Raw genomic sequence first — 57,671 nt, forward strand, 5'->3', positions numbered from 1 at the left:
TTCGGGCGTACCTGGTCGGAAGTTCGTGGCAGGTATGCCCGTTCGTGGCAGGTACGCCGGGGTGGCCGGGTGGTTCCGGGCGTACCGGGTCGTTTCGGGCGTACCTGGTCGGAAGTTCGTGGCAGGTATGCCCGTTCGTGGCAGGTACTCCGGGGCGCCGAAACGCCGAGCTCCGTCAGCGCGTGCGGGGCGCGCTGGTGGAGGCGCGCACGACCAGCTGCGGGACGATGTCGATCGGGCGGAGCAGTTCGCCCTCGCTCGGCAGCAGCAGGTCCACGCAGCGACGCCCGAGCTCGGCGAAGTCGACCTGCACCGTGGTGAGCGGTGGCCAGAAGTGCTTCGCCTCGGGGATGTCGTCGTAGCCGACCACGGACAGGTCGCCCGGGACGTCGAGCCCGTACGAGCGCGCTGCGTGCATGACGCCGAGCGCCATCTGGTCGTTCGAGCAGAAGATCGCGGTGCAGTCCCGCCACCGCAGCAGCTCGCGGCCGGCGTGGTAGCCGAAGTCGGCGGTCCAGTCGCCCAGGATCGGCGGGGCGACGGCCATGTCGCGGTCGGACATCTCGCGCAGGAACCCCTGCATCCGGGCGTCGGCCTCGATCCAGTCCTGCGGTCCGGCGATGTGCCGCACGTACTCGTGACCCAGGTCGAGCAGGTGCGCGGTGGCCAGTCGTGCGCCCTCCATCTGGTCCACCCACAAGGCCGTCGGGTCCTCGCCGACGCTGGCGCGCATGGTGACGTAGGGGGTGCGGATGCCGAGCTCCGCGATCAGGTCGAAGACCCGCTGCTGGGGTGCGATGACGACGATGCCCTCGACGTCGAGGTCGAGCAGGTGCCCGAGTCCCTCGCGCACGGCGGCATCGGTCGCCTCGGCGATGTTCGCCGTCGTGACCGAGTAGCCACGGAGCATCGCTGCGTCCTCGATCGCCTGCAGTGCCACGGCGGGACCGTAGTGGGCGCGGCGGGCCGTCAGGACGCCGATCGTGTGGGTCCGGCTCGTGACCAGGGCGCGTGCGGCCCGGTTCGGCCGGTACTGCAGCTGTTCCATGGCCGCCAGGACCTTGTCGCGCGTCTCGGCCCGGATCGCGTCCGAGTTGTTCAGCACCCGCGAGACGGTCTGGTGCGAGACGCCCGCGATCCGTGCGACGTCACGGATGCTGGGCGAACGCGGTTGCTGTGTCCGCGATGACGCCATTGCTGCTCGTTTCCGCCCGGGTGTCGTGGCACATCGATGTGCACGTTCACATCCGGGCCAGATCATTATGCACGTCCGGCGGATCGACGCCACCTGTGCGCCGATCCGCCGTCCGCTCAGAGCCAGTTGCGCTTGCGGAAGATCGCCCAGAGCACGCCCATCAGCAGGAGCATGCCGAGGATCGCGACCGGGTAGCCGTAGTGCCAGTGCAGCTCGGGCATGTGGTCGAAGTTCATCCCGTAGACACCGGCGATCAGGCCGGGCGCGAACAGGATCGCCGCCCACGACGAGATCTTCTTGACCTCCTCGCCCTGGCGGTGTGCTGCCCGGGCGAGTTGCCGGCTCTCCTCACCCTGGGCCAGGCTCGCGCTGGTCATCCGGCGCATCGCCTCGTTCTGCTCCTGCGACACCAGGGTGGCGTGCAGGGTCAGGGCGTTCTCGAGCAGGGCGCGGAAGGAGTCGACGCGCTCGGTGACACGGAGTGCGTGGTCGTGCACGTTGCGGAGCCGGTGCTGCACGTCGTCGTCCACGCCGTACTTGTCGGCACCGCGGAGCAGCCCCGTGACCATCGCCGGCACCGGTGTGGTGGCCCGCTGGAACGCGAGGACCTCGCTGAGCAGCTGGTAGATGCGCTTCGAGACCCCGGGGTCGACCTGCCCGGCGAACAGCTGGTCCTCGATGGCGTCGATCTGCTCCTGCAGCACCTGCACGACGGGGCCGTAGCCGTCGACGACCTCGTCGAGCACGGCCGCGGTCACGGCCTCGGACCCCTTCGCCAGGAACTCCGGGTCCGCCTCGACCTGTGCGCGCAGCACCGCCAGGTCGGGTCGTGCGGCGTGCCGGACGCTCACCACGAAGTGGTCGCCGACGAACAGGTGCACCTCGCCGAACTCGACGGTGCCCTCGGACGGGTCGAACCAGGCCGGCCGGAGCACCAGGAACAGGGTGTCGCCGTAGCGCTCGAGCTTGGCGCGCTGGTGTCCCTTGCGGGCGTCCTCGACGGCGTTCTCGTGCAGGTCGAACTCGGCGGCGACGGCCTCGAGCTCGTGCGGGTCGGGCCGGAGCAGTCCGATCCACGTCAGGTCGCCACGAGCCGGGCGTGACAGGGTCGACGGAGACTCCACGCGGCGTCCCCGGACGTAGATCGCGTTGTCGATCAGTGCCATGTGCGTGCTCCTTCGGTGGGGAGCAGGCGGGCGCGATGGCGCCCCGGAGTCGATCCGGGGCGGGGCAGGGTCAGCGAGCGGGCGCGACGACCGACAGGGGCGGCCGGCCCGATCGAGGATGGTCACCCGACATCGCGCCTCACCTGCCCTTCTCGTCTCGTCGTGGCGGCGCCCAGAGCGCTGCCGACGGTCGAGCGTACGCCTGCGGCACGGGTCGGACAACCCGTCGCGGCAGGCGCAGGAGCGTCAGCGCGTGACGTGCAGCCCGGCGGTCTCGAGTTCGGCGAGCTGCCACCCGAGCCACGGGCTCCAGGCGAACGGCGCGCCGGCGACGGCCTGCCTGAGAGAGTCCTCGGACACCCATGCCCACTCGGCGACCTCGTCGTCGGCGGGCGCCGGGGTGTCGTCGGTCACGGCACGGAAGACGGGGCAGACCTCGTTCTCCACGATGCCCGAGGCGTCGACCGCGCGGTACCGGAACTCCGGCAGCACGACCTCGACGTCGCGCACGGTGATGCCGAGCTCGCGAGAGGCCCGACGGCCGATGGCGTCCTCGAAGGACTCGTCCGGACCGGGGTGGCCGCAGAAGGTGTTCGTCCACACCCCCGGCCAGGTCTTCTTCGACAGCGCTCGTCGGGTCACCAGGACGTCGCCGTCGGTGTTCCGGACGTGGCACGAGAAGGCCAGGTGCAGGGGCGTGTGGGCAGTGTGGACCGTGAACTTGTCCGCCGTGCCGATCGGGGTACGGTCGTCGGCCAGGAGCACCACGGATTCAGGGAAAGCGTTCATCTGAGTCGATAGGTTAGGCCAATGAGCGAGGAAGCGACCACCGTGCCGCACATCGACCTCGCGCTCGTCGACGACTGCCTCGAGCGCTTCTTCGCCGTGTCGTCGGCACGCGCCGAGCGCTACGGCCGACCGTCCGAAGAACTGTGGCGCGTGCTCCGCAAGGCGAGCATGGGCGGCAAGCGCTTCCGGCCCCGCATGGTCATGACCGCGTACGCCGGCATGGGCGGAACCGACGTGCACGCAGCCGCCAACGTCGCCGCGGCCTACGAACTCCTGCACACCGCACTCGTGGTGCACGACGACGTCATCGACCGCGACTGGTCGCGCCGCGGGCAGCCGAACGTCGCCGGGTCCTTCCGCGACAACGGGACGACGGGCGGCCTGCCGCTGCCGACGGCCGAGCACCGGGGGATGAGTGCCGCCGTGATCGCCGGTGACCTGGCCCTCGCCGGTGCGCCCCGCTTCATCGAGGCCGCTGGCGTCGACGGCACCCGCCGCGAGCGGCTGCTCGAACTGCTCGACGAGGCCGTGTTCGCCAGCGCCGCCGGCGAGATGACCGACGTCGACCTGGCACTCGGCGTGATGCCGACCGTGGACGAGGTCCTGGCGATGGAACGGGCGAAGACGAGCGTCTACTCGTTCGAGGCGCCGCTGCAGTCCGGCGCCGTGCTGGCCGGCGCCGACGAGGAGATCGTCACCGCCCTCGGGGCCTTCGGTCGGGAGATCGGCATCGCGTACCAGATCGTCGACGACCTGCTCGGGGTGTTCGGCGACGAGACCATGACCGGCAAGACCGTGCTGGGCGACCTGCGCGAGGGCAAGCGCACGATGCTCATCGCCTACGCGGCGACCACGGACTGCTGGCCGGACCTCGAGCCGTACCTCGGCGACCCGGACCTGACCGAGGCCCGTGCGGACGAGGTCCGTGCGACCCTGGTCTCCTGCGGTGCGCGCGGCGCCGCGGAAGCACGCGTCGCCGACCACACCGCACTCGCCCGGGCCGAGCTCGCCCGGCTGCCGTACGACCTCGCCGACCGCCTGGAGGCCCTCGTGACCGAACTCGTGGAGCGCGCCCGGTGACCCACAGCACCACCGCGGCGACCGGATCCCGTCCGGCTCGCCTCCAGCTCTACGACGCCACGGCCGAGGCCGCGTCGGGTGTCGTCATCGACCGGTACTCCACCTCGTTCGGCCTGGCGAGCCGCATGCTGGCCCGCGACACGCGCGAGCACATCCGGAACGTCTACGCGCTGGTCCGCGTCGCCGACGAGGTCGTCGACGGCCCCGCGACCGAGGCCGGGCTCGACCGCGAGCTCGCCCGCACGGTGCTCGACGAGCTCGAGGCCGACACCGAACGGGCCATCGCGCTCGGCTTCTCGGTGAACCCGGTCGTCCACGCCTTCGCCCGCACCGCCCGCACCACCGGCTTCGGCGCCGAGCTCACCGCCCCGTTCTTCGCCTCGATGCGCATGGACCTCGACCGCACCGAGCACGACGACGCCTCGTTCGACGCGTACGTGTACGGCTCGGCCGAGGTCGTCGGCCTGATGTGCCTGCGCGCGTTCGTGTACCGCGCCGGTCGGCCGACGTTCGACCAGGCCGAACTCGTCGCCGGTGCACGTGCGCTCGGCGCCGCGTTCCAGAAGGTGAACTTCCTGCGTGACCTGCACGCCGACTTCGAGGTGCTCGGTCGCTCGTACTTCCCGGGCGTCGACATCCGGTCGTTCGACGAGGCCACCAAGGACCGCCTGGTCGCCGACGTGCAGGCCGACCTCGACCACGCAGCACGCACGATCCGGCTGCTGCCGGCCGACGCCCGCAACGCCGTCGGACTCGCGCACGCGCTGTTCCAGGAACTCAACGACCGACTCGCGCGCACACCGGCGAGCCGCCTCGTCACGACGCGCGTGCGCGTCCCCAACCCGGTGAAGGTGCGCCTCGCGGCGCAGGTCCTCGCCGGACGCGCACCGCTCCGGTCGCGCGTCACCACCCACCGGCCGGGAGGCTCCTCATGACCCCGCCCCGCGCCTCCCGACCGACGACGGTCGCCACCACCACCCGGCGCAAGGTGCCCGCTCGCCGCGCCGTCGTCATCGGCGGCGGCATCAGCGGCCTGGCGGCCGCAGCGCTGCTCGCACGCGACGGCTTCTCGGTGACGGTGCTCGAGCAGCGCACGCAGCTCGGCGGCCGTGCCGGCTCGTGGGAGCAGGACGGGTTCCGGTTCGACACCGGGCCGTCGTGGTACCTCATGCCCGAGGTCTTCGACCACTTCTTCCAGCTGCTCGGGACGTCGGCCGAGGCCGAACTCGACCTGGTGAAGCTCGACCCCGGCTACCGCGTCTACAGCGAGGGCCACGACGAGCCGATCGACCTGCGCGCCGACGCCGAGGCCAACATCGCGCTGTTCGAGTCCATCGAGCCCGGTGCCGGCGAGCGGATGCGGAAGTACCTCGCGTCGGCCGAGGACACCTACACGATGGCCGTGCGCCGGTTCCTCTACACGAGCTTCCAGGACCTCACGAAGCTCGCCGCACCCGACGTCCTGCGTCGTCTGCCCAAGCTCGCGCGCCTGCTGCTCGAGCCGCTCTCCACCTTCGCCGAGACCGCCGTTCGGGACCGTCGCCTGTGGCAGATCCTCGGCTACCCGGCGGTGTTCCTCGGCACGAGCCCGTACGCGGCACCGAGCATGTACCACCTGATGAGCCACCTCGACCTGGCCGACGGCGTGCTCTACCCGAAGGGCGGCATCACCGAGGTGATCTCCGCCGTCGAGCGGGTCGCCCGTGCCGAGGGCGCGAAGATCATCGCCGGTGCGAAGGTCGAGCGGATCGTCGTCGAGGACGGCGTCGCCACCGGGGTCGTCCACCGCGACCGCGACGGCGTGCAGCACACGGCCCCCGCCGACCTCGTGGTCAGCGCTGCCGACATGCAGCACACCGAGATGCAGCTGCTCGAGCGTGAGCACCGCACCCACGGCGCGGACCACTGGAAGAAGCGCGACCCGGGCCCGAGCGCGGTGCTCGTGTACCTCGGCATCGACGGTCCGACGCCGGGTCTGCTGCACCACACCCTGATGTTCACCGCGGACTGGAAGGCGAACTTCGGCGCGATCTTCGGGGACGACCGACACGTGCCGGACCCCGCCTCGATCTACGTCTGCGCCCCGTCCGAGACCGACCCGAGCGTCTCGCCGCCCGGCACCAGCAACCTGTTCATCCTGGTGCCCCTGCCCGCCGACCTGTCGATCGGCAAGGGCGGCATCGACGGTGCCGGCGACTACCAGGTCGAGCAGATCGCCGACCGTGCCATCGACGTGCTCGCCGAGCGCGCCGGGGTGCCGGACCTGCGCGACCGCATCCGGGTCCGCCGGACGATCGGGCCGCGCGACTTCGCCGACGACCTGAACGCCTGGAACGGCTCGATGCTCGGCCCGGCGCACACCCTGAAGCAGAGCGCGTTCTTCCGCGAGAAGAACGCGTCGAAGAAGGTCGAGGGGCTGTACTACGTCGGTGCCTCGACGATCCCGGGCATCGGTCTGCCGATGTGCCTGATCAGCGCCGAGGTCCTGCTCAAGCGCATCCACGGCGACCGGAGCACCGAGCCGCTGCCGACGCCCCTCGGGGCCCCGCGGGACCGGACCGAGACCGCCTGATGCCCGGGGTCTACCTCGCCGGCCTGGTGGTGTCCCTGGTCGGCATGACCGTGCTGGACGCCCGCTTCCGGCTGTTCTTCTGGCGGGCACCGTGGCGAGCGGCGGCCGTGATGGTCGTCGGTGTCGCGTTCTTCATGGTGTGGGACGTCGCCGGTGTCGCTGCCGGCATCTTCTTCATCGGGCCGCAGAACCTGCTCACCGGGGTGCTCCTGGCGCCCGAGGTCCCGCTCGAGGAACTCTTCTTCCTGCTGCTGCTCTGCTACTCGACGATGGACCTGGTCGGCTTCGTCCGGCCCCTGGTGCAGCGGGCGACCGATCGGCGACGCGCGTGAACGGCACCGGGGCGTACGCGCTCCTGGCCCTGCCGTTCTTCGGCGTCACGGCCGTCGTGGCCGTGGTCGCCGGCGTCGTCGCCGCTCGCCGGGCCCGTGCGGCGGGTCGACGGCCCGCGGTCGGGCGCCGGGTCGCGGTGCTCACGTCCGTGATCGCGGGCGTCGCGCTGCTGGTGATGACGATGGTGTTCGACAACGTCATCGTCACGCTGCGGATCGTCGCCTACGACCCCTCGCTCATCAGTGGTGCGAAGATCGGTGCGATCCCGGTCGAGGACCTCGCCTACGCGATGTCCGCCATCGTGCTGCTGCCCAGCCTGTGGGTCCTGTTCGACCGGACGGGCGGACACGACCGGACCGGCGCACGCGACCGGACCGGCGCGCGCCCCGCGCCCGACCCGACCCCAGCACCAGCGGAGGACTTGAAGTGAACGCCAGCACCGCCTCCAGGCCGTCGACCCTGCGCGCCCTGTTCGTGTCGTCGCGCCCGATCAGCTGGGTGAACACCGCCTACCCGTTCGGCGCCGCGTACCTGCTCGGCAGCGGGGTCGGCGTCGAGGGCGGCGGCGGGTTCTCGCTCGTCGCGTTCCTGGTCGGTGTCGTGTACTTCCTGGTGCCCTACAACCTGGCGATGTACGGCATCAACGACGTCTTCGACTACGAGTCCGACCTGCGCAACCCGCGCAAGGGCGGTGTCGAAGGGGCCCTGCTCGACAAGAGCGTCCACCGCACCACGCTGTGGGCCGTCGTCGTCACGAACGTCCCCTTCCTCGTCGCGCTCGTGGTGCTCGGCGCGGTCAGCGGCAACGGGCCGTGGTCGTGGCTCGTCCTGGCGATCAGCGTCTTCGCGGTCATCGCGTACTCGGCACCGGGGCTGCGGTTCAAGGAGAAGCCGTTCCTCGACTCGCTCACGTCGAGCACCCACTTCGTCTCGCCGGCGATCTACGGCCTCGCCCTGGCGGGCCCGCACTGGACCGGTGAACTCGTCGCCGTGTGCATCGCGTTCTTCCTGTGGGGCGTGGCCTCGCACGCGTTCGGTGCCGTGCAGGACGTCCTGGCCGACCGTGCCGGTGGCATCGGCTCCGTCGCGACCGTGATCGGCGCCCGGGCCACCGTCCGCCTGGCCTTCGTCGCCTACCTGGTCGCCGGCGTCGCGCTGCTGTTCTCGGCGTTCCCCGGGCCGATCGCCGCGATCGTCGTCATCCCGTACGCGCTCAACGTGCTGCCGTGGTGGAACATCACCGACGAGGGCGCCGAGGCTGCGAACGCCGGGTGGAAGCGCTTCCTCTGGATCAACTACCTGGCGGGCTTCATCGTCACGATGGCACTCATCGCGTACGCCTTCACGCACTGACAGACTGGACGCACGCACCGCGGCGACCGTGGTGCGTCACCAGTCACGACGGCAGTCACGAAGGAGTGCGCGCATGAGCGTCCGGATCATCCACGTCGGTCTCGGAGGGTGGGGCGGCAACTGGGCCCGCACCGCCATCCCAGAGGTGTCGGAAGTGCAGGTGGTCGGGATCGTCGACCCGTCGGCGCCGACGCTCGAGGCCGTGCGGACCGACCTCGGGCTCCCGGCCTCCGCGGCGTTCGGGTCCCTGACCGAGGCGCTCGCCGCGGTCGAGGCCGACGCCGTCGTCATCACCGCCCCGGCCGTGACGCACGTGCCGCTCGCGCTCGAGGCCCTCGACGCCGGCAAGCACGTCCTGGTCGAGAAGCCGTTCGCCAACACCACCGACGAGGCCGTCACCGCGGTCCGCCGCGCCGAGGAGCTCGGCCTGGTGCTGCAGGTCAGCCAGAACTACCGCTGGTACCCGGCGCCGCGGGTCGTGCAGGAGATGCTCGAGGCGGACGTCGTCGGCGAGGTCTCCGCGATCAACGTCGACTTCCGGCAGTGGGACAACGACCAGCCCGCCGAGACGTACCCGCACTACCGGTTCCCGCACGCGATGATCAACGACATGGCGATCCACCACTTCGACCTGCTCCGGATGATCACCGGGCAAGAGGCCGTCCGGGTCTTCGCCAAGGCCAGCTACCCCGCGTACAGCAAGTACCAGGACGAAGCGGTCGCCTCGATGATCATCGAGCTCGACGGCGGCACGGTGGTCAACTACCGCGGCAGCTGGCTGAGCCGCGGCCCGCGCACCGCCTGGGCCGGGGAGTGGAGCATCGAGGGCGAGGACGGCGAGCTCTGGTTCACGAGCCGCGACGGTGAGCCGAACGCGGTCGACGGCGACCGGGTCACCGTCCGCCGCACGCAGGACGACGTCGCCGAGCCGGTCGAGCTCCCCGTGCTCGCGCACACCGACCGCCAGGGCGGGCTGCAGGCGTTCGCCCGCTCGGTGCAGGGCGGCCCCGCCCCGGAGACGAGCGGGCGCGACAACCTGCGGAGCCTCGCACTGATGGAGGCCGCCGGCCGCTCCGCGGCGTCCGGCCTGCCCGAGGACGTCGTCGTCCCGTCCTGACCGCACCCACCCACGGCCTGGAGGCGCGGGGCGGGCCCGCACCGCGCCTCCATTCCGGCTCTGGTCGCGCCCACCGCGTCGGTGACGTTTCGCGCGCACCGACAGTCCACGCGTCGCGCCGCGCGTGAGGTGTCGCTGAGCCCGTGGACTCGCGAGCTGGTCGCCGCGTCAGGCGGCGCCAGCCGCCCGCCGCGCCTGCACGACGGCCCGCCGCACACCGAGCGACCAGCCCGGCCCGTGGCCGGGCAGCACGTGCTTCGCCTCGGTGTCCGCGAGCCGGTCGAGCGACGCGACCGCCGTGTCGACGTCGGAGGTCGCCGCGGGTGCGACGATCCGCGGTCCGATCCCTCCCGTGTACGGGTCGAAGGTGACGAGCGCGTCCCCGGCGATGACGGCGTCGCGGTCGGCGAAGTGCAGTGCCACGTGGCCGTCGGTGTGTCCCGGGGTCTCGATGATCCACGGGTTGCCCGGCACGTCGGCGCGGTTCTCCATCGGTTCGGTGTCCGCGATGCCGTCGACCGTGACCGCACCGGCCAGCAGCATCCGACCCAGCGGGCGCAGACCACCCGGGTGGAGCGCGACGAACCCGAAACGGTTCGTCTGCGGCCGGTACGAGTACGGGTGCGCGGCGAGGTGCCGATCGCCCGGGTGGACGAACACGGGCGTGCCCCAGTCGCGGTGCATCCGTGCGGCGGTGCCGACGTGGTCGAAGTGCCCGTGCGTGAGCAGGAGCCCCTCGACCTGGTCGGGCGTGTAGCCCAGGTCGTGCACAGCGAGCTGCAGGTGCGGCCACGCGGCGGGCAACCCCGCGTCGACGACGAGCAACTGATCGCCGGTCTCGACGAGGTACGTGTTGGTGTGTGCGATCTCGAGGCGGTGGATCCCCTCGGCGGCGTCCCGGAAGAGCATGTGCGGCACGGTAGACGCGGCCTGCTGGGCACGATCCCGGGTGGGACGTGTACGAAATGGGGAATGGCCAAGGACAGTCTGCCCGAGCTCGAACTCGCCAACGTGCGCACCCGCGAGGGCATCACGGACACCGTGACGGAGCTGAAGCGACGCGCGGACCTGCCCGCCCGGACGCGGCTCGCGGTCGCCAAGACGAAGCAGCGGTGGCACCGCGACCCCACGCCGCTGGTGGCGATGGGCATCACCGGGCTGACCGGTGTCGCGGCGATCGTCCTCGGCATCGCGCTGCGGAACAGCCCCGCCGGGCACCTGGCCCAACCGCCGGCGAACTCGGCCTTCACCGCGCTGCTGCCGTTCGGTGCGCGTGGCGACGCCCCTTCGGCGAAGGAGCAGGCGCAGGCAGGTCGCAAGGGCCGGAAGGCGCGGGCCAAGGCGGCGGAGGAAGCCCTCGAGCGTGACCCGGCACACCGCGGCCGTGTGAAGCAGCAGGTCGGCATCGCAGCGGTGCAGCGACGGGCGAACAAGAACCGCAAGCAGGCGGTCAAGCGGTCGAAGGCGGCCGTGAAGGCGAGAGGCTAGTCCCATGGCGCACGAAGAGCAGAAGCCGGACCCGGACGACTCCCGGAAGCCCGACAACCCCACCGACCTCAAGAAGCCGACGCTCGTCTACACGCTGAAGAAGACGCTGCGCGAGTTCACGAGCGACCAGTGCACCGACCTGGCCGCGAGCCTGACGTACTACTCGGTGCTCGCGCTGTTCCCCGGGCTGCTGGCGGTCGTGTCGATCCTGGGCCTGGTGTCGGACCCGGCGAAGACCATCGACACCCTGCTCCAGGTCATCCGCAACATCGGCGGCGGTGACGTCGCGAACCTGCTCAAGGACCCGGTGAACGGCCTCGTCCGCTCGCCCGCCGCCCCCGTGACTTTCATCGTCGGTCTGCTCGGCGCGCTCTGGTCGGCCTCCGGCTACGTCGGCGCCTTCGGTCGCTCGATGAACCGGATCTACAACGTCCGCGAGGGCCGCCCGATCTGGAAGCTCCGCCCGACGATGCTCGGCGTGACGGTGACCACCGTCGTCCTGCTCGTGGTCGGCCTGTTGGTGCTGGTGAGCGGACCGCTCGCCCGCAGCTTCGGCGACGTCATCGGGCTCGGTGACGTGGCCGCGACCGTGCTGCTCATCGTGCAGTGGCCGATCCTGCTCGTCATCGCGATCATCGTCGTCGCGGTGCTCTACTACTGGTCGCCGAACGTCAAGCAGCCGAAGTTCCGGTGGGTCAGCGGTGGATCGATCCTGGCGATCCTCATCTGGGTCATCGCGAGCGTCGGCTTCGGGTTCTACGTCGGGAACTTCTCGAACTACAACGCCACGTACGGCTCCCTGGGTGGGGTCATCGTGTTCCTGCTGTGGATCTGGATCACGAACAACGCCCTGCTCTTCGGCGCCGAGTTCGACGCCGAGATCGAGCGGGGCCGCGAGCTGCAGGCCGGCATCCGGGCGGAGGAGGACATCCAGCTCCCCGAGCGCGACACCCGCCAGATCGAGAAGCAGGACGAGCAGCGCGCGCAGGACGTGCTCGAGGGCATCCGCATCCGCCAGGGCGTCGACAACGACTGAGCGTCGCGTGGCTGGCCGGCGCTGAGGACTGACGGGCGCTCTCCGGGTCGGGACGCTACGGTGCGAGCGTGCCGTCCTTCCTCGAGGGGCTCCCGTTCCGGTGGCTCGTCCTCGCGCTCTTCGTGATCGTGTTCTGCCGTGCGCAGGCCACGTACTGGGTCGCGCGGCTCGCGGTGACGGGTGCGTCCCGATCGCGGTGGGGCGGCTGGCTGCGCTCGCCGGCGGTCCGTCGCGGTTCGGCGCTGCTCGACCGCTGGGGGCTGCCCGTCGTGACGGTGAGCTTCGTCGTGGTCGGCCTGCAGACGGTGATGAACGCCGCAGCGGGGCTGGCACGGGTCGCCTGGTGGCGGTACACGGTCGCGATGGTGCCGGGGTGCGTGGCATGGGCGTTCCTGTACGCGACCGTCGGGCTCGCCGTGTTCTGGGCGGTCGTCGCGGCGCTCGCCGGCTCGCCGTGGGGCATCGCGGCGCTCGTGGGCCTGGTGGTCGTCGCCGGCGTCGCGCTGACGGTCCTGCGTCGTCGTCGCGATCGCACAGGAGGCCCGGCCCGGCTTCCGTAGGCTGGCCTCCGTGACGACAGACCAGCTCCAGAACCGTCCGGTCGCCCTGGTGACCGGAGCCACCCGCGGCATCGGCCGCGCGATCGCCGCCGACCTCGGCCGCACCCACCACGTGCTCGTGGGCGGCCGGTCCACCGACGCCGTGGACGCCCTCGTCCAGGAGCTGCCGAGCGCGGCGCCGTTCGTCGGTGACCTGGGCGCGGGCGAAGTCCCGGCGCTGCCGGATCGGCTCGACGTGCTCGTGCACTCGGCCGGTGTCGAGCAGGGCACCACCGTCGCCGACACCCCGCGCGCGGTGTGGGAGCAGGTCTTCGCGACGAACGTGTTCGCGGTCGCCGAGCTCACCCGGCTGGCGCTGCCGGCACTGCGGGCGGCCCGGGGCATCGTCGTGCCGATCAACAGCGGCTCCGGGTTCCACTCGGGCCCCGGCGGTGGCGTGTACGCGGCGTCGAAGTTCGCGCTGCGGGCTTTCGCCGACGCCCTGCGCGAAGAGGAGCGGGCGAACGGCGTGCGGGTGTCGAGCGTGCACCCGGGCCGGACCGACTCGGACATGCAGCGGCAGCTCGTGGCGAAGCTCGGGGAGTCCTACGACACGGACTACTACCTGGCGCCGGAGGACGTGGCCGCCGCGGTCCGCACCGTCGTCGACCTGCCCGAGCGCGGCACCGTCGAGTCGCTCGCGATCCGGCCGACCCGACGACGCTGACGCGCTGACGCGCTGACGGCTCCGACGGCGACGGCGCCGACCACCGACTACTGCAGCTCGATCCGTTCGTCGAGCTCGAGCCGTTCCAGGAACGTCTCGTCGTGGCTCACCACGACGAGGGCTCCCCGGTAGGCCCGCAGCGCGTCGACGAGCTGGTCGACGCTCGTCAGGTCGAGGTCGTTCGTCGGCTCGTCGAGCACGAGCAGCTGGGGTGGTGGGTCGGCCAGCACCAGGGCCGCCAGCGCCACGCGGAACCGCTCCCCGCCGGACAGGTCCCCGGCCGTGCGGTCGACGGTGTCGCCGCGCACCAGGAACTTCGCGAGCCGGTTGCGGACCTCGGCGACGGGCACGTGCGGGGCGTCCCGGCGCACGTTGTCGAGCACCGCGACGGTGTCGTCCAGGCTGTCCTTCCGCTGCGGCAGGTACGCGATCCGGTCGACATGGGCGACGGCCGCGGTCTCGGGCAGCGGGTGCTCCCGGGCCGCGGGGTCGCCGACGAGCTGTTCGAGCAGGGTGGACTTGCCGACGCCGTTGTCCCCGGTGACGGCGATCCGTTCCAGCCCCTGCACGATGACGTCCCGTCCGCGGACGGTCACGGTGGCGATCCGACGGGATGCCGGCACGTCCGGGTCGGGCAGGGTCACGTGGATGGACTCGTCGTCGCGCAGCCGGAGTTCGGCTTCGCGCTTGGTGGCGAGTGCGGCGGCCTCGTCGTCCGCGTACCCGACGCGCAGTCGACCGGCGGTCTCCTGCGCCTTCTTCCGCTGCTCGTTCGCCAGGATCTTCGGCATCGAGCGTCCCGCTTTCTCGCCGGCCTTCGCCCGTCGGGCGATCTTCGTCTCCGCCTCGATGCGCTGTCGCTTCTCGGTGCGGTGCCGCTGTTCGGCGACGCGGACCTCGCGCTCGACGGCTGCCTGCTGCACGGCGAAGTGCTCCTCGAACGCGCTGAACGTCCCGCCGAACACCGTCATCGCCCCGGCGCGGAGCTCCACGGTCTCGTCGACGTGCTCCAGGAGTTCCCGGTCGTGGCTGACGAGCACCAGGGTGCCGCGCCAGTCGTCGACCAGGTCGAGGAGCAGCCCGCGGGCCCGGCGGTCCAGGTTGTTCGTCGGCTCGTCCAGGAACACGATCGGCCGAGCGCGCAACCGAACCCCGGCGACGGCGGCGAGCACCGACTGCCCGCCGGACAGCGTCGACACCGGCCGGTCGAGGTCGGTGCCGTCGAGCCCGACCCGGTCGAGCACCGCGGCGGCCCGTTCCTCCAGGTCCCAGTCGTCGCCGACTGCTTCGAGCTGTGCGGCCGTGGCGTCGCCGGCCAGGACGGCCCGGAGCGCGGTGAGCGTCGACCGGATGCCGAGCAGGTCGGCGACGGTGTCGTCGATCCCCGCTGCAAGGCGTTGCGGCAGGTGGTCGACGGGACCCGACGTCGCGATGCTGCCCGACGTGGGGTGGAGTCGGCCGGTCGCGAGCCGGACCAGCGTGGACTTGCCGGCCCCGTTCCTCCCGACCAGGCCGGTCCGGCCACGTCCGAAAGCGGCGGTGAGGTGGTCGAGCGCGACGGTGCCGTCGGGCCAGGCGAAGGTGACGTCGTGCAGGACGACGGACGGAGTGGTGGGCATGGGGGTGTCTCCCGGTGTCGATGCTGGGCGCACGACACCGAGGCCACCGCGGTGCGGTGGAGCGCCCGACGGGGCGCGCGATCACGGTGTCAGCGCGTGGGCTGAGCGGTACCGGTGATCGACAGCAATCCGTCTGCTTCCGTCGGGGGACCCCCGTGTCCGCCATCCGTTCCGCCGGTCGGTCTCCCGCCCCGGCGGCCCCGCGATGACGACGAGGTGAGCTCCACGGTAATCCCGTGACACGGGCAGCCGCAAGGGATGACAGGCTGGGGGCATGCCGGAGAACCTGTTGCCGACCCCGTCGTCGAAGCCCGAGACCCTGCTGCCCGCCGAGCCGGAGGTGACCGCCGCGATCGAGGCGGACGCCCCCGTCGCCAGCGTGGTGGTGTCCCACCCGTCGTCGAGCCTGGCGTGGGCGCTGCTCGCCGACGAGGCGTGGGCGCGCGGTGCGACCCTCGAGTCCTACGCGTACGCCCGTGTCGGGTACCACCGTGGGCTCGATGCCCTGCGCAAGGCCGGCTGGCGCGGTGTCGGCCCGGTGCCGTGGTCCCACGAGCCGAACCGTGGCGTGCTGCGGGCGCTGTTCGCCCTGCGCCGTGCCGCCGAGGCGATCGAGGAGCCCGGCGAGGCCGAGCGCCTGACCGACTTCCTGAACGCGAGCGACCCCGAGGCGCTGCGCGCCCTGTCCGCCGGCGCGTAGCTCCCGCACGCAACGACGAAACCAGGTTCCGGACACGGAACCACGCCGATGCGCGGTGCTGTGTCCGGAACCTGGTTCCGGGTGAGCCGACCCCGCCTAGCCCAGCAGCACGCTCCAACTGAACGCCTGCGGCCAGAGCTGGTGCTCCGGCAGCACGTCGAGCCCGCACGCCCGGCTGCCGAGCCCGTGCTGCGCGGCGTCGAGGTACAGGTACAGGTGGTCCGACATAGGCAGCTCGTACGGGTGCTCGGCACGGTCGATCTGCTGCGCGGTCCACGGCGACAGGGTGAACCCCGCACGGTGCGACCCGACCGTCGACACCGTGAACGGCCCGACGGACAGCTCCCGCAGGTCGGGCCGGTGCCCGGTCTCCTGTGGCCGCGAGTACTCCACCCCGAGCGAGCGCACCGGCGCGGTGAACCGGCCGACACGGGCAGCGTGCGAGGAATCGGCGTACGACTCCAGCGGTCCGGTCCCGAACCAGGTCGCGTCCCCGTCCGCCAGCGATGCCGGCAGGTCGAACCGCACCCCGATCCGCGGCCACGTGACGTCCCACGCGCCGAACGGCACGGCGTCGGTCTGCAGCACGAGCCCGTCGGACGTCAGGGTCCAGCGGTGGGTGACCTCGAGGCCCCACCCGCTGTTCGCCGCCGCGACGCGCACCCGCTGCTCCAGACCGGAGTCGGTGCGCGACACCGACACCAGCCGGTGCGTCAGCCGGTCCAGCCCTCGGTCGCGCCAGCGCGTCGCCGACGGGGGAGCGGTCGGGTCGCCGACCCCGTGCGTGAGCACCGGGTCCGCGGTCTCGTAGCCGCCCTGTGACGCCAGGCTGTCGTTGTCCGTCGGTGCACGCCAGAGCTCCAGGCGGGGCCCGGCGACCTCGTGGCCCTTCCAGGACACCAGGTCGCCGCGGGCACTGAAGGTGCCGTCACCCAGGTGGTCGCCGTCCCACCCCTGCCGGGAGGCCCGTGGTGCGTCCGCCGCGCGCGCCGCGACGAGCCGCTGGGTGCGTGCGACGACGTGGCCGGTGTCCGCCCACGCGGTCGGCCCCGCCAGTTCCACGGTCAGGTCGAACCAGAGCTCGTCGCCGGGTGCGAGTTCGGACGTGGCCGCGTCGAGCACCTCCGCGGGCACCGGGACCGTCGCCGACTCCCGAGCGGCGACGATGCCCGTGGACAGGCGCCCCGAGGCCTCGACGACGCCGTTCCGCGACAGGGTCCAGCACAGCCGGAGCCCGGCGGTCGAGGCCGAGTGGTACCGGTTCTCGACCAGCACCGTGGTGTCCGAGACCGCCAGGCGGATCGGGGCCACGACGGCGGCGAACTCGGCGAGCCCCGGCGTCGGGGTGTCGTCGGGCAGCACCAGGCCGTCCATCACGAAGTTGCCGTCGTGCACGACCTCGCCGAAGTCCCCGCCGTACGCGTAGTAGTCCTGGCCCGTGGGCGTCTTCGCGAGCAGGCCGTGGTCCCGCCACTCCCACACGAACCCGCCGTGCAGCCGCGGGTACCGGTCGACCAGGGCCTCGTACTCAGCGATCTGCCCGGGGCCGTTGCCCATCGCGTGCACGTACTCGCAGTGGATGAAGGGCTTCGAGCGCTGTCGTGCCGCCTCGGCCGGGCCGCAGCCGAGCAGGGGCGTCGGGGTGCCGCCGCCGATCGACTCGGTCTCCTGCAGCGTCGGGTACATCCGCGAGTAGACGTCGGTGTACTCGCCCGTGTAGTCGCCCTCGTAGTGCACGGGGCGCTCGGCGTCGCGATCGTGCACCCACTGCGACATCGCCGCGAGGTTCCGGCCGGTGCCGGACTCGTTGCCGAGCGACCACATCACGATCGACGCGTGGTTCTTGTCGCGCTCGACGGTGCGGGCGATGCGGTCGAGGTAGGCGTCGGCCCACGCCGGGTCGTCCGAGGGGTTGCCGACCCAGTCGGTGAACAGGAACCCGTGGGTCTCCAGGTCGCACTCCAGGATCACCCAGAACCCGAGCTCGTCGGCCAGGTCGAGCACGCGGGGGTGCGGCGGGTAGTGCGAGGTGCGGATGGCGTTGACGTTGTTCCGCTTCATCAGCGCCATGTCGGCGCGGGCGTGCTCCTCGTCGAACACCCGGCCGCGCACGGGGTGGGTCTCGTGCCGGTTCACGCCGTGGAACACCACGCGCTCGCCGTTCACCAGGAACCGGTCGCCGACGATCGACACGGTACGGAACCCCAGCCGGAGCGAGACGACCTCGCCACCGGCGACACCGCCCGAGCCGCCCGCCGCGGAACCGGTCGACAGCGTCGCGTCGTACAGCTTCGGCAGCTCGGCACTCCACGGTTCGACGCCCTCGACCTCGATCGGCGCGACGTCGTCCGCCGTGGCCCAGGTCACGTCGACGCCCAGGTCGGGCACCGCGAACCGCACCGGGAACACCGCGTCGAGCGTCGGGAACGTGATCGTGCCGGTCCCCGTCTCCGGCCGTCCCGACGCCGCGGTGCCCGCCGAGGCAGCCGTGCCGAGCGTCGCTCGCCAACCGGCCTGGACGAACACGTCGTCGATCGGCGCCGTGGGCCGGGCGAGCAGGGTGACGTCGCGGAAGATGCCGGGCAGCCACCACTGGTCCTGGTCCTCCAGGTAGGACGCCGCTGACCACTGGTGCACCCGGACCGCGAGCTCGTTCGCCCCCGGGCGCACCAGTTCGGTGACGTCGAACTCGGTCGCCAGGCGCGAGCCCGTCGACCACCCCACGAGCGTCCCGTTCAGCCACACCCGGAAGTGCGACTCGACCCCGTCGAACCGCAGCAGCACCCGGCCGGCACCGTCGAACGACGACGGCAGCTCGAACGTGCGACGGTGGTCACCGGTCGGGTTCTCCTCCGGCGGGTGCGGCGGGTCGATCGGGAACGGGTACTGCAGGTTCGTGTAGCTCGGAGCGCCGTGCCCGTGCAGCACCCAGTGCGACGGCACCGGGAGCTCACCCCAGGCCGGGTCGTCGTCCTCCCCACCCTCGGTCGCGAAGTCCTCGGAGACCGAGGCGACGGGCGACCACCGGAACCGCCAGTCCCCGTTCAGCGACAGGGACGGGGCGTCGGTGTGCAGCCAGGCACGGGGTGCCAGCCGCGAGTCGGAGCCGGGTGCGGTGGACGAGAGTGCGGAGTGGGTCAACCCTTGACCGATCCTTCCGTGAGGCCTCCACGCCAGAAGCGCTGGAGGACGATGATGGCGATGACGAGCGGGATGACCGAGACGAGCACCCCGCCGGTGGTGAGCTGGTAGAACTCCGGCAGGCGGTCGACCTGCGAGCGCCAGTTGTTCAGACCCAGTGTTATCGGGTACAGCTTCTGGTCTGCCAGCATGATGAGCGGCAGGAAGAAGTTGTTCCAGATCCCGACCACTTGGAACAGGAACACGGTGACGAGCGCCGGGGTCATCTGCCGGAGCACCACGGTGTGGAAGATCCGCAGTTCGCCGGCCCCGTCGATGCGTGCCTGTTCGAGCAGGGTGGTGTCCACCGACGCGGCGGCGTACACCCGGCACAGGAACAGCCCGAACGGTGACACCAGGCTCGGGATGAGCACGCTCCAGTACGTGTCCGTCAGTCCCATCGACGAGAACAGCAGGAACAGCGGCAGTGCCGTCGCGGTCCCCGGCACGAGCACGCCGCCGAGGATCGTGCCGAACACGAACTGTCGTCCCCGGAAGTCGTACTTCGCCAGCGCGTACCCGCCGGCCGCGGCGAAGTAGGTCGCCAGGACCGCACCGACGCCGGAGTACAGGATGCTGTTCGCGATCCACCGGACGAAGATGCCACCGTCGTAGGTGAACACCTGCTGCAGGTTGCTCCAGAGCGCGAACTCGCCGCCGAACCAGAACCCGTTGGTCGAGAACAGCGCGCCCGTGGTCTTCGTCGCGGCGATGACGACCCAGTACAGCGGGACGATGAAGTACAGCGCGACGACGACGAGGATGCCCGTCACCACGATCTGCGAGCGCGGCGACCGGTCGAGCTTGCGGCGCTGGTGCGCCGAGATCGACGTGGTGTCCACGGGGACGGCGGTCTTCGCCGTGGCCGGCGCTTCGATGGCTTCACTGGTCATCGGTCAGTCCCTTCGGTGGTCGCGACGCGACCGGCCTGGAGGCCCGGGTCGGCTTGGGTGGTGACCGTGCTGCCCGCCGCAGCGCGCGTCTGGAGCGCGGTGCGGGCCTCCCGGCCGTCGCGCCGTGCGCGCTTGCGTCGGTCGCGTTCGTCCTTGGGCGGTCGGTTCGTCAGCGCGAGGAACGTGAACGACAGGATGAACGCGGCCAGCGCGATGATGACCGCCTGCGCACTCGCGACGCCGTACTCGTTGAACGCGAACGCGTTCGTGTAGGCGGCGTAGTTCGGCGTGTACTCGGTGTCGATCGCCGGGGCCACGGTCGACAGGATCTGCGGCTCCGCGAAGAGCTGCAGGGTGCCGATGATCGAGAACACCGTCGTGAGCACCAGGGCCGGTGCGATGAGCGGGATCTGGATCCGCCACGCGACCTGGAACGCGTTCGCACCGTCGACCTTGGCGGCCTCGTAGACCTCGCCGGGGATGGACTTCAGCTGCGCCACGATGATGAGCATGTTGTAGCCGGTGTACGTCCACGTGACGATGTTCGCGATCGACCACAGCACGCTGTTGGCGCCGAGGAAGTCCGGCTGCAGCCCCATCGACTGCAGCAGCGACACGATCGGCGACAGGCCGGGCACGTACAGGAACGACCACAGGATCGTGGCGATGACGCCGGGGACGCCGTAGGGCATGAAGTAGATCGCCCGGAAGAAGCCCGGCCAGCGGGCGCTCGCCGACTCGAGCAACAGCGCGAGGATCGTGCAGGCGATGATCATCACCGGGACCTGGACGATGCCGAACAGCAGCATGCGGCCGATCGAGGCGACGAACCCGCTGTCCTGCAGGGCGATCGCGTAGTTGTCGAACCCGGCGAACCGGCCGACCACGCCGTCCTCACCGAACAGGCCCTCGCGGTCGACGGTGGTGAACGACTGGAACAGGGCGCTGATGATCGGGATGACGAACGTCAGCAGGAACAGGGCCAGGAACGGGGCGAGCAGGATCCACGGGGCACGCTTCTGCGCGCTCGTGGCCTTCGTGCTGGTGCGGAACGCGGGGGTGCCGCCGGCCGGTCGGCCGGTGGACTGCCTGGTGGTGGTCTGCTGGGTCATCGTGCCGTCCTGACGCTGAGGCCCTTGTCCTTGAAGGACTGGACGATCTCCCGCTGTGCGAGCTCCACCGCGTCACTGAGCTTCAGGCCCGAGGTGAGCTTGCGGCGGAACTGGTTCTGCAGGCTGGTGAAGGCCGACTGGGTCACCGGGGACCACGACCAGTCGATGTTCTGTTCCTTCGAAGCCGGCACGAAGACGTCCTCGTTGTAGTTCTGGCCGGAGAACCACTTCGACGGCTTCTCGCGCTGCGCCCCGATGTAGTCGACGGCGGGCGACCAGCCGATGCCGCAGTACTTGATCATGGCGTCGATGCCCTCCTTCGAGGTGGTCATCCACGTGATGAACTCGAGCGCCTCCTTCGGGTGCTTCGCGTTCGCCAGCACCGCGGCCGTCGAACCGCCGATGGCGCTCGAGCCGAAGCCGTCGGCGCCCCACTTCTGCATCGGGGCGACCTTCCACTTGCCCTCGCCGCCCTGCACCGACTCGATCAGGGCGTCCCCCCAGCTCGCGCTCGTGACCGCGGCGATCTTGCCGCTCGCGGCCGCGGCGTACCACCCGGGGGAGTAGGCACCGGCGCTCGTGTCGACGAGCTTGTCGTCGATCACGCCGTCGAAGAAGTCCGCGACCATCAGGGTCTTGTCGTCGGTCATGTCGACGACCCACTCGTCGCCGTCGACCTTGAACCAGCGCGCGCCGGCCTGCTGTGCGTACGCGGCGAACGGCGACGCGTCGGCGACCGGGAACACCTCGAGGTAGTTCTGCTTCCCGGTGCTCCGGACCTTGTCGGCCAGGTCACGCCACTCGTCCCACGTCGTCGGGGGTTCACCGCCGGCCTGCTCGAGGATCGCGGTCTGGTAGTAGAACCCCATCGGGCCGGTGTCCTGCGGGATGCCGTAGATGCCGTCGACGAACGACACCTGCGCCCACGCGGCCTCGTCGTACTTCGACTCGAAGTCCTTCGCGCCGTACCGGGCCAGGTCGACCAGGCCGTTCGCGAGCATGAACTCGGGGATCTGCCGGAGCTCGACCTGCCCGATGTCCGGGCCGCCGCCGGCCGCGAGCGCGGAGTACATCTTCTGGTACCCGCCGCTGTTGCCGCCGGGGATCCAGTTCGCCGACACCTGGATGTCCGGATGCGTCCTGTTCCAGACGTCGCAGACCTTCTGCAGGTCCTTGAGCCAGGCCCAGTAGGTGAGCTGGACGGTCTCACCCGAGGCCGCGGCGGGCACGAGGGCCGCCTTGTTGACGTTGGTCGAGCCCGGGACCGCACAGCCGGCGAGGAGTCCCGCCGCCGCGGTGCCGAGGCCGAAGCCCAACAGGTGTCGTCTCGTGATGGGTCGTGGTCGTGGCGCCATTGCCGCACTCCGTTCGTCGTTGATCGGGGTTGCCCACACCCAACCACAGAACCGAACGCCGGTGTGGTTTCGTGGCCGACTCGTTGCCGTGGATGCGGGGTCGAGGCCGGCTCAGGGCCGCCTGGGTGTTCCCTCACGACTGCGGACGGGATCAGGTCGTCGGGTGGAGTGTGGTCGCACGTGAGAGCGCCGGGGCTCGTCGGCTCCGGCATCCGTCCGAGAGGAGCTGCCATGACGTCGACCAACGCGACGAGCGAACTGCACCGGATCCTGGGAGAGCGGCTGGAGGGCGGAGGCACCTGGGCCTGGGCGTACGCCGACGTCTCCGGCAACGTCGAGGACCCCCGACGCCAGGCCGCGTTGAAGCTCCGGGCGGTCGAGGAAGCGCTCCGGGCGCAGGGCGCCGGTGACGTCGTCGTCGACCTGGTCGCGGCCGAGTTCGAGCAGGAGTCGGGCGTCCCGTCTCCCGTCACCCGGTACGTCCTCGTGCACGACGACATGGTCGTGCTGAGCGAGGTGCTGCCCGGCACACTGCACGGTCCCGAGTCGGTCGGGGTCGGCGCGGTGCCGGACCTCGTGCCGCTCGTCGCGCACCGGCCTGTCGACCTGCCGTTCCTGGTGGTCCACGCCGGGAAGGAGGGCGGGGCGTTCCGCGCCTACCGCCTCGGGCACGCGCCGGTCGCAGAGGACACGACCGAGCAGCAGGTCCGGGGGCGGAACGACACCCTGCACTACGCGAAGGCCGGCACCGGGTGGAAGCAGCCGCACTGGCAGCAGCACACCGAGGAGATCTGGAAGCAGAACTCGTCCGAGACCGCGGCCGCCGTCGACGAGGCCGTGCGGACGATCCGCCCCGGGCTGGTCGTCGTCGCGGGGGACGTCACCGCCCGGGAGCTGCTGGTGAAGGCGCTGTCGACGGAGACCCGGACGCTCGTGTCGGTGTTCCCGGGCGACCCTCGTGCCGACACCGGGTCGAAGCAGGCCTTCGTCGAACACGTCGAGACCGCACTCGCCCGTGTCGTCGCCACCCGTCGCCACGACCTCGAGGACGCCCTGCGGACCCACGTCGGCCGCGGCGACAACCAGGTCGTGACCGGACTCGGGCCGGTCGTCGAGGCGCTCCAGCAGGCGCAGGGCGCCACGGTCGCGCTCGACGCCGTCGCCGTCGGGGACCGGACGCTGCTCGCCCTTGCGGGTGCACCCTGGGTGGCCACTGCGCCGGAGCAGGCTGCGGGTGTGCCGGTCATCGCAGCGGTCCCCGCCGTGTGCGCGCTCGTCCGTGCGTCGGTCCTGACGGACGCCGAGCTCGTGCTCGTCAACGCGGCGTCCCTGCCCGGAGGCGCCCCCGCGGCTGCGCTGCTCCGCTGGCCGGTCGGGCCCGTGGTCCCCGCGTGAGCCTGGGCACGAGCTGACCAGGTCGAAACGGGCGTACCCGGTCGGAACGGGCGTACCCGGTCAGATCTTTCGACCAGGTACGCCCGTTCCTGCAGTGCATCGCACGTGACCTGGGAAGGAACGAACGGGGCGAACGGTCAGTCGTGCGAACGGTCGCGTCGGGGCACCAGCGGGACCGCGAGCAGCGGGAGCACCGCCACGATGCCGAACGACGCCGCGAACCCGAGCGCACCGACCAGCGCCCCGATGCCCGGACCGACGGCGCTCGCCGCGATGAACTGCCCGGTGTTCTGCGCCCCGAGCGCCCGGCCGGACCAGAACGGCCCCGCCGCCTCGGCGACCGACGTGTACGCCAGCCCGTTGTCGGCGACCGTCACGCTCGTCGCGAGCACCAGGAACACCGCAGCCCCGGCCAGGTGCGTCGCGTCGACGACCGCGAGCACCGCCATCACCACCGCGGCGCTCACCGCGACGATGCGCAGGGGGCCGACGCGCGATCCGGCCCGGTCGCTCCAGCCACCGACCAGGATCCGGCCGATCGCCCCGACGAACTGCGCGGCGCCGACGAGCAGCCCGGCCGCCGGCGTCGACCAGCCGAGGCCCACGAGCCAGACGAGCCCGTACGTCGACAGGGTGAACTGCGGCACCACGAGCAGGACCGAGACCGCGTGCACCCGCCACAGGAACCCGCTGGACCGGTAGGGGTTCGCGGTCGCCGTCGTCGCCACCGTGGCCCGGGCAGGGCGTGGCGGGTCGGTGATCCCGATCGCGCAGCAGACGGCGAGCACCGCGCACAGCACGATCGGCAGGACCAGGGCCGCGCGGATCCCGGAGCCCTCGGCGAGCTGCGGCACCGTGACCGCCGCGAGCGTCACCCCGAGCGGCTGCGACATCTGCCGGATGCCCATCGCGAGTCCCCGGCGCTCCTTCGGGAACCACCCCACCACGACCCGACCACTCGCGGCGTTCGTCGAGGCGCTCGTCATGCCGCCGGCCAGGAACGCCAACCCGAGCAGCACCGGGTCGCCCGCAGCGAGCCAGGCGCCCACCACGGCCAGCGTGGTGAGCACGAGTCCGCCGGCGATGACGACGCGCTCGCCGAACCGGTCGGTGATCGCGCCCCAGGCGATGAGCGTCAGCACCATGCCGAAGGTCGGGGCGGCGGCGAGCAGCCCGGCGGCCGGCAGGGACGTGCCGCGGCTGAGCAGGTGGGGGATGAGGAGCGCCGGCGCGGACACGACGAGCGTCCCCGCCGCCTGGGCCGCGACCCCGAGGGCGAGCATCGTCCAGGCGCGGGCGGAGACCGGCGGCGTCGTGGTGGATCGCTGCGGGGCGTCGGTCGTGGGCATGGGTCGTCTCGGCCGTTCGTCGTCGTTCCATCGCGGAACGGATTGGTATACCAGAACGGTATACCATTCCCGCCGTCGCGCCGCTAGGCTTGTCCGCCGTGACCGACACGACCGACGCCGCGCCCGTGTCGCAGACGGCCCAGCTCTACGACAACCTGCGCGCAGCCATCCTGACCCTCGACATCGCACCGGGGGAGCGCATCTCGGAGCGCGGGCTCGAGGCACGGTTCCACGCCTCACGCACGCCGGTCCGCGCCGCACTGTCGCGGCTCGAGCGCGAGGGGCTCATCCTGCACGAGGGTCGTTCGTGGACGGTCACCCCGATCGACCTCGACGAGATCGCCTCGCTCGCCGAGCTCCGCGGCATCCTCGAGCCCGCTGCCGTCCGGTTGGCCGTCCAGCGTGCCACGCCGGAGCAGTTGGCCGAGGTCCGCGGGCACCTCGACGCGCTCCAGCCGACCCCCGACCAGCAGGCCGGCATCCGCATGGGGTCGACGTTCCACCTCGACCTCGCCGCGCTCGGTGGCAACCGGTTCGTCACCGACGCCATCGCCGATGCCCTGACGCGGCTCGAGCGCACGCGCTGGATCGAGGTCCGCACGCCCGAGGCACGCGACGCCGCCTGGGACGAGCACAGCGCCATCATCGACGCCGTGCGCGACGGGGACGCGGACCGCGCAGCGGAACTCGTCGCCGCGCACGTCGCCGGCACGAACGACCGGCTCCTCAGCTGGATCGCGCAGGAGCGCCGACGCCTGCGCGGGGCAGGCATGACGATCGTGGGCGCGACCGAGCGCTGAGTGCGCGCGGACGTGAGCGGTCTGCGGGCGCTGCCCGGGCCTCCTGGCCGTGTCCGGGGGGGGGGGGGGGAGGCCGGGCGCGAGCCGCTAGCGCAGGTCCGTCGTCTCCTGCGGTGCGTCGAGGTCGTCGAACGTGCGGATCGAATCCGTGCGTTCGAGCAGCGCGTCGCGCACCTCGGCCTCGTCGTGGCTCGCGCGGAGTGCGAGCTTGCTCCCGGAACGTGTCGACTGTGACATGTCGTGTCCTTCCCCTGTGTGTGGGCAACCTGATCGGTGCGGGCACGCGGCCCGCTGGTGCGCTTCCTCACGGGACGTACTGAGGTCGGAACAGTGTCGCGCGACCCCCGCTGTCCCGCAAGCGTTTCCGGCACCGTGTGGAGAACTCCCGGCACACGGCATGCCTAGGATGGTCCGGCCGCACAGCGCGAGGCGCGGCACCAGCGGACGTCGAAGGGGAGGCACGGGTTGGCCGACCAGCGCACCGCACCTCCCACGGTCTACGACGTTGCGTCTGCAGCCGGCGTCTCCATCGCCACCGTCTCGCGCGTGCTCCGCACGCCCGACGCCGTCCGCGAGGGCACCCGGGACCGCGTGCAGGCGGCGATCCGGAGCCTCGGCTACGTCCCGTCCGGCAACGCCCGGGCCCTCGCCGGCAAGCGCACCGGCGTCGTCGGACTGCTGCTGCCCGGGTTCGACGTGGTGCCCGACGAGCGGCCGGACCTGGTCACCGACGGTGGCGTCCGCGTGGTCGACGACCGGCGTCACGTGACGCAGCCGTTCTCGTCCAACCTGTACTTCGACGAGGTCCTGCGCGGCGCCGAGACCGAGGCCTGGCAGCGGGGGCTCGCGCTCATGGTCGCCGCCGGGCGGGGCTCGTCGCGCGACGTCATCGTGAACGACGTCGCCGGCCGGGTCGACGGGCTCGCCGTGCTGGCGCAGACCGTGCCCGACGACCTGCTCGAGCACGTCGCCCGACGAATCCCCGTCGTGGTGCTCGCCGACGACCGGCGCTCGCACGGGTTCGACTCGGTGAGCGTGGACAACGCCGCGGGCATGCGGACCCTCGCGTCGCACGTCATCGGGCGCCTGGGGATCCGGTCACTCGCCTACGTCGCGGGTCCCATCGACTCGCCCGACGACATGGAGCGCTCGGCGGGGTTCCGCGCGGCGCTGGCCGACCACGGGGTGCCGGCCTCGGCGGTGCGCACCGTGCACGGCGACTTCGGCCGGGCCCGGGCGCGGGAACTCGCGGTGTCACTGCTGGCCGACGACGTCCCGCGCGCCGTCGTCTGCTCGAACGACCAGTCCGCCCTCGGGGTGCTCGACGCCGCCGCTGCCCGGGGGCTCCGCGTGCCCGAGGACCTCGTCGTGACCGGGTTCGACGGCATCGACGCCGGTCGGTTCTCGTCGCCGCGCCTGACGACGGTGCACCAGCCGATGGGGGCGCTCGGGCGTGCTGCGGTCCTGGCGATCGTCGACCGGCTCGAACGTCGCGAGGGGCCGCCGCGCGCCGTGCGCCTGCCCGTCGAGGTGCTGCTGCGCGAGAGCTGCCCACCCGCGCTGTAGCGTGCGTGCCGTCGCGAGGCCGCACCGTGCGAGGGGCGTGTGGTGCGAGGTTCCGTGTTCGGTGCGAGCCTCGCGACCTCGCACCACGGACGGAACCTCGCACCACGCGCGACGCCCCTCGCACCGTGCGACCTCCCGCGCCGACGACACCTCGCACCGTGCCGCCCCGCGAAACAACACCCGCAGTTGCACGGTGCGATGTAAGCGCATACATTGAGCACGTACCGAATCGACATGGAGGTCGACCGAGCAATGACGCTTCCCCCACAGCGCACGCGCGGCACGCGTGACCCAGGCCCCCGCCGCCGAGGCCGCCTCGTCGCGGCCATCGCCGGCCTCGCCGCAGTGGCCCTCGTGGCCACCGGCTGCAGCATCCAGGTCCGCTCCGAACCCGATCCCACCATCGGCAAGGACACGATGCTCATCAACGCGGACCGCGGCAACCCGCTGTTCGACCGCAACTTCAACCCGTACATCGCGAACGCGCGCACGGCCTCCAAGTGGATGTACGAGCCCCTCATCGAGGTGAACCCCCTCGACGGCAAGCGCAACCCGTGGCTCGCCAGCGCGTGGAGCCAGCCCGACGCGAAGACGATCGACATGACGATCCGCTCGGGTGTCGAGTGGTCCGACGGGTCGCCGTTCAGCGCGAAGGACGTCGTCTTCACCTTCGACCTGCTCAAGAAGTTCCCCGCCATGGACGTCAAGGGCGCGTGGCAGCACATCAAGAGCATCGAGCAGGACGGCGACCACGTCGTCTTCCACCTCAAGAGCGAGGACGTCCCGAGCCTGACGATCATCGGGCAGACGTACATCCTGGGCGAGGACCACTGGGGCGGCGTGAAGGACCCGACGACCTGGCGCGACCCGAACCCGGTCGGCACCGGTCCGTTCGTCCTCGGCAACTACACCGACCAGCAGTACTCGATGAACAAGAACCCGAAGTACTGGCAGGCCGACAAGATCGCCATCAAGCACCTCATCCTGCCGGCGACGAACACGCAGCTCGACACCGTCACGCGCGGCTACGACTGGGCGTACTCGTTCATCTCCGACGTCAAGGGCACCTGGGGTGCTGCGTCGAAGACGAACGAGTGGTGGTTCCCGGCCGGCGGTGTGATCGGCCTCATCCCGAACCTCACGAAGGCGCCGTACAACGACGTCAACGTCCGCCGGGGCATCTCGCTCGCGCTGGACCGTGACGCCATCGCCGAGACCGCGTCCGAGGGCAACCTGTCGGCGGCGGGCCAGACCGGCCTGATCCTGCCGAACCAGGAGCGCTACCTCAACCCGGACATCCCCGACAAGGGCATGATCACGCAGGACACGAAGGCGGCGCTCGCCAGCCTCGAGAAGTCCGGCTACACCGTGCAGGGCGGCAAGGTCGTCAAGGACGGCAAGCAGCTCGCGATCACGATCATGACCGCGAACGGCTACTCCGACTGGCTCCGCGCCGCGCAGGAGGTCCGCCGCGAACTGACGGCCATCGGCATCAAGGTGACGATCCAGGCGCCGCAGCCCGCCGGGTACCAGCAGAACATCAACAACGGCACGTTCGACATGGCGATGGGCGGCATGGGCAACGGTGACGTCTACCAGGCGTTCAACTCCCTGCTCAGCAGCGAGTTCTACCAGCCCGTCGGCAAGTCGACGGTCAACAACTACGAGCGGTACAAGAACGCCGACACCCAGAAGCTCCTCGACGAGTACAAGGCGACGACGGACACCGCGAAGCAGCAGGAGATCCTCGACCAGCTGCAGCAGACCGTGTACGACGAGCTCCCCGTCATCGGCATGTACTACGGCGGGCTCTGGGGCCTGTTCAACACCGGCAAGTTCGTCGGCTGGCCGAGCGCGAAGGACCCCTACATGGCACCGCAGAACTACGACTCGGCTCCGCTGCTCATCTTCACCAAGCTCCGGCTCCGCGACAGCGCCGCCGGCAAGCAGATCCTGCAGGAGCAGAACGCCGCGCAGCAGGAGGACCAGAAGTGAAGTACATCCTCCAGAAACTCGTCCTCTTCGTCCTGACCCTCTGGGCAGCGGTCACGCTGAACTTCGTGCTCCCGCGCCTGATGCCCGGCAGCCCGGCCGACGCCGCACTCGCGAAGCTCAGCCAGAACGGCCCGGTCACCGACGCCACAAAGAAGGCCATCGAGGCCCAGCTCGGGGTGCCGACCGGCAACCTCTGGGACCAGTACGTCAGCTACCTGCACCAGGTCATCACCCTCGACTTCGGCACGAGCTACACGTTCTACCCGCAGCCCGTCGGTGACCTCGTGTCGAAGGCCCTGCCCTACACGCTGATCCTCGTCGGGGTCGTCACGATCCTGGCGTTCGTCCTCGGCACCCTGATCGGTGTCGCGGCGGCGTGGAAGCGCGGCACCTGGCTCGACTCGCTGCCCACCCTGTCGGGCAGCTTCATGTCGACGTTCCCGTACTTCTGGACCGCCCTGCTGCTGCTGTTCTTCCTCGGCTACGTGCTGCACTGGTTCCCGACCACGGGCGCCTACTCGGCCACGACGACGCCGGGCCTGAACGGTGCGTTCTTCGGCGATGCACTGCAGCACGCGGTGCTGCCGGCGGTCACGATCCTGGTGACGAGCCTCGGCGGCTGGATCATCGGCATGCGCAACGCGATGATCAACACGCTCGGTGACGACTACGTGACCTTCGCCGAGGCCAACGGCCTCCGCGGGCGCACCGTCGCCATCCGCTACGCGGCCCGCAACGCGATCCTGCCGAACCTGACCGGCTTCGGTCTGGCGCTCGGTGGCGTGGTCGGCGGTTCCGTCCTGGTCGAGCAGGTCTTCGGCTACCCGGGCATCGGCTACCTGCTGTTCAACGCCGTGATCGGGCAGGACTACCCGCTCATGCAGGCCCTCTTCCTGATGATCACCGTGTCGGTGCTCATCGCCAACTTCATCGTGGACGTCATGTACGGCGTTCTGGACCCGAGGACGCGTCGATGACCAACACCACCACCCCGGACGCCACAGTCGCAGTCCGCACGCAAGAAGAAGCAGCCCAGGCGCCGAGCAAGCTCCGCGCCGCCGCCCGCCAGTTCGGCGTCGTCTGGTCGAACAAGAAGGCCCGGATCGGCATCATCATCCTCGGCGTCTTCGTGTTCGTGGCGATCTTCGCCCCGCTCCTGGCCCCGTACGGTGCCAGCCAGAACGGCTTCGCCCGGTCCGCCGACGCGACGCCCGACCACTGGATGGGCACCACCGCCGCCGGCGAGGACGTCCTGTCCCAGATCATCTACGGCGCCCGCATCTCGGTCATGGTCGGCGCGGTCGCGGGCATCCTGTCCACGCTCGTCGCCGTCGCGATCGGCCTCAGCTGGGGCTACGTCCGCGGCTGGATCGCCGAGGTCATCGGGTTCATCGTGAACCTGTTCCTCGTCATCCCGGGTCTGCCCCTGATGATCGTCATCGCCGCCTACCTGCAGAACGGCGGCATCGCGGTGATCATCGCGGTCATCGTCGTGACCGGTTGGGCATGGGGTGCTCGTGTGCTCCGCTCGCAGACGCAGTCGCTGCGCGGCCGGGACTTCGTCACCGCCGCCCAGTTCTCCGGCGAGGGCGCGACCCGCATCGTGTTCCGCGAGATCCTGCCGAACATGACGAGCCTCATCGTCGGCAGCTTCTTCGGGGCCGCCACCAGCGCCATCCTCGCCGAGGCGGGCCTCGAGTTCCTCGGACTCGGCGACTCGTCGATCGTCAGCTGGGGCACGATCCTGTACTGGGCGCAGAACTCGAACGCGCTGCTCACCGGGCAGTGGATCCTGCTCTTCGCGCCGGGTCTCTGCATCGCACTCCTCGCGATGAGCCTCACCCTGATCAACTTCGGCGTCGACGCCGTGTCCAACCCGCGGCTGCGCGACGGCGCACGGCCCCGTAAGGAGAAGCGCGCATGAGCGGCTTGCCAGAAACGCACCCGGCAGACGGCCTGGAGGCGCCCACCGGCGCCGCCACGGGCCTCCAGTCCGACAGTGGCGACGTCCAGGGCGACGCCTCCGTCCTGCTCGACGTCCGCGACCTGTCGGTCGTCTACGAATCGGCCGGCCAGACGGCCGTCCAAGCCGTCGACCACGTGTCGTTCCAGCTCAAGAAGGGCGAGTTCGTCGGCCTGGTCGGCGAGTCCGGTTCCGGCAAGTCGACGCTCGGCTACGCGCTGACCCGGCTGCAGAAGCCGCCGGCGCGCACGAACGGCGGCAGCATCGTCTTCGCGGGCAAGGACGTCCGCGACCTCGACGACGAAGCCCTGCGCCAGCAGCGGCAGGGCGGCTTCGCCATGGTGCTGCAGTCCGGCATGAACGCGCTCAACCCGGTGCGCACCATCCGGAACCACTTCATCGACGTCTTCAAGGCGCACGGCCACGTGTCGCGCGACCGCTGGGACGCCCGGATGAAGGAGCTCATCGAGAAGGTGAAGCTGCCGACGTCGATGCTCGCCCGGTTCCCCGGGGAGCTCTCCGGCGGCATGCGGCAGCGCGTCTCCATCGCCCTGGCGCTCTCGCTCGAGCCCCAGCTCATGGTGTTCGACGAGCCGACGACGGCGCTCGACGTGCTCGTGCAGCACGCCGTGATGGACACCATCATCGAGCTCCAGCGCACCGAGGGCTTCACGGCGATCCTGATCAGCCACGACCTCGGCATCGTCCTCGAGGCCACCGAGCGCGTCCTCGTCATGCACGAGGGCCGGATCGTCGAGGACGGCGGCTCCCGCGAGATCCTCCGCGACCCGCAGGACGAGTACACGCAGATGCTCCTGTCGCACTACGCCGACCCCCGCGCCGAGGTGGTGTCGCTGCCGGGCTTCCCGGACCGCTCGCTCCGCGCCGAGGCCGGCGAGAAGCGGCAGGAGACGACCTCGTCGTTCAGCACCGTCGGATCCCGCGAGCGCAGTGCCGCCCGCAACCCGATCGTCGTCGACCACATCGTGAAGACCTACCCGGCTCCCCGACGCGGTGAGCAGCCGGTGCAGGCCGTGCGCGACGTGTCGTTCACCCTCGAGCCCGGGCAGTCGCTCGCCCTGGTCGGCCAGTCCGGTTCGGGCAAGTCGACCATCGCGAAGCTGCTCACCGGCGTCGAGAAGCCGACCACCGGCACGGTCCGGTTCGGGGACCTCGACGTCGCCCGCCTCGGCAAGCGCGGCCTGCGGGACCTCCGCTCCGAGGTGCAGATGGTGTTCCAGGACCCGTACTCGGCGCTCAACCCACTGCACACGGTCGAGTACACGCTGTCCCGGCCGATCGCGAACTACACCGGGCTGCGCGGCCGTGATGCCCGCCGCCGGGTGCTCGAGATGCTCGAGACCGTCGGCCTCACCCCGGTCGAGCAGTTCGCCCAGAAGCTCCCGCACCAGCTCTCCGGCGGGCAGCGGCAGCGCGTGGTGATCGCCCGGGCGCTCGCGAGCGACCCGCAGGTGATCATCGCCGACGAGCCGGTCTCGATGCTCGACGTGACGTTGCGCGCCGGTGTGCTCGCACTGCTCGAGGACCTCCGCGAGCAGTGGGGCGTCTCGCTCCTCTACATCACGCACGACCTGCTGAGTGCGCGGCTCATCACGGACGACATCATGGTGCTCCACGAGGGCGCCGTGGTCGAGCGGGGGCACACGGCCCAGGTGCTGCAGGACCCGCAGGACCCGTACACGATCGCCCTCCTCGACGCTGTTCCCAACCCGCGGAGGACCCTGCGCGCATGACGAACCTGCACGACTTCCCGACGGTCCCGCCGTTCGGGCACCTGCCCACCCCGGACGGCGTCGACGTCGTCGGGATCGACGTCCCGGTCGGGCGGCTCACGGCCTACCGGATCGTGCCCGAAGGGGTGTCGAAGGGCACCGTGCTCATCGTCCCCGGCTACACCGGCTCGAAGGAGGACTGGCGGACCTTCCTGCCCGTCCTCCGCGACGCGGGCTGGACCGCGGTCGCGATCAGCCGGCGTGGTCAGGCCGACTCGGCCGCCCCGACCGAACCGCGGGACTACTCCCTCGACGAAGAAGCCGCCGACGTCGTCCGGGTCGCGCGCCTGCTCGACGACGGCGCCCCCGTGCACCTGGTCGGGCACTCGCTCGGCGGTGTGATCGTCCGGGCAGCCGCGCTCCAGGACCCGACGGCGTTCCGCGACGTCGTGCAGTTCTGCTCCGGTCCGCACGGGTGGCCGTACCGCAAGGTCGCCGAGCTGACGATCCTGCACGACACCGGGGGGAACCTCCGGCAGCTGTTCGACTCGACGAACCCGCTCTGGGCGTACCGGCCCGACGAGGCGCTGCCCGACGACGTCCGGATGGTCCGAGACCGCTTCGACGCGACGAGCCCGCTCAGCGTCGTCGCCGGTGGCCACATCCTCGAGGACCACACCGACGCCTCCGACGCCCTGCGCGCCACGGGCCTGCCGGTCCTCGTCGCCCACGGCGAGTGGGACAACGCCTGGCCGATCCCGTGGCAGCGGGCGATGGCCGAGCAGACCGGCGCCGAGTACGTCGTCATCCCCGCGAGCTACCACGGCCCCCAGGTCGAGAACCCGCTCGGGACGGTCGCCGTCTTCGACGCATTCTTGTCACAGCACTGAAAGGCACCATCATCTCCACGCTGCAGTTCCCCGACGGCTTCCTCTGGGGTGCCGCCACCGCCGCCCACCAGATCGAGGGCAACAACGTCAACAGCAACTGGTGGGTGCACGAGCACGAGCCGGACACCACCATCGTCGAGCCCTCGGGTGACGCGGCGGACAGCTACCACCGGTACCGCGAGGACATCCGCATCGCGGCCGACCTCGGGCTGAACTCCTACCGGTTCAGCATCGAGTGGGCACGCATCGAGCCCGAGCGCGGGTTCGTCAGCCGTGCCGAGGTCGACCACTACCGCCGCATGGTCGACGCCTGCCACGAGTTCGGCATCGAGCCGATCGTCACCCTCATGCACTTCACCGTGCCGCGCTGGTTCGAACGCGACGGCTTCTGGCGGGCACCCGACGCCGCCGACCTGTTCGCCCGCTACACCGAGGCCGCGCTCCCCGTGGTGCAGGACGGCGTCCGCTACGTCTGCACGATCAACGAGCCGAACATCGCGGCGATGCTCGCCGGCGGCGAGGACGCGGCCAACCTGGTGGCCTTCGGCCTGCCGAACCCGGACCTGGGCGTCGCCGACGCCCTGCTGGCCAGCCACAAGCGGTCGCGCGAGGTCCTGTCACAGGTGTCGGGCCTCCAGTCGGGGTGGACCATCGCGACCCAGGCGTTCAAGTCCAACGGTGAGCCCGGGGCGGACGCCATGCTCCGCGAGTACGGGTACCCGCGCGACGACTGGTACCTCGAGAACGCCGCCGGCGACGACTTCCTGGGCGTGCAGGCCTACACCCGCACGTTCATCGGTCCGGACGGGCCCCTGCCCGTGTCCGACGACGTCGAGACCACCCTGACGGGCTGGGAGTTCTACCCCGAGGCCTCGGCCGACGGGCTCCGCAGCGCGTGGGAGCTCTCCGGCGGCGTCCCGCTGATGATCACCGAGAACGGCATCGCCACCGCCGACGACTCCCGCCGGCAGGCGTACACGCAGGGCGCTCTCGAGGGCATCCACCGCTGCATCGAGGACGGCATCGAGGTCCTCGGATACCAGCACTGGTCGCTCCTGGACAACTACGAGTGGGCCTCCGGCTTCCGCCCGACGTTCGGGTTGGTCGCGTGGGACCGCGAGACCTTCGAGCGCACGCCGAAGGACTCCGCCCGCTGGTACGGGCGGGTCGCGCAGGCGAACGCCCTCGAGTCGGTCACCGTCTAGGACGGTCGACCCCGCAGGCGCGCGGCGGACGGGAGGCCCTGCTCCCGTCCGCCGCGCTTCCGTGCGCCCGGCACGTGGCCGGGGCACGGGCCGTGGTGCGGGCCGCGCTCAGGCCGCGGCGAGCAGGTCGGCGACGGCCGTCTCGCGGAGCAGCTCCGCCCGGTCCGCCGCGGTCGAGCCCTCGTCGTCGACGGCGTCCCGGTCGACGTCGAGCGACAGCACGACCCGGACGGTGTCGAGGTCGCCGGAGTCGACGGCCGCGATCAGCAGCGTCGCGCCCCGTGACCCGCGCGCCCTGGTGTCCGCACCCGCGGTGGCGAGGGCACGCACGATCGCGGCGTGCCCACCCCACGCGGCGCGGACGATCGGGGTGTTGCCGTCGCCGTCACGGGCCTCCAGGTCGGCACCCGCTCCGACCAGCACGTCGACCGCCCGTCGCGCGTCGCGGTCGATCGCCAGCGTCAGCGGCGTCCGCCCCTCGGTGTCCTCCAGCTGCAGGGTCGCGCCGCGGCGCAGGAGCTCCTCGAGCATCTCGGGGTGGTCGAACCACGCGGCGGCGTGCAGCGGGGCGAAGCCCCAGCGGGGGTCGACGTCGTCGACGTCGCTCGCGTCGTCGGCCAGGTGCAGTCCGCCGAGGTCGCCGTAGGCCGCTGCCCGCACCACCTCGGTCGTCCACTCGACCCAGCCGTCCGGCACCGGGCCGTGCCAGCCGCGTGCCGGGCGCGCCTCGAGGTCGGCGTACACGCTCTCGGCGACGCTCCGGATCGCCACCCGGACGCCACGGAACCGGATCGCGACCTCGCCGACGGGGGAGATCAGCAGACGGAGTTCCCAGGCGTCGTGCTCGTTCAGGTACTCGAGCTCGCCTCGGGCGACGTGGGCGTCACCGGCGAGCAGTGCCGCGGCATCGACGCCCGGCGGGTCGATGACGGCGTCCCGGAGCCGGAGCGACACCCTGGCGTGGTTCCAGCGACGCCACAGGCCGCTCGGGGTGTCGAGGACCTCGTCGTTGCGCACCACGATGTCGGCGTGCACGACGACCGGGTCGGGCACACCGTGCCCCGGCAGGTCGACGGGGGTCGTCACGTCGTCCTCGTCGGCGTCCGGGTCGACGACGGCGTCGGCGGACTCCACGACCCAGCGTTCGATCCGCGAGTCGGTCCACTTGACGGTCAGGAGCGCGGCGACCGTGGGCGGGGCGTCCTCGAGCAACCGGGTCACGTGTTCTCGCTGGCCGTCGAAGTCCTCGAGGGAGACGTAGCCAACGGAGGGCCAGTTCACTCGACTCCATCGCACGGGACGACACTACCCGGCGACCGGCGGCAGGGCTGCGGTGTGAACTCATCGCACTCGCGATCATCACACTTGATATGTCGTACCGGTATATCGTATGGTGGTCCGGCAGCGGAGGTCCCGCCGCGCCTGATCCGGAAGCGCACCCATGACCCCCAGTCCCACTCTCCCGACGGCGTTCATCGCCCCGGCAGCAGTCGTGTCGCCCTCGGCGGCCGTCGCTCCCGGGGTCCGCATCTGGGACGACTCCCACGTCGAGGCGCACGCGTCCGTCGGCAGCGAGACCCTCGTCGGCCGCGGCGTCACGATCGGCGCCGGCGTTCGCATCGGTGCCCGCTGCAAGATCCAGAACAGCGCCCTCGTCTACGGACCGGCGGTCGTCGGCGACGGAGTCTTCATCGGCCCCGGTGCCGTCCTCACCAACGACAACACGCCGCGGGCGATCAACCCGGACGGTTCCGTGCAGGACGCCGACGACTGGCGGCCCACGGCCGTCGTCGTCGAGCACGGCGCGTCGATCGGCGCCGGGGCGCTCTGCGTCGCCCCCATCCGCATCGGCCGGTGGGCGATGGTCGCAGCCGGCGCCGTCGTCGTCCACGACGTCCCGGACCATGCGCTCGTCGCCGGGGTTCCCGCCCGCCGCATCGGCTGGGTGAGCCGGACCGGACGACGGCTGGCGCAGATCGACGACCGCACGCTGGTCTGCACCGAGACCGGTGACCGCTTCCTCCACTCCGAGACCACCGACACGATCGAGGCGATCCGTTGACCACCACACTCGAACTCATCCCCGCGGCGAAGCCCCTCATCGGCCTCGAGGAACGCCGCGCCGTCGATGCCGTCCTCGAAGGGGGTGGTCTCGCGCAGGGCCCCGAGGTCGCGGCCTTCGAACGCGAGTTCGGCGACGTCCTCGTCGCCGGAGCCTCGGTCACCGCGGTCAACAGCGGCACCGCTGCACTGCACCTGGCGCTCGTCGCGCTCGGCATCGGTCCGGGTGACGAGGTCATCGTGCCCTCGTTCACCTTCGCCGCCACGGCCAATGCCGTCCGACTCGTCGGCGCCGAGCCGGTGTTCGTCGACATCGATCCCCTGACCTACTGCGTGGACCCTTCGGCCGTCCGCGCCGCGGTCACCCCGGCCACGCGGGCGATCATGCCGGTGCACCTCTACGGGCACCCGGCCGACATGACCGCGATCGCCCGGATCGCCGAGGAGCACGAGCTGCTCGTCGTCGAGGACGCGGCGCAGGCGCACGGAGCCCGCTGGGCAGGCGCGCGCGTCGGCAGTTCGTCCGACGCCGCGGCGTTCAGCCTCTACCCCACCAAGAACATGACCGCGGGCGAAGGGGGCATGGTCTCGACCCGCGACGCCGCGGTCGACCGGATGCTCCGGCTGCTCCGGAACCAGGGCATGGAGCAGCGCTACGCGAACGAGGTCATCGGCTTCAACGCGCGGATGACCGACATCCACGCCGCGATCGGGCGGGTGCAGCTCCGCAAGGTGCTCGGGTGGACCGCACAGCGTCAGGCGAACGCGGCCTACTTCAGCCGTGAACTCGACGGGGTGGTGACACCGACGACCGACCCCCGAGCCGAGCACGTCTTCCACCAGTACGTCGTGCGGGTGCCGTCCGACCGCGACGGCTTCGCGGCCGCGCTGCGCTCCGAGTTCGGCATCGGGACCGGGGTCTACTACCCGACGCCCGTGCACCGCCTCCCGTCGTTCGCACACGACCTCGACCTGCCCGAGACCGAGCGTGCCGCGTCCGAGGTCCTCGCGCTCCCCGTCTACCCGACCCTGACGCTCTCGCAGCTCGACCGCGTCGTCGAGGCCGTCAACACCCTCGCCGGGGCCGGACGATGAGCGGCGTACTGCGGGCCGGGGTGATCGGCCTCGGGATGATGGGGCGGCACCACGCCCGGGTCCTGCGCTCGCTCGAGGGGGTCGAGCTCGTCGGCGTCGCCGATGCCCTCGGTGATCAGCACGACGTCGCCCAGGGCGTGCCGGTCGTCCGGTCCGTCGGTGAGCTCGTCGCGCTCGGCCTCGACACCGCGGTCGTCGCGGTCCCCACGGCGCACCACGAAGCCGTCGGTCTGGAACTCGCCGCGGCGGGGGTGCACGCCCTGATCGAGAAGCCCGTCGCGGTCGACGGTCCGGCTGCCGCGCGCCTCGTCGCCGCCTTCGACCGCGCCGGACTCGTCGGCGCCGTGGGCCACATCGAGCGCTACAACCCGGCGCTCCAGGCGCTGCGACAGCGGCTCGACGCCGGTGAGCTGGGCGACGTCTACCAGATCGTCACGCGTCGCCAGGGGCCCTTCCCCGCACGGATCGCGGACGTCGGCGTCGTGAAGGACCTCGCCACGCACGACATCGACTCGACGTCGTGGATCGCCCGGTCACCGTTCGTCCACGTCGGAGCGCTCGCGGGCACCAAGAGCGGGCGTCCCCACGAGGACCTCGTCACCGTGACCGGACGCCTGGCCGACGGCACCCTGACCTCGCACCTCGTGAACTGGCTCACCCCGTACAAGGAGCGCCTGTTGATCGTCACCGGTGACCGCGGCACGTTCGTCGCCGACACCCTCACCGCCGACCTGACCTTCCACGCGAACGGCACCGTCCAGACCGAGTGGGACCAGGTCGCCGCGTTCCGGGGTGTGTCCGAGGGGGCCAGTACCCGGTTCGCCATCACCAAGCGCGAGCCGCTCCTGGTCGAGCACGAGGCGTTCCGTGACGCCGTGCTCGGGCGGCCGTCGGACGTCGTCACCCTCCGCGACGGCCTCCGGACGGTGCTCGTCGCCGAGGCCGTCCTCGAGTCCTCGCGGATCCAGCAGACCGTGCAGCTCGGCACGGACGCCGAAGGAGCAGCAGCATGAACGTCGTCGTCGTCGGTCTCGGCAAGATCGGGCTCCCGCTCGCTGTCCAGTACGCACGGTCCGGTGCACACGTCACGGGCCTCGACGTCGCGAGCGGGGTGGTCGACGCCGTGAACGCTGCGACCGAGCCCTTCCCCGGCGAGCACGGGCTCGCCGACGGCCTGCTTGAGGTGGTCCCCACAGGGATGCTCCGCGCGACCACGGACGCCGCGGCAGCGATCCCCGGCGCCGACGTCGTCGTGGTCGTCGTGCCGCTCTTCGTCGATGCCGACGGCATCCCCGACTTCGGCTGGATGGACGCCGCCACCGACACGATCGGCGACCACCTGCGACCCGGCACCCTGGTCGCGTACGAGACGACGCTGCCGGTCGGGACGACCCGTGGCCGCTGGGCACCCCGGCTCGAAGCCCGCTCCGGACTCGTCGAGGGGCAGGACTTCCACGTGGTGTTCTCGCCGGAGCGGGTCCTGACCGGCCGGGTGTTCGCCGACCTCCGGCGCTACCCGAAGCTCGTCGGTGGTCTCTCCGACCAGGGCTCGGCGCGCGGCCGGGCCTTCTACGAAGCGGTGCTGCAGTTCGACGAGCGCGACGACCTCGGTCGGCCGAACGGCGTCTGGGACCTCCGCACCGCCGAGGCCGCCGAGCTCGCGAAGCTCGCCGAGACCACCTACCGCGACGTCAACATCGCGCTGGCGAACGAGTTCGCCCGGTTCGCCGAACGGCAGTCCATCGACATCGCCGCGGTCATCGATGCCTGCAACTCCCAGCCGTACAGCCACATCCACCGCCCCGGCATCGCGGTCGGCGGTCACTGCATCCCGGTGTACCCGCGGCTGTACCTCTGGAACGACCCGGAGGCGACGGTGGTCCGTGCCGCCCGTGCGCGGAACGCCGCGATGCCGTCGCACGCGGTCGACCTCCTCGAGCGCCTGCACGGTGACCTGCGTGACCAGCGCGTCGTCGTCCTCGGCGCGGCGTACCGCGGCGGGGTGAAGGAGACCGCCTTCTCCGGAGTGTTCGGCACGGTCGACGCACTCCGGGCGCACGGCGCGCTCGTGACGGTCTCCGACCCGCTCTACTCCGACGACGAACTCCGCCGTCTCGGCTTCGAGCCACACACCGACGGCGAACCGGTCGACGCCGCGGTCGTGCAGGCCGACCACGCCGAGTACGCGACGTGGGACGAGTCCCGGCTCCCCGGCGTCCGCACGGTCGTCGACGGCCGACGGGTCCTCGACGTCGAACGGTGGGCGTCCACCACGGTGACCGCGATCGGTGCTCCGCCCGTGGTCCCCGTGGCCTGACACCGTGCGGTCCTCGCCCCGTCGGCGCCTCCCGGCGATCGCGACGATCCTCGTGGGCACGGTCCTCGGACAGGGCCTGGTCGTGGCGATCTCACCGCTGCTGACCCGGCTCTACACCCCGGCGGACTTCGGCACGCTCGCGGTCGTCACGGCGGTCGCGAGCATCCTCGGAGCCGGAGCGACGCTCGGTACCGACCGCGCGCTGGTCGTCGCACACGACCGGGTGACGACCGACGCGCTGGTCACACTCGGTCTGCTCTCGACGCTGGTCGTCGGTGCAGGCACCGCCTGGGCTGCCTGGGTCCTCCGCGGTGACGCGGCACGGTGGTTCACCGCACCGGCCCTCGAGGACCTGTGGTGGACCGTGCCCGTGACGGTCGTCGCGGTGGGGGCGCAACGGATCGCCTCGGCCGTGCTCGCGCGACGGCAGCAGCACCGGTCCATCGCCGTGCGCAACGCCTGCCAGGGCATCGGCCAGTCCGTCTGGAACCTGGCGATGGCCGCGGCCGGTCCGGTCGGGCTGGTGGGTGGCCTGGCGGTCGGCCGGATCGCGGCCGTGCTCGGGATGGCCCGGTTCCGGCGGAGCGACGGCGAGCGGATCACCCCTCGGGCGCTCTCGTCCGCCGCCCGTCACCACCGGCGGTTCCTCGTCATCACGCCGTGGTCCTCGATGCTGAACGTCGTCGGCCAGCAGGCGCCGGGCCTGCTCATCGCGGCCCTGCACGGCAGCGTCGCCGCGGGCTTCGTCGCCCTCACGATGCGGGTGCTCGGTGCGCCCGTCGGCATGGTCGCCGACGCGACCGCGCAGTACGCCGCCGGGGCGTTCGGACTCCGCATCCGCTCGGCCGATCCGGTCCGCGGGCTGCTGGTCCGCCTCGTCGTGCGGTTGGCGCTCGCCGGGGCGGTGGCCGCGGTGGTGGTCGTGCTCCTCGGCCCGGCGGTGTTCTCGACCTTGTTCGGCCCGGAGTGGGCCGTCTCGGGGACGTACGCACAGGTGCTCGTCCCGGCCTTCGCGATCCAGGTCGCGGTGTCGCCGGTCACGCAGGTGCTGTCGATGCTGCAGCGGCAGGGAGCACAACTGGCCTGGGACGGAGCACGGCTCGCGCTGTCCGCTTCGGCAGTGCTCGTGCCGTCGCTGCTCGGTGCGCCGATGCTCGTCGTGCTCCTGTCGCTCGCCTCGGCGATGGCGATCTCGTACGCGGCGGTGCTCCTTATGGTCCTCCGGGCCGCCCGGATCCACGACCGTGGCGCAAGCGGTCGACGGGCTACCAGACGACGACGAGAATATGACATGTAGATAACTCGCGTCGTGGGTGAACGGGCCCATAGTTTCGGTGCATGGCTTCTCGACCGCGTCCGTTCGACATCGTCCACGTCTCGAGTGCGCACCCATGGACCGACAACCGAGTGCACCTCCGTGCTGCGGCGAGCGCAGCGCGTGCCGGGTACCGCACGGCGTTGGTCGCCGTCGCTGCCGCAGGCGTCGGTGCCGATCCGGACTGGCACCTGCCCGATCCCGAGACGGGGGTGTACGTCCGACGCATCCCGGCTCGGCGTCGCGGGCGACGGGTGCTGGTGTCCTCGGTCCAGGTCATCGGGGCGGCACTGTCGTCCCGGGCGCCGATCGTGCACCTGCACGACCCCGAACTGTTGTGGGCGCTCCCGCTCCTGCGCGTGCTGCGTCGGACGGTGGTGTACGACGCCCACGAGGACCTGCCGGAGCAGGTGCGGGGCAAGGAGTACCTCGGCCCCGTCGCCCGCCGTGGCAGCACGGTGGCGGCGCACGCGGCAGTGGCCCTCGCACGCCGGTCACGCACCGTGGTGGCCGCGACGCCGACCATCGCGCGCCGCTTCCGCGCTGAGCGGACCGTCCTGGTCCGGAACGTCCCACGGCTCCGCGCCCAGGACACCGACGCCCCGCCGGCCGCTGCTCGTGGTCAGGTGGCCGTCTACCTCGGGTCGATGAGCCGCGACCGGGGGATCGACGTCCTGACCGGGGTCGCGGCGTCACCCGGGCTCCCGGACGGCTGGCGCGTGGTCACCGCCGGTCCGATCGACTCGGCGGTCGACCGCGGTGCGTTCGACGCGCTGGTCGACACCGGGCGCATCGACCACCGGGGCGTCCTGGCACCGCACGCGGCCCGCGACCTGTTGGTGACGGCTCGCGTCGGGCTCCTCCCACTCCTGCCGACGCCGGCCTACGCGGCGTCGATCCCCACGAAGCTCTTCGAGTACCTGGCGGCCGGACTGGCGGTCGTCGCCACCGACGTCCCGCTCTGGCGGGAGCTGCTCGACGGCGCCGACTGCGCGACGTGGGTGCCACCGGGCGACCCCGAAGCCGTCGTGGCCGCACTCCGCCGGTACGACGGCGATCCTGAGCTGCTGCGACGGCACGCCGAAGCCGGCCGCGCCCTGGTGCTCGAACGCTTCCGGTGGGACCACGAAGAGCACGTCCTGCTCGACCTGTACCGCTCGCTGTCCGGCGCCTCGCCGGTGCCGGAAGCCGTCGGGCGGTGACGCCGCTCCGGACACCCCGGTCGGTCGTCAGCCGACGGGGTGCGCTGTTCGGCGCGGCCGGAGCGATCCCCGCAGCGCTGCTCGCCACCGGGACCCGGCCGGCTGCCGCGTCCGGGCGCTCGACTCCCACGCCGGCGGACACGGCTCGCACGGTGACCGACGCCGGGGTCGCCCGGTTGCAGGACGCCGTCACGGCCGCCGACGCGGGTGCCGTGCTCGTCGTGACCCGGCACTGGGCCCTGTCCGAGCCGCTGCGGATCGACCGCGCGGTGACGATCCGGTTCGTCGGCGGAGCGCTCTCCACCACGCGCGACATCGACCTGGTCGTCGTCGCCGCGTCGGACGTCACCATCATCGACGCGGTCCTCCGAGGTTCCGGGTCGGACCACTCCGGGCTCGGTCGGGGTGTCCACGTCGTCGGCACCGTCACCCGGCCGTTCCGCGACGTCCGGATCCTCGGCGCTGACATCCGCGACTTCTCCCACGACGGTGTCCTGCTCGACCACTGCGCGGCGTTCACCGTCGCGGACTGCGTCATCGCCGACGTCGGCTACGCCGGGGTGCTCATGTTCTCGTGCACCGACGGCACGGTGCGCGGCAACCGCATCGCCCGGGTTACCCAGCCTGCGCCGTACCTGAACTCGTACGGCATCGAGGCCGTCCGCGCGACCACCACCGGACTCCTCGGCGCACCACGTTCGGCCCGGATCGTCATCGCGGACAACCACGTCTCCGACGTCCCCGCGTGGGAAGGCATCGACACCCACGGCGGGCAGTCCATCGCGATCCTCCGCAACCTCGTCGAGAACTGCCGGGTGGGGATCGCTGTCGTCCCCTCGAAGGACGAGTCGGACGCCGGCGCCACGAAGTACGCGCCCCTCGACTGCTCGGTCATCGACAACGTCGTCCGCCGCACGACGGCCGGCCCCGGGTCCGGCATCGTCATCCGCGGCGCGGGTGAGACCGTCGGGGACCCCGCCGAACGGGCGAACGGCATCGTCCTCCGCAACACCGTGACGGGGTACGGGGACGGCGACCGCGACGGGGCCGTCCTCGTCTACCTGACGCGGCACCTGATCGTCGCGCACAACCACTGCCCGGGCGGAGTCCGTCGCGGGCTCTCCCTGTACCACTCGAACGACGGCATCACGCTCGTCGGCAACCGGATCGCGGGGCTGCGGCGACAGGGTACGGCGACGTCGGTCGCGATCGACGTCCGCGCCACCGAGAACCGCGGGCACCTGGTGGGCAACCGGTACGAGGGCAGCGTCGAGAGCGGTGCCGTCTACGGGGTGCTGTGCCGCCAGACGGCCAACGACCTGGTGCTCGTGGATAACGACTGGGCCGCGGCGACGACCGCGGTCGTGGCCGGTGCCGGCGCGGTGCTCCGGGTCCGCGAGGGCTGAGCTGCTCGACGGCCGGGCACCTTCCGCCGGTCGGTCCGTCCAGCGGTCCGCGCACGTGCTGCAGCATCGCGGCGCCCAGCACCATGCGCCGGCGCCGCGCGGAGCAGCAACCGTGCCGGTGCCGACGCCTGTGTCAGCGCGGGCGCGGGTGCTCCGCCCACGAGTGCCGAACGGCGGCCGCTCCGGGACCGTGCTCGCAGCCGATCGTCGCCCGGAACGGTGGGCCGCCGCCTGGGCGAGGCCCGCTCCCAGCCACTGCGCGGGGCGATCAGCAGGATCAGCGTCCCCATCAGCAGCCCGTGCGAGAGCATCGCCGTGAAGATGGACGTGTTGGACAGCATGATGCTCGGCATCACCACCGCCATCGCCGCGACCCGCATCGGGAGCCCCCGGCTCGCGCCGTCGAGGAACCGCAGCCAGACGAACAGCGCAGCTGCCGCGACGAAGATCCCGATCCACCCCAGGTTCGCGAACCCGTCGGCGAACAGGTTGGCGTTCGCGTAGCCCACCGATCCGGGCACCAGGTAGTCGGAGATTCGTTTCGGCGGCGGCAGATCGTACGGGTACTCGATCCAGGGGCTGAGGAACGAGTACCCGTACCGGGCGACGGGGTTGTCGGAGAAGTAGTCGACGTACACCGAGGACAGCAGCCCCGGCGTCAGCATGAAGCGGCGGGTGAACACCGACGTCCAGGTGATGCCGCCTTGCACCTCGTCGGCGACCGCGGAGACGATCATGATCGCGAGTGGCGCACCGAGGAAGGCGAGCGACCGCGCCGGCTTCGTGCCCCGGAACAGCACCGCCATCCCGAGGACGGCGATGAACGAGAACAGGACCGCCTTGAACCCGGTGCTCGAGTACAGCAGGAACTGCCCGGCCAAGGCTAGGACCACCAGGGACGGGCGGCGACGGAAGATGCCGCGCGCGAGGACCAGCGGGTTGATCACGTACGCCTGACCGGTCAACAGGTACCCGAGGGCCCCGCCGGTCCCGACGTCGGCCGAGTAGTCGGCACGCACCTCGTAGATGTCGTCGAGCGCCAGGAACCGGATGTGGATGCCGACCGTGGCCGCCATCAGGCCGTACGTGACGAGGGAGTAGAGGCCGCACACCAGCCAGGTGAGCGTGCCACGGTCGATCCGCCGCGCGCCGATGACCAGCACGTCGTCCGCCGCCTCGACCCGGGCTGCCGGAGCAGTCGCGCCGCTCGGCGTGGCCAGGCTGACCAGTGCGAACGCCGTCCCGACCGCGGCACTCAGCGCGATCGCCGTGGCGGTGGACACGTACCCGGTCGAGATGCTCATGATCATCGTCGGGCTGACGCACACGACGAAGATCGTCCAGAGCACGACGTGCGACGGCCGGACGAGCACCCGGGGGAGCGTCAGCGCCACCCCGGTCGTCAGCACGATGACGACGAGCAGCGCCTGCCAGGGCGCGGGGACGTAGCCGTACCCCAGGTACGAGAAGATCGGTGCGACGAGGTTCGCCGAGATCCAGTTCATCGTGAGGCCGAGGAGCCCGACCGCGACGAACACGCCCGTCACCCGTCCCACCGGACGCGCGAGCTCGGCGCGGTCGATCGTCGCCCGCGTCACCGGGTGGCCGTCGGCGTCGATCGTGCTGCGCGGACGCCGGGCAGGAGTTCGTCGTACATCTCGACCAGCCGCTCGGCCTCCGGCGCCCAGGTGAATCGCGCGGCAGCCCGTCGGGCCTCGGCACCGTGTCGCTCGAGCAGCGCGGGGTCGTCCGCGTACCGGCGGATCGCCTCCGCGATGGCTGCGGGGTCGTCGGCCGGGACGAAGGTCACGCACTCGACCCCGCGCAGCAGGTGCCGCCACAGGGGGATGTCGGTGGCGATGACGGCGAGCCCGGCCGCGAGGTACTCGAACAGCTTCGTCGGGAAGATCTGGTCGGTGACGGGCGTCCGACGGAAGGGGACCACGCCGATCCGGGAGCGGAGGAGCAGGTCGCGCGCCTCCATGGGACCGACGACGCCGCCGTGCACAGCCCGGCCGGTGGCCTCGGCGGCACGCAACCGCTCCGTCGACGTCGCCCGGTCGATCGAGCCGACCATCTCGACCCGCCATCCCGCCGGGAACGACGGCTCCTCGACGACGGACGCGAGCACGTCGATGCCACGGTCGTGACTCAGGACCCCGACGTGCGCGACCAGGGCGGGCCGTGCCTCCAGGCCGACCTGGGCGTCGTCTTCCGCACGCGCGAAGGGGAAGTTGTGGATCGCGATCCGGCGCGGTGCCGGGAACCGGCGTCCGGTCCACTCGGTCGCGGTGACCACCCGGTTCGCGGTCCCGGCCACGCGGAGCAGCCCGTGCGAGAGCCACGCGAACACGGCACGCTGGCGGTGGGTCAGGTAGTCCTTGCCCCAGACCTGGTCGGGCAGGTCCTCGTGCGCGTCGTAGACGACGGTGCGGCCGGCCAACCGGAGCACCGGGATGGTCCAGATGAGCTCGGGATCGTGCAGGTGCACCACCCGGGCGCGCGACCGCAGCGCGAGGGTGAGCGCCTGCGTCGTCGACACGACCATGCGCCGGACACGCGCACGCCGTGGGATCCGCACCACCTCGACGGCCGTGGGTGGGGCGCCGAGGTCGGACTCGACCGCGATGAGGCGGACGCGGTAACCGGCGTCGGCGGCTGCCGCGGCCTCCCGCAGGTGGACGCGGTTGTCGACCCAGGGGTGGGCGCTGGAGACGTGGACGATGTCGGGGAGCATGCTCGGGTTTCCTCGGACGGGACGGGGCGGGACGGGGGACAGGGGATGGTCAGGCGGCGACGGTGTCGTCGAGGACGCCGGCCAGGACGCCGGCCAGCCGGCGGTAGTCGTGCTCGCGGACGACGTGGTCGCGACCGCGGGCACCCATGGCCTCGCGTTCGGCGGCGGGCATCGCCGCGAGCGTGAGGATGCCCTCGGCGATCGCCTCGGGGTCGTCCGGCCGGACGTGCAGGCCACTGGCCGAAGCGGCCACCGGCTCGAGGGTGACGGGTGCTCCGACGAGCAACGGGCGGCCGAGCAGCATGTACTCGTACTGCTTGTTCATCGAGACACCGTGTCGGTAGAGGGGCAGGTCGTGCATGTTGACGACCAGGCAGTCCGCTCGGCGTCCGATGCGGCGGGCGTCGTCCTGCGGCACCCGTCCGTCCCAGATCACATCCACGCCGGCCTGGAGGCGCGACGCACGTTCGCGGAGCGCGCTGACGTCCGATCCGTCCCCGACCATGCGGAGCTCCAGGCGCGGGCCGCCGCTCGCGGCGGCCCGGCGAGCGGCGAGGTCGAAGCCGTCGAGGACGGCTTCGAGCGCGTTCGCCGGCCCCATCGAGCCGATGTAGGTGACGGTGAAGCGGTCGTCAGCGGGCTCGGGCTCGGGCGCGAGTGTGAGCGCGGTGTCGGGCTCGTCCGCAGGCTCTTCGGGTGCGTCGGGTGCGTCGGGTGCATCGGGTTCGTCGGGTTCGTCGGCTCGCTCGTCGAGCGCGACACCGTTCGGGACCCAGGTGAAGGGCGTGGGCTGACCGCGGTCGGCGTAGTACCGGCCGACGCCCTCGAGCGGGGAGACGATGTGCGCTGCCCGACGGACGATGGTCCGTTCCAGCCGTCGGAGGAGCCTGACCGCCGGGTGCCGTTCGGTCATGCCCGCCAGCCCGAGGGCTGACTCCGGCCAGAGGTCGCGCGGCTCGAAGACGAACGGCACGTCCATCCGTCGAGCGAGCACCGAGGCGCCCCATGCGGCCAGGGGATGGAAGGACCCACCGATCACGACGTCCGGTCGGGGGAGCCCTCGGAGCGAACCCGGCCGGAGCAGCAGCGCGGTGAACAGGCCGATGTCGGCGATGCGACGGATCGCTCGGCGGGCGCCGGCACCACGGTGGTCGACTCCGCGGAGCCAGCAGAACTCGTACCCGTCGCCCGTCCAGCGCTCGCGCAGCGTCGTCCCGTGCAGGTGGGAGCGGCCGGAGGGGTGGTCCGTGCCGGCGGCGATGACCACCGTGCGCCACCCGTGCTCGGTCAGCCCCGCGGCGAGGTGCTGGTGCCGGGTCGCGCGGCCGTCTCGCTCGCGGTGGTGTGCGTAGTGGTTGACGATCCAGACGGTCCTCACCGTGATCCACCCGTCATCGCCGCGGTCCCCTCGAAGACGTCGGAACTGACGTGGCCCGGCGCGGCGATGCCCTCGCGGCGGAGCACCACGACGACCGTGCGGAGCAGGATGCGGAGGTCGAGGCCGAGGGTCACGGTGTCGACGTACTCGACGTCCGACCGGAGCCGCTCTGGCCACGGGAGCGCGTTGCGGCCACGGACCTGGGCGAGACCGGTCAGACCGGGCAGGACGTCGTGTCGGCGGGCCTCCTCGGCGGTGTAGAGGTCGAGGTACCGGCAGAGGGTCGGGCGGGGGCCGACGAAGCTCATGTCACCCCGCAGGATGTTCCACAGGCTGGGGAGCTCGTCCAGGCTCGTCGACCGCAGGAACGAACCGAACGGCGTGAGGCGGTCGTTGTCGCTGACGAGGCCGGCCGCGAGGTCCGGCTCGAGCATCGTGCGGAACTTCACGATGGTGAATGTCTTGCCGTGGAGCCCGGGGCGGGGCTGCCGGAACAGCACGGGACGACCGAGCCGAGCCGCGACCAGGACGGCGACGACGGCGAGCACCGGAGCGAGTGCGACGAGCGCGAGGGAAGCGCCGACGATGTCGGAGAGGCGCTTGGCGCGGAGCGTGCGCGTGCGGCGGGGGGACTGCATGGGTCGTGTCCTTGTCATCGGTCAGAAGGGCGAGCGCTCTTGTACTCGGAGCGGTAGTAGGCACTCCGGGACGCCTTGTGCTTGGTCTTGGTGAGGACGATGCCGGCGACCTGCTGGCCGACGCGCGCCAGTGCCTCGATCGCCAGTCGGACGTCGGAACGCTTCGTCTGGTTGGCGGCCGTGACCAGCAGGGTCGTCGACACGAGCGTGCTGACGAGCGCCGAGTCGGTGACCGCGAGGACCGGCGGTGTGTCGACCAGGACGACGTCGTAGTTGGCGGCCAGCTCGGCGAGGACCCGTGCCATCGCCTCGGACCCGATCAGCTCGCTGGGGTTCGGGGGGATCGTGCCGGCAGGTAGGACCGAGAGGCCGTCGAGACCCCAGTCCTGCCGGACGTCGTCGAGCTCGACGCGGCCGACGAGCAGGTCGGTGAGGCCGACGGCGCCTTCGAGGCTCATCACGGCGGCGACGTTCGGGCGACGGAGGTCGGCATCGATGATGACGGTCCGCATGCCGCTCTTGCTCAGGGCGATTCCGAGGTTGGCGGTGGTGGTCGTCTTCCCCTCGGACGGCCTGGCGCTTGTCACGGCGATGGTCGGCGCGCCGCTGGTCCGGAGGAACTGGATGTTCGTGCGGAGGCTGCGGAAGGCCTCGGACCGCGCCGAGTTCACCTCGTCCCGGATGATCAGCGGGTGCCGACCAGCGTCGGCGTCGAACGCGATGTCGCCGACCACGGGGACGTCGCCGTCCAGGTCCTCGCTGGAGCGGACGCGCGTGTCGACCGCAGCGCGGAGCAGCGCGAGTGCCGCGCCCGCTGCGAGACCGCCGAGCAGACCGAGCGCGAGGTCGGCGGTCTTCCGTGGGGCGATGGGACTCAGCGGTCGGGACGCGGGCGTGACTTCCTCGAGCCTGACGGACGGTGCCTGGTCGGCTCCGGCGGGCTCGATCTCCTGTACCACCGTGGCGAGGCTCTTGCCGATCTGTTCGGCGATCGTGGCTGCCGCCTTGGCGGACCCGTCCTGCACGGCGATCTTGATGATCACGGTGCCGGCGTCGACCGAGGTGGTGACCTGGGAGGCGAGTGCCGCGGGGGTGACGTCGAGGTCGAGCTCGTCGACCACGCCCTGCAGCACGCGGGGGGAGGTCGCGAGTTGCATGTACGACTTGATCTTCTGCTGCGCGGCGGTCGAACCCTGTGCGATCTCGCCAGCAGTCGCCGAGGTGTCGCCGGCGACCGAGACGTAGTACGAGGTCGAAGCCTCGTAGGTGGGAGGGGTGACGCTCGTGACGACGAGGGATGCACCGGCTCCGAGGAGCGTTGCACCGGCGATGATCCACCAGCCCGAGAGGAGGGCGCGGATGACGGCGAGGTAGTTCAAGAAGGGCCTCCGGTCGGGTTGCAGGACCAGTGTAAAACATCACATCTGAAAGAACAATACGGCGCGCAGAAGGGAACGGAAGAACTGCTCCCGTCCCCTCCTGGTGCGGTTGTCCGGGTCGGCCTCAGCCGGCTGCCGTGATGGTGTTCCCCTTGCCCTGGTCGTCGACCTTGGGCGCCTCGCCCTTGTAGGTGAGCGTGTTGTTCGACCCGCTGAAGAAGACCTTCTTCGTCGAGGAGACCGAGATCGTGGCGTTGCTCGCCTCGACCGTGATGGTGCCGATCGTGCCGAGGTCGTAGGTGCGGTCCGAGCTGATGAGGTTCGCCGCTGCGCAGTCGTCGGTCGTGATCGTCTTGTCCGAGTCCTCGTCCTCGTCCCAGAGCTGCACAGCCCCGTCGATGCACTCGTTGTAGGTGGTCTGCGCAGCCTTCGTGGTGCTCGAGGCGGTCGGGGTCGGGTCCTTCGTGTCGGACGAGCTGCACGCCGTGACGCCGAGCGCGGCGACGAGGGCGATGGATGCTGCGGCGAGACCGCGGCGGATCATGGTGTTCATCGGGTTTCCTCTCCGAGGAGTTCGTTCGGCGGTGACGCCGTGCGGAAGAAGGGGAGGCCCCTCCCGTCGCGCGGACGGGAGGGGCCAGGGTGCTACTTGGTGTCGGCCGGCAGGGTGAAGAGCTCGCTGAGCTCCGTCTTGCCGTTCTTGGTCTGCTCGAGAGCGAAGCGGAACTCGGTCGCGCCGCGGGAGACCGCGCGGTCGAAGGTCCAGTTGCCCTGGGCATCGACCTCGAACGTGCCGGGGACGATCTGCGTGCCGGTGATGTTGAGCACGCGGTAGCTCGCGCCGGGCTCACCGGTGCCGGTGAAGGTGTTCACGGCACCCGGGGTCACCGACCGGTTGGCCACGGTCACCTGGGCGAAGTCCGCGGCGTTGATCGTGAACAGCTCGGACTTCTCGGTCTGGCCGTTCTTGCTCTGCTCGATCACGAAGCGGAAGTTCGACGCACCGTTCGAGACGACACGGTCGAAGGTCCAGTTGCCCTGGGCGTCGACCTCGTGGGTACCGGGGACGATCTGCGTGCCCGAGATGTTCAGGACGCGGAACGTCGCACCGGGCTCACCGGTCCCGGTGAAGGTGTTCGAGCGGCCCGGCGTGACGCGCTCCGGCGTGGTGACGGTCACCGGGGCGAGTGCCGCGGCGTTGATCGTGAACAGCTCGGACTTCTCGGTCTGGCCGTTCTTGGTCTGCTCGATCACGAAGCGGAAGTTCGACGCACCAGCCGACACGACACGGTTGAACGACCAGTTGCCCTGGGCGTCGACCTCGAAGGTCCCGGGGACGATCTGGGTGCCGGAGACGTTGAGCACGCGGAACGTGGCGCCGGGCTCGGCCGTGCCGGTGAAGGTGTTCGTCAGGCCCGGACGGACGGCGGCCGGCGTGGTGACGGTCACCGGTGCGAGAGCGGACGCGTTCACCGTGAACAGCTCGGACTTGGCGACCTGGCCGTTCTTGGTCTGCTCGATCACGAAGCGGAAGTTCGACGCACCCGCCGAAACCACACGGTTGAACGACCAGTTGCCCTGGGCGTCGACCTCGAAGGTCCCGGGGACGATCTGGGTACCGGAGACGTTGAGCACGCGGAACGTGGCGCCTGGCTCGGCCGTGCCGGTGAACGTGTTCGAGCGACCCGGGGTGACCGAGGCCGGACCCGACAGCGTGATCGGGGCCAGCTCCGTGCGGCCCTCGACCGTCGCGGTGACGGTCTTGCGGTCGATCTCGCGGTCGTTGATCTTCTGGATGACGACGAGGGCGTTGTCGCCGACCTCGAGGTCGCCGACCGTGATGGACCAGGCACCGGTGGTGGCGTCGGCCTTGGCCGTCTCGTCGCCGATCGAGATCTCAGCACCGGGGGTGGCGGTACCCGTCACGACGGCGGAGCGGGCGTCGTTGTCGACCGACGAGACCTCAGCGGTCAGCTCGCGCTGGGCGGTCTCGAGCATGGTCGCGGTCGTGCTCGCGGTGTTGAAGGCGCCCTCGACGGCGGTGCCGCTCAGCACAGTGCGCATCTCGGAGCTGCCGGCAGGAGCATCGTTGTTGGGGGAGACCTCGATGTTCCATCGCATCAGCGAAGCATCGGGGAGGTTCCAGCTCGTGGAGGTGGGCGCGAAGTCGTAGGTGTACTTCGTGCCGTCCGCGGAACGGGCCCCGTTGGTCAGGGCCATGGACTGGTTCGTCCAGCCTTCGCCCGGCTTCTGGTAGGCGCCGTTGATGGTGTCCTGGCCCACGGCGAAGGTGGTGCCGGCCGGAGCGGTGAACTCGACCTTGCCCTGGGGGCGGCTCACGCTGCCGGTGGTCTTGAACAGTGCCTCGACCGAGGTGTCCTCGCCGCGCTCGAGCGTGACGGCAGCGCCGTCCTGACCGATGATCGCGGCCGTGTTGATCGTCACGACGACGTTCTTGCGGTCGACCTCGGTGTTGTTCACCTTCTGGATCGCGGTGATGGTGTTCGCACCCTCGGAGAGCCCCTCAACGGTCATCGACCAGTTGCCGCTCGAGTTGACGTTGGCGACCTTGCTGCCGATCGTGACGGTACCGTTCGGCGTCGCCGTCCCCGACACCAACGCAGACTTTGCAACGTGATTGACAGACGTGACGTCCGCTGTCAATGTCTGGTTGTTGCGATTCGCAATGTCACCGAACGTGAATCCAGAACCGCCGTTGGTGAAGGTGTTGATCCGCGAGTAGGTGTCGTATTGGACGCGCCCGAGGACGCCGTGCGAGTTGCTGATTCGACCGGATGAGTCCGCGGTCCACCGAGCCGCCGCGGTGCCACATTGCGTAGTACTTGCATGGATGGCATACGCGCCCCTTTCCGTGGTCGGCATAGACGTCGTGTACACGCACAGCCCACGCGTTGTACGGAGCTCAAACGAGTTGCCTGACTCGACAACGTTGAGCGAGTCGGCACCTGCACGGGCTGCGGACTCCGATGAATAGTTACCCACCGGGCTCGGGGTGGTGGCCCCCACACGGAACGACCACCATTGCCCGCCGCTCTCGGTGACGAGCTTGACCGTGCTGGTTGCGGCGGTGGCGGGAGCGGCACCGAAGGACAAGCCGGACACGATGGTGGCAGCGGCCAGCCCGGCCGCACCCATGGACTTGAGGGCGAAGGAAGCCCTCTTCTTGTGAGACATGTGCATCTTTCAGGACAGGCCGCAGACAGCGGCTGTGCGGGAAGGGACACGCCCGTCGAGGTACTCCAACGGCGCATGTACATCCAGAATATCATGTGAAATACCAACATACGAACATGCTATTGCTGCAAGGTGTCGCCTGGGAGTTGAGTGGGACTGGCGCAGGTTTGCTCTCCCTGAAGTTGACTCCAGCCGACTCAGGAGTAGAGTTGAGCCCATCGGACGCAAGTCCATCGACTTACCCCCAAGCAAGAGGAGCAACACATGGGACGTGCAGTAGGCATCGACCTCGGAACCACCAACTCCGTCGTCTCCGTACTCGAAGGTGGCGAGCCCACCGTCATCGCAAACGCCGAGGGCATGCGCACCACGCCGTCGATCGTGGCGTTCACCAAGGACGGCGAGGTCCTGGTCGGCGAGACCGCCAAGCGTCAGGCCGTGACGAACGTCGACCGCACCATCGCGTCGGTCAAGCGGCACGTCGGCACCGACTGGACCACCGAGATCGACGGCAAGAAGTACACGCCGCAGGAGATCTCGGCCCGTACCCTCGGCAAGCTCAAGCGCGACGCCGAGCAGTACCTCGGCGAAGACGTCACGGACGCGGTCATCACCGTGCCGGCGTACTTCAACGACGCTGAGCGCCAGGCCACGAAGGACGCCGGTGAGATCGCCGGCCTCAACGTCCTCCGCATCATCAACGAGCCGACCGCGGCCGCCCTGGCCTACGGCCTCGACAAGGGCAAGGAAGACGAGCTCATCCTGGTCTTCGACCTCGGTGGCGGCACGTTCGACGTCTCCCTGCTCGAGGTGGGCAAGGACGACGACTTCTCGACGATCCAGGTCCGCGCGACCTCCGGTGACAACCGCCTCGGTGGTGACGACTGGGACCAGCGCATCGTCGACTACCTCGTCAAGAAGTTCAAGGACGAGCACGGCGTCGACCTGTCCACGGACAAGATCGCCAAGCAGCGCCTGAAGGAAGCTGCTGAGCAGGCTAAGAAGGAGCTGTCGTCGCAGATGTCGGCGAACATCCAGCTCCCGTACCTGACGCTCACCGCCGAGGGCCCGCTGAACCTGGACGAGACCATCTCGCGCGCACAGTTCGAGCAGATGACCTCCGACCTGCTCGACCGCACCAAGAAGCCGTTCAACGACGTCATCAAGGAAGCCGGTGTCTCGGTCAACGACATCGCCCACGTGGTGCTCGTCGGTGGCTCGACCCGCATGCCCGCCGTGGCCGAGGTCGTCAAGTCGCTGACCGGTGGCAAGTCGCCGAACCAGGGCGTCAACCCGGACGAGGTCGTCGCCGTCGGCGCCGCACTGCAGGCCGGTGTCCTGAAGGGCGAGCGCAAGGACGTCCTGCTCATCGACGTCACGCCGCTGTCGCTCGGCATCGAGACCAAGGGCGGCCTGATGACGAAGCTCATCGACCGCAACACCGCGATCCCGACCAAGCGGAGCGAGACCTTCACGACCGCTGACGACAACCAGCCGTCGGTCGCGATCCAGGTCTTCCAGGGCGAGCGCGAGTTCACCCGCGACAACAAGCCGCTCGGCACCTTCGAGCTCACCGGCATCGCACCGGCTCCCCGTGGCGTCCCGCAGGTCGAGGTCACCTTCGACATCGACGCCAACGGCATCGTGCACGTGTCCGCGAAGGACAAGGGCACCGGCAAGGAGCAGTCGATGGTCATCTCCGGCGGTTCTTCGCTGCCGAAGGAGGACATCGAGCGCATGGTCCGCGAGGCCGAGGAGCACGCCGCCGAGGACAAGGCCCGTCGCGAGGCCAACGAGCGTCGCAACCAGGCCGAGCAGCTCGTCTACTCGATCGAGAAGCTGATCAAGGAGAACGACGAGAAGCTCCCCGCGGACGTCAAGTCCGAGGTGCAGGCGGACGTCGACGCGCTCAAGTCCGCACTCGCGGGCGAGGACGACGACGCCGTGAAGACCGCCTTCGACAAGCTCAACGAGTCGCAGGGCAAGCTCGGCCAGGCCATCTACAGCCAGCAGGACGCAGCAGCCGGCGCCGCCGGTGGCGAGCAGCCCGCGGGTGAGCAGCCGGCCGACGACGAGGACATCGTCGATGCCGAGGTCGTGGACGACGAGGACGACAAGGACAAGAAGTAACGATGACGGATCCCAAGGACAACGCGCCCAACGAGGACGAACCCCAGGTCGAGGGCGACGCCACGAACGCGGCGGAGCCCGAGGACCTCATCGAGGCGGAGGGGCCCGACGTCGAAGTACCGACGGACGGCCCCGCCGCCGGGGGGCCGGCGGCCGATGCCGCGAACGACCTTTCCCCGGAGGACGAAGCGCTGCTCGCCGACGCTGCCCGCGGCATCGCCGAGGACAAGCTCAGCACCGAGGACCGCGACCTCGTCGCCGAGATGCGTGCGGACATGCTCCGTGCGCAGGCCGAGCTGGTGAACTTCCGGAAGCGCGTCGAGCGTGACCGTGAGGCCAACCGCGAGGTCGCCATCGCCGAAGTGGTGCGGGCCCTGCTGCCGGCGCTCGACGACCTCACCCGGGCTGAGGCCCACGGTGACCTCTCCGAGGGCCCGATGCAGGTCATCGGCCAGAAGATCCGCGGGGGCTTCGAGAAGTTCAAGCTCGTGCAGATCGGCGAGAAGGGCGAGGCGTTCGACCCGAACATCCACGAGGCGATCGTCCAGCTCCCCACCCCGGGTGCCACCGGACAGACCGTCGCGGACGTCGTCGAGCCGGGCTACAAGCTCGGCGAGCGCGTCCTCCGCGCGGCCAAGGTCGCGGTGGCGGTCCCGGCCTGAGCCGGGTCCCCACGGTGACGACAGAAGAAGGCAGGTGATCCATGGCCAGTCAGGATTGGTTCGACAAGGACTTCTACAAGGTCCTCGGCGTGTCCAAGGACGCCTCCGACGCCGAGCTGAAGAAGACGTACCGGAAGCTCGCGCGGCAGTTCCACCCGGACTCCAACCCGGGTGACGCTGCTGCCGAGAACCGCTTCAAGGAGATCAGCGAGGCGTACTCGGTGCTCTCCGACAAGGAGCAGCGCCAGGAGTACGACCAGGTCCGCGCCATGGGCTCCGGCGCTCGCTTCACGGCGGGCGGCGGGGGCCAGGGCGGGTTCGAGGACGTCTTCGGCGGGATGTTCGGGCAGCAGGGTGGTGGCGGACAGCGCGTCCGCTTCGGCCAGGGTGGCCCGGGCGGTGCCGGCGGTTTCGAGGACATCCTCGGCGGGATGTTCGGCGGGGGCGGTGGCTTCGGCCAGACCTCCGGCGGCTACCGCGGCTTCGGCGGGCCGACGAAGGGCCGCGACGTCACGGCATCGACGACCCTCGACTTCACCACGGCGATCGCCGGTGACACCGTCAAGCTGTCGCAGGGCAACGGGCGCCCGGTGAACGTCCGCATCCCCGCTGGCGTCGCCGACGGTCAGAAGATCCGTCTGCGCGGCCGCGGCGAGCCCTCGCCCGACGGCGGAGAGGCCGGTGACCTCGTGGTCGCCGTGTCGGTGCGGAAGCACCCGGTGTTCGAGCGCGACGGGCTCAACCTGCGCGTGGACGTCCCCGTGACGTTCACCGAGGCAGCGCTCGGCGCGACGATCGAGGTCCCGACGCTCGGCGGTTCGCCCGTGAAGCTCAAGGTCGCCCCCGGCACGCCGTCGGGTCGCGTCCTGCGCGTCAAGGGCCGCGGCGTCACGACGAAGAACGGCACGGGCGACCTGCTCGCGACCGTCCAGGTCGCGGTGCCGTCGCACCTGTCGGACAAGCAGCGCGAGGCCGTCGAGGCACTCGCGGCTGCGCTGCCCGACGA

49 protein-coding genes (1 of these 49 running past the window's edge) are annotated in these 57,671 nt (G+C 70.9%); 31 read left to right on the forward strand and 18 right to left on the reverse strand.

Features of this window, described 5'->3' with window-relative positions:
* Window positions 1–175: 175 nt before the first annotated feature.
* From QRN49_RS09235 to idi, 3 genes are all read right to left on the reverse strand, one after another.
* On the reverse strand, window positions 176–1,195 hold the full coding sequence (locus QRN49_RS09235; RefSeq protein WP_017886425.1) for a LacI family DNA-binding transcriptional regulator: 1,020 nt from the start codon (window positions 1,193–1,195) through the stop codon (window positions 176–178).
* Between the two features lie 116 nt (window positions 1,196–1,311).
* A complete protein-coding gene (locus tag QRN49_RS09240; RefSeq protein ID WP_111022694.1) occupies window positions 1,312–2,361 on the reverse strand; it encodes a magnesium and cobalt transport protein CorA in 1,050 nt (349 codons plus the stop codon).
* 246 nt (window positions 2,362–2,607) lie between these two features.
* Entirely contained in the window at window positions 2,608–3,150 is a 543-nt protein-coding gene (gene idi / locus QRN49_RS09245) for an isopentenyl-diphosphate Delta-isomerase (RefSeq protein ID WP_110864939.1), read from the reverse strand.
* A gap of 21 nt (window positions 3,151–3,171) precedes the next feature.
* On the opposite strand from idi, the gene QRN49_RS09250 reads away from it, so the two are divergent.
* The 7 genes from QRN49_RS09250 to QRN49_RS09280 all read left to right on the forward strand — a co-directional run bounded on the left by QRN49_RS09250 (window position 3,172) and on the right by QRN49_RS09280 (window position 9,605).
* Entirely contained in the window at window positions 3,172–4,230 is a 1,059-nt protein-coding gene (locus tag QRN49_RS09250) for a polyprenyl synthetase family protein (protein WP_071404931.1), read from the forward strand.
* A complete protein-coding gene (locus tag QRN49_RS09255) occupies window positions 4,227–5,165 on the forward strand; it encodes a phytoene/squalene synthase family protein (RefSeq protein WP_284755275.1) in 939 nt (312 codons plus the stop codon). Before QRN49_RS09250 ends, QRN49_RS09255 begins: the two co-directional genes overlap by 4 nt.
* Window positions 5,162–6,802 (forward strand): phytoene desaturase family protein, encoded by a 1,641-nt coding sequence (crtI, locus tag QRN49_RS09260; RefSeq protein ID WP_111022696.1) that lies wholly within the window; start codon window positions 5,162–5,164, stop codon window positions 6,800–6,802. Before QRN49_RS09255 ends, crtI begins: the two co-directional genes overlap by 4 nt.
* The gene (locus QRN49_RS09265; protein ID WP_027464925.1) at window positions 6,802–7,134 is read left to right on the forward strand and encodes a lycopene cyclase domain-containing protein; all 333 of its coding nucleotides are present in this window, start codon (window positions 6,802–6,804) and stop codon (window positions 7,132–7,134) included. Before crtI ends, QRN49_RS09265 begins: the two co-directional genes overlap by 1 nt.
* Window positions 7,131–7,565, forward strand: a complete 435-nt coding sequence (locus tag QRN49_RS09270) for a lycopene cyclase domain-containing protein (protein ID WP_284755280.1) — start codon at window positions 7,131–7,133, stop codon at window positions 7,563–7,565. Before QRN49_RS09265 ends, QRN49_RS09270 begins: the two co-directional genes overlap by 4 nt.
* Window positions 7,562–8,488 (forward strand): prenyltransferase, encoded by a 927-nt coding sequence (locus tag QRN49_RS09275; protein ID WP_152377293.1) that lies wholly within the window; start codon window positions 7,562–7,564, stop codon window positions 8,486–8,488. Before QRN49_RS09270 ends, QRN49_RS09275 begins: the two co-directional genes overlap by 4 nt.
* 73 nt (window positions 8,489–8,561) lie before the next feature.
* Window positions 8,562–9,605 (forward strand): Gfo/Idh/MocA family protein, encoded by a 1,044-nt coding sequence (locus QRN49_RS09280; RefSeq protein WP_027464923.1) that lies wholly within the window; start codon window positions 8,562–8,564, stop codon window positions 9,603–9,605.
* 168 nt (window positions 9,606–9,773) lie between these two features.
* On the opposite strand, the gene QRN49_RS09285 is transcribed toward QRN49_RS09280, so the two are convergent.
* Entirely contained in the window at window positions 9,774–10,514 is a 741-nt protein-coding gene (locus tag QRN49_RS09285) for an MBL fold metallo-hydrolase (protein ID WP_284755283.1), read from the reverse strand.
* A gap of 63 nt (window positions 10,515–10,577) precedes the next feature.
* Between QRN49_RS09285 and QRN49_RS09290 the strand changes: the two genes are divergently transcribed.
* The 4 genes from QRN49_RS09290 to QRN49_RS09305 all read left to right on the forward strand — a co-directional run bounded on the left by QRN49_RS09290 (window position 10,578) and on the right by QRN49_RS09305 (window position 13,395).
* Window positions 10,578–11,093, forward strand: coding sequence for a hypothetical protein (locus QRN49_RS09290; protein ID WP_284755285.1), 516 nt, complete (start codon window positions 10,578–10,580; stop codon window positions 11,091–11,093).
* Window positions 11,094–11,097: 4 nt separating this feature from the next.
* Window positions 11,098–12,129 (forward strand): YihY/virulence factor BrkB family protein, encoded by a 1,032-nt coding sequence (locus QRN49_RS09295; protein WP_071250618.1) that lies wholly within the window; start codon window positions 11,098–11,100, stop codon window positions 12,127–12,129.
* Between the two features lie 68 nt (window positions 12,130–12,197).
* The gene (locus tag QRN49_RS09300; protein ID WP_111224770.1) at window positions 12,198–12,689 is read left to right on the forward strand and encodes a VTT domain-containing protein; all 492 of its coding nucleotides are present in this window, start codon (window positions 12,198–12,200) and stop codon (window positions 12,687–12,689) included.
* Window positions 12,690–12,699: 10 nt separating this feature from the next.
* On the forward strand, window positions 12,700–13,395 hold the full coding sequence (locus QRN49_RS09305) for an SDR family oxidoreductase (protein WP_056069618.1): 696 nt from the start codon (window positions 12,700–12,702) through the stop codon (window positions 13,393–13,395).
* Between the two features lie 47 nt (window positions 13,396–13,442).
* Here the strand turns inward: QRN49_RS09305 and QRN49_RS09310 are convergent, their stop codons facing one another.
* Window positions 13,443–15,014, reverse strand: a complete 1,572-nt coding sequence (locus QRN49_RS09310) for an ABC-F family ATP-binding cassette domain-containing protein (RefSeq protein WP_284755289.1) — start codon at window positions 15,012–15,014, stop codon at window positions 13,443–13,445.
* 274 nt (window positions 15,015–15,288) lie between these two features.
* Between QRN49_RS09310 and QRN49_RS09315 the strand changes: the two genes are divergently transcribed.
* Window positions 15,289–15,714: a DUF3151 domain-containing protein gene (locus tag QRN49_RS09315; protein ID WP_284755291.1), complete on the forward strand. Its 426-nt coding sequence runs from the start codon at window positions 15,289–15,291 to the stop codon at window positions 15,712–15,714.
* A gap of 96 nt (window positions 15,715–15,810) precedes the next feature.
* Here the strand turns inward: QRN49_RS09315 and QRN49_RS09320 are convergent, their stop codons facing one another.
* Genes QRN49_RS09320 through QRN49_RS09335 form a run of 4 tightly spaced genes read right to left on the reverse strand, consistent with a single transcriptional unit; the run spans window position 15,811 to window position 22,254 of the window.
* Window positions 15,811–18,855 (reverse strand): glycoside hydrolase family 2 TIM barrel-domain containing protein, encoded by a 3,045-nt coding sequence (locus QRN49_RS09320; protein WP_284755294.1) that lies wholly within the window; start codon window positions 18,853–18,855, stop codon window positions 15,811–15,813.
* Window positions 18,852–19,787, reverse strand: a complete 936-nt coding sequence (locus QRN49_RS09325) for a carbohydrate ABC transporter permease (RefSeq protein ID WP_027464914.1) — start codon at window positions 19,785–19,787, stop codon at window positions 18,852–18,854. The genes QRN49_RS09320 and QRN49_RS09325 overlap by 4 nt, the downstream gene beginning before the upstream one ends.
* A complete protein-coding gene (locus tag QRN49_RS09330; protein ID WP_056069609.1) occupies window positions 19,784–20,899 on the reverse strand; it encodes a carbohydrate ABC transporter permease in 1,116 nt (371 codons plus the stop codon). Before QRN49_RS09330 ends, QRN49_RS09325 begins: the two co-directional genes overlap by 4 nt.
* Window positions 20,896–22,254, reverse strand: coding sequence for an extracellular solute-binding protein (locus QRN49_RS09335; RefSeq protein WP_111224779.1), 1,359 nt, complete (start codon window positions 22,252–22,254; stop codon window positions 20,896–20,898). Before QRN49_RS09335 ends, QRN49_RS09330 begins: the two co-directional genes overlap by 4 nt.
* A 231-nt stretch (window positions 22,255–22,485) precedes the next feature.
* Here QRN49_RS09335 and QRN49_RS09340 point away from each other — a divergent pair, with 231 nt between their 5' ends.
* On the forward strand, window positions 22,486–23,649 hold the full coding sequence (locus tag QRN49_RS09340; protein WP_284755298.1) for a baeRF2 domain-containing protein: 1,164 nt from the start codon (window positions 22,486–22,488) through the stop codon (window positions 23,647–23,649).
* A 137-nt stretch (window positions 23,650–23,786) separates the two neighbouring features.
* Here the strand turns inward: QRN49_RS09340 and QRN49_RS09345 are convergent, their stop codons facing one another.
* A complete protein-coding gene (locus QRN49_RS09345; RefSeq protein ID WP_042538641.1) occupies window positions 23,787–24,998 on the reverse strand; it encodes an MFS transporter in 1,212 nt (403 codons plus the stop codon).
* 98 nt (window positions 24,999–25,096) lie between these two features.
* On the opposite strand from QRN49_RS09345, the gene QRN49_RS09350 reads away from it, so the two are divergent.
* Window positions 25,097–25,798 (forward strand): GntR family transcriptional regulator, encoded by a 702-nt coding sequence (locus QRN49_RS09350; protein ID WP_231564062.1) that lies wholly within the window; start codon window positions 25,097–25,099, stop codon window positions 25,796–25,798.
* Window positions 25,799–25,885: 87 nt separating this feature from the next.
* Here the strand turns inward: QRN49_RS09350 and QRN49_RS09355 are convergent, their stop codons facing one another.
* Entirely contained in the window at window positions 25,886–26,035 is a 150-nt protein-coding gene (locus QRN49_RS09355) for a hypothetical protein (protein ID WP_155896754.1), read from the reverse strand.
* Between the two features lie 228 nt (window positions 26,036–26,263).
* On the opposite strand from QRN49_RS09355, the gene QRN49_RS09360 reads away from it, so the two are divergent.
* From QRN49_RS09360 to QRN49_RS09390, 7 genes are all read left to right on the forward strand, one after another.
* Entirely contained in the window at window positions 26,264–27,364 is a 1,101-nt protein-coding gene (locus tag QRN49_RS09360) for a LacI family DNA-binding transcriptional regulator (protein WP_071250632.1), read from the forward strand.
* A gap of 252 nt (window positions 27,365–27,616) precedes the next feature.
* The gene (locus QRN49_RS09365; protein ID WP_246521061.1) at window positions 27,617–29,359 is read left to right on the forward strand and encodes an ABC transporter substrate-binding protein; all 1,743 of its coding nucleotides are present in this window, start codon (window positions 27,617–27,619) and stop codon (window positions 29,357–29,359) included.
* Window positions 29,356–30,336 carry an ABC transporter permease gene (locus tag QRN49_RS09370; protein ID WP_017886395.1) on the forward strand — a complete coding sequence of 327 codons (981 nt, stop codon included), beginning with the start codon at window positions 29,356–29,358 and terminating at the stop codon, window positions 30,334–30,336. Before QRN49_RS09365 ends, QRN49_RS09370 begins: the two co-directional genes overlap by 4 nt.
* Window positions 30,333–31,283 (forward strand): ABC transporter permease, encoded by a 951-nt coding sequence (locus tag QRN49_RS09375; RefSeq protein WP_111224784.1) that lies wholly within the window; start codon window positions 30,333–30,335, stop codon window positions 31,281–31,283. Before QRN49_RS09370 ends, QRN49_RS09375 begins: the two co-directional genes overlap by 4 nt.
* The gene (locus QRN49_RS09380) at window positions 31,280–33,076 is read left to right on the forward strand and encodes an ABC transporter ATP-binding protein (RefSeq protein ID WP_284755306.1); all 1,797 of its coding nucleotides are present in this window, start codon (window positions 31,280–31,282) and stop codon (window positions 33,074–33,076) included. The genes QRN49_RS09375 and QRN49_RS09380 overlap by 4 nt, the downstream gene beginning before the upstream one ends.
* Entirely contained in the window at window positions 33,073–33,945 is an 873-nt protein-coding gene (locus QRN49_RS09385) for an alpha/beta fold hydrolase (protein ID WP_284755308.1), read from the forward strand. The genes QRN49_RS09380 and QRN49_RS09385 overlap by 4 nt, the downstream gene beginning before the upstream one ends.
* Before the next feature lie 8 nt (window positions 33,946–33,953).
* Window positions 33,954–35,150 carry a glycoside hydrolase family 1 protein gene (locus tag QRN49_RS09390; protein ID WP_502868998.1) on the forward strand — a complete coding sequence of 399 codons (1,197 nt, stop codon included), beginning with the start codon at window positions 33,954–33,956 and terminating at the stop codon, window positions 35,148–35,150.
* Window positions 35,151–35,258: 108 nt separating this feature from the next.
* On the opposite strand, the gene QRN49_RS09395 is transcribed toward QRN49_RS09390, so the two are convergent.
* Window positions 35,259–36,446 (reverse strand): ankyrin repeat domain-containing protein, encoded by a 1,188-nt coding sequence (locus QRN49_RS09395; protein WP_111091980.1) that lies wholly within the window; start codon window positions 36,444–36,446, stop codon window positions 35,259–35,261.
* Between the two features lie 145 nt (window positions 36,447–36,591).
* On the opposite strand from QRN49_RS09395, the gene QRN49_RS09400 reads away from it, so the two are divergent.
* From QRN49_RS09400 to QRN49_RS09430, 7 genes are read left to right on the forward strand one after another with little or no spacing between them, the layout of a single operon-like run.
* Window positions 36,592–37,212 (forward strand): acyltransferase, encoded by a 621-nt coding sequence (locus QRN49_RS09400; protein WP_282819062.1) that lies wholly within the window; start codon window positions 36,592–36,594, stop codon window positions 37,210–37,212.
* On the forward strand, window positions 37,209–38,306 hold the full coding sequence (locus QRN49_RS09405) for a DegT/DnrJ/EryC1/StrS family aminotransferase (protein WP_284755313.1): 1,098 nt from the start codon (window positions 37,209–37,211) through the stop codon (window positions 38,304–38,306). The genes QRN49_RS09400 and QRN49_RS09405 overlap by 4 nt, the downstream gene beginning before the upstream one ends.
* A complete protein-coding gene (locus QRN49_RS09410) occupies window positions 38,303–39,319 on the forward strand; it encodes a Gfo/Idh/MocA family protein (protein ID WP_111022720.1) in 1,017 nt (338 codons plus the stop codon). Before QRN49_RS09405 ends, QRN49_RS09410 begins: the two co-directional genes overlap by 4 nt.
* Window positions 39,316–40,623: a nucleotide sugar dehydrogenase gene (locus QRN49_RS09415; protein WP_284755316.1), complete on the forward strand. Its 1,308-nt coding sequence runs from the start codon at window positions 39,316–39,318 to the stop codon at window positions 40,621–40,623. The genes QRN49_RS09410 and QRN49_RS09415 overlap by 4 nt, the downstream gene beginning before the upstream one ends.
* 4 nt (window positions 40,624–40,627) lie before the next feature.
* On the forward strand, window positions 40,628–41,920 hold the full coding sequence (locus QRN49_RS09420) for a lipopolysaccharide biosynthesis protein (RefSeq protein WP_284755318.1): 1,293 nt from the start codon (window positions 40,628–40,630) through the stop codon (window positions 41,918–41,920).
* A gap of 41 nt (window positions 41,921–41,961) precedes the next feature.
* Window positions 41,962–43,140, forward strand: coding sequence for a glycosyltransferase family protein (locus QRN49_RS09425; RefSeq protein WP_282819057.1), 1,179 nt, complete (start codon window positions 41,962–41,964; stop codon window positions 43,138–43,140).
* Window positions 43,137–44,546 (forward strand): right-handed parallel beta-helix repeat-containing protein, encoded by a 1,410-nt coding sequence (locus QRN49_RS09430; RefSeq protein WP_284755321.1) that lies wholly within the window; start codon window positions 43,137–43,139, stop codon window positions 44,544–44,546. The genes QRN49_RS09425 and QRN49_RS09430 overlap by 4 nt, the downstream gene beginning before the upstream one ends.
* A gap of 1,594 nt (window positions 44,547–46,140) precedes the next feature.
* On the opposite strand, the gene QRN49_RS09435 is transcribed toward QRN49_RS09430, so the two are convergent.
* The 6 genes from QRN49_RS09435 to QRN49_RS09460 form a co-directional block, all read right to left on the reverse strand.
* On the reverse strand, window positions 46,141–47,283 hold the full coding sequence (locus QRN49_RS09435; RefSeq protein ID WP_284755323.1) for a glycosyltransferase: 1,143 nt from the start codon (window positions 47,281–47,283) through the stop codon (window positions 46,141–46,143).
* A 49-nt stretch (window positions 47,284–47,332) separates the two neighbouring features.
* Complete coding sequence (locus QRN49_RS09440) at window positions 47,333–48,661, reverse strand: glycosyltransferase family 4 protein (RefSeq protein ID WP_284755325.1); 1,329 nt, start codon at window positions 48,659–48,661, stop codon at window positions 47,333–47,335.
* Window positions 48,658–49,299 (reverse strand): sugar transferase, encoded by a 642-nt coding sequence (locus tag QRN49_RS09445; protein WP_284755327.1) that lies wholly within the window; start codon window positions 49,297–49,299, stop codon window positions 48,658–48,660. The genes QRN49_RS09440 and QRN49_RS09445 overlap by 4 nt, the downstream gene beginning before the upstream one ends.
* A 14-nt stretch (window positions 49,300–49,313) precedes the next feature.
* Window positions 49,314–50,678 carry a tyrosine-protein kinase domain-containing protein gene (locus QRN49_RS09450; protein ID WP_284755329.1) on the reverse strand — a complete coding sequence of 455 codons (1,365 nt, stop codon included), beginning with the start codon at window positions 50,676–50,678 and terminating at the stop codon, window positions 49,314–49,316.
* 124 nt (window positions 50,679–50,802) lie between these two features.
* Window positions 50,803–51,231 carry a DUF3060 domain-containing protein gene (locus QRN49_RS09455; RefSeq protein WP_111022729.1) on the reverse strand — a complete coding sequence of 143 codons (429 nt, stop codon included), beginning with the start codon at window positions 51,229–51,231 and terminating at the stop codon, window positions 50,803–50,805.
* Between the two features lie 92 nt (window positions 51,232–51,323).
* Window positions 51,324–53,294 carry a hypothetical protein gene (locus tag QRN49_RS09460; protein WP_284755330.1) on the reverse strand — a complete coding sequence of 657 codons (1,971 nt, stop codon included), beginning with the start codon at window positions 53,292–53,294 and terminating at the stop codon, window positions 51,324–51,326.
* 843 nt (window positions 53,295–54,137) lie between these two features.
* Here QRN49_RS09460 and dnaK point away from each other — a divergent pair.
* The 3 genes in view from dnaK to QRN49_RS09475 are tightly spaced (at most 41 nt apart) and all read left to right on the forward strand, a layout consistent with a single transcriptional unit that may run on beyond the window.
* Window positions 54,138–56,003, forward strand: coding sequence for a molecular chaperone DnaK (gene dnaK, locus QRN49_RS09465; RefSeq protein WP_017886379.1), 1,866 nt, complete (start codon window positions 54,138–54,140; stop codon window positions 56,001–56,003).
* Between the two features lie 2 nt (window positions 56,004–56,005).
* Window positions 56,006–56,665, forward strand: a complete 660-nt coding sequence (locus QRN49_RS09470; RefSeq protein ID WP_209080421.1) for a nucleotide exchange factor GrpE — start codon at window positions 56,006–56,008, stop codon at window positions 56,663–56,665.
* Window positions 56,666–56,706: 41 nt separating this feature from the next.
* Window positions 56,707–57,671, forward strand: partial view of a DnaJ C-terminal domain-containing protein gene (locus QRN49_RS09475; RefSeq protein ID WP_017886377.1) — the 5' portion only. The gene runs 40 nt beyond the window's last position; the window shows 965 of its 1,005 coding nt (coding positions 1–965); its start codon is at window positions 56,707–56,709; the stop codon falls past the right edge of the window.

This window comes from Curtobacterium sp. ME-Dv--P-122a, from assembly GCF_030209645.1.
In the GTDB taxonomy this organism is placed as follows: domain Bacteria; phylum Actinomycetota; class Actinomycetes; order Actinomycetales; family Microbacteriaceae; genus Curtobacterium; species Curtobacterium flaccumfaciens.

Bases quoted from the DNA above. Each gene is read 5' to 3' on its own strand.
- QRN49_RS09400 (WP_282819062.1), top strand. From the start codon at position 36,592: ATGACCCCCAGTCCCACTCTCCCGACGGCGTTCATCGCCCCGGCAGCA.
- idi (WP_110864939.1), bottom strand. From the start codon at position 3,150: ATGAACGCTTTCCCTGAATCCGTGGTGCTCCTGGCCGACGACCGTACC.
- QRN49_RS09310 (WP_284755289.1), bottom strand. From the start codon at position 15,014: ATGCCCACCACTCCGTCCGTCGTCCTGCACGACGTCACCTTCGCCTGG.
- crtI (WP_111022696.1), top strand. From the start codon at position 5,162: ATGACCCCGCCCCGCGCCTCCCGACCGACGACGGTCGCCACCACCACC.
- QRN49_RS09265 (WP_027464925.1), top strand. From the start codon at position 6,802: ATGCCCGGGGTCTACCTCGCCGGCCTGGTGGTGTCCCTGGTCGGCATG.
- QRN49_RS09435 (WP_284755323.1), bottom strand. From the start codon at position 47,283: ATGCTCCCCGACATCGTCCACGTCTCCAGCGCCCACCCCTGGGTCGAC.
- QRN49_RS09340 (WP_284755298.1), top strand. From the start codon at position 22,486: ATGACGTCGACCAACGCGACGAGCGAACTGCACCGGATCCTGGGAGAG.
- QRN49_RS09330 (WP_056069609.1), bottom strand. From the start codon at position 20,899: ATGACCCAGCAGACCACCACCAGGCAGTCCACCGGCCGACCGGCCGGC.
- QRN49_RS09335 (WP_111224779.1), bottom strand. From the start codon at position 22,254: ATGGCGCCACGACCACGACCCATCACGAGACGACACCTGTTGGGCTTC.
- QRN49_RS09355 (WP_155896754.1), bottom strand. From the start codon at position 26,035: ATGTCACAGTCGACACGTTCCGGGAGCAAGCTCGCACTCCGCGCGAGC.
- QRN49_RS09415 (WP_284755316.1), top strand. From the start codon at position 39,316: ATGAACGTCGTCGTCGTCGGTCTCGGCAAGATCGGGCTCCCGCTCGCT.
- QRN49_RS09240 (WP_111022694.1), bottom strand. From the start codon at position 2,361: ATGGCACTGATCGACAACGCGATCTACGTCCGGGGACGCCGCGTGGAG.
- QRN49_RS09365 (WP_246521061.1), top strand. From the start codon at position 27,617: ATGACGCTTCCCCCACAGCGCACGCGCGGCACGCGTGACCCAGGCCCC.
- QRN49_RS09380 (WP_284755306.1), top strand. From the start codon at position 31,280: ATGAGCGGCTTGCCAGAAACGCACCCGGCAGACGGCCTGGAGGCGCCC.
- QRN49_RS09470 (WP_209080421.1), top strand. From the start codon at position 56,006: ATGACGGATCCCAAGGACAACGCGCCCAACGAGGACGAACCCCAGGTC.
- QRN49_RS09280 (WP_027464923.1), top strand. From the start codon at position 8,562: ATGAGCGTCCGGATCATCCACGTCGGTCTCGGAGGGTGGGGCGGCAAC.
- QRN49_RS09410 (WP_111022720.1), top strand. From the start codon at position 38,303: ATGAGCGGCGTACTGCGGGCCGGGGTGATCGGCCTCGGGATGATGGGG.
- QRN49_RS09290 (WP_284755285.1), top strand. From the start codon at position 10,578: ATGGCCAAGGACAGTCTGCCCGAGCTCGAACTCGCCAACGTGCGCACC.
- QRN49_RS09295 (WP_071250618.1), top strand. From the start codon at position 11,098: ATGGCGCACGAAGAGCAGAAGCCGGACCCGGACGACTCCCGGAAGCCC.
- QRN49_RS09425 (WP_282819057.1), top strand. From the start codon at position 41,962: ATGGCTTCTCGACCGCGTCCGTTCGACATCGTCCACGTCTCGAGTGCG.
- dnaK (WP_017886379.1), top strand. From the start codon at position 54,138: ATGGGACGTGCAGTAGGCATCGACCTCGGAACCACCAACTCCGTCGTC.
- QRN49_RS09385 (WP_284755308.1), top strand. From the start codon at position 33,073: ATGACGAACCTGCACGACTTCCCGACGGTCCCGCCGTTCGGGCACCTG.
- QRN49_RS09455 (WP_111022729.1), bottom strand. From the start codon at position 51,231: ATGAACACCATGATCCGCCGCGGTCTCGCCGCAGCATCCATCGCCCTC.
- QRN49_RS09250 (WP_071404931.1), top strand. From the start codon at position 3,172: ATGAGCGAGGAAGCGACCACCGTGCCGCACATCGACCTCGCGCTCGTC.
- QRN49_RS09235 (WP_017886425.1), bottom strand. From the start codon at position 1,195: ATGGCGTCATCGCGGACACAGCAACCGCGTTCGCCCAGCATCCGTGAC.
- QRN49_RS09315 (WP_284755291.1), top strand. From the start codon at position 15,289: ATGCCGGAGAACCTGTTGCCGACCCCGTCGTCGAAGCCCGAGACCCTG.
- QRN49_RS09445 (WP_284755327.1), bottom strand. From the start codon at position 49,299: ATGCAGTCCCCCCGCCGCACGCGCACGCTCCGCGCCAAGCGCCTCTCC.
- QRN49_RS09375 (WP_111224784.1), top strand. From the start codon at position 30,333: ATGACCAACACCACCACCCCGGACGCCACAGTCGCAGTCCGCACGCAA.
- QRN49_RS09345 (WP_042538641.1), bottom strand. From the start codon at position 24,998: ATGCCCACGACCGACGCCCCGCAGCGATCCACCACGACGCCGCCGGTC.
- QRN49_RS09285 (WP_284755283.1), bottom strand. From the start codon at position 10,514: ATGCTCTTCCGGGACGCCGCCGAGGGGATCCACCGCCTCGAGATCGCA.
- QRN49_RS09325 (WP_027464914.1), bottom strand. From the start codon at position 19,787: ATGACCAGTGAAGCCATCGAAGCGCCGGCCACGGCGAAGACCGCCGTC.